The sequence below is a fragment of the Hymenobacter sp. DG25B genome (genome assembly GCF_000801315.1).
In the GTDB taxonomy this organism is placed as follows: domain Bacteria; phylum Bacteroidota; class Bacteroidia; order Cytophagales; family Hymenobacteraceae; genus Hymenobacter.
This window is the reverse complement of record NZ_CP010054.1, coordinates 1,838,219-1,895,889: the sequence shown is the minus strand read 5'-3', so window position 1 is coordinate 1,895,889 and position 57,671 is coordinate 1,838,219. Positions and strand designations below refer to the sequence as shown.

The following is a 57,671-nucleotide window of genomic DNA, read 5'->3' as shown; positions in this document are numbered from 1 at the left end:
GCTTTATCTGCTGAGCGAAGGGTGGTACACCGGCCCCCGCACTGAATTACACTGGTTTAATGACCTGCCGGAGTGGAAGCAGATGGACAAAGCCGGCCACTTCTGGGGTGCCTTTCACGAAAGCCGCGGCGCTGTGGATATGCTGCAGTGGTCGGGAGTGCCGCAAAAAAAGGCCATCTGGTACGGCAGCATGGTGGGTTTTCTGCTGCAAAGCCCCATTGAGCTGCTGGACGGCCGCGACCCGCAGTATGGCGCTTCCGCTACCGATCTGGCCGCCAATTTTCTGGGCTCGGCGGGGGTACTGGCCCAGCAGCTGGCCTGGCAGGACGTGCGCTTCATGCCCAAGTATTCCTTCCATACCACCCGCTACGCCGGCCTGCGCCCCAACGTATTGGGCCAAAGCCTGGCCGAAAAGCACCTGAAAGACTACAACGGCCAAACCTACTGGCTGTGCGCCGATATCAGAGCCTGGCTGCCCGCCACCAGCCGCTGGCCGCGCTGGCTGCAGCCCGCCCTGGGCTACGGTGCCCAGCAAATGGTGTACAACGATGCGGACGCCAACGCCGCCCTGGGCCTGCACCCCTACCGCCAGTACTACCTTTCCCTGGATGTTGATTTGCGCCGTATTCCCACGCGCAGCAAGCTCCTGCGCCGGGTGTTCTACGTGGCCAGTATTTTTCATCTGCCCGCCCCGGCTTTGGAGTATAACAAGCGGCGCGGCATGGTGCTGCACGGGCTGTACTGGTAGCCCCAGCCTAATTACGGAGTCGTTTCATACGTTTGGCTCAGCCGCGGGCGTTTTTTGCGCGTTACCTTTGTTGCACCTATTCCAACTGACTTTTTTCTTTTTTGATATGAACGTAGGAGACAGAGTCCGCCTACTGACCGGCCGCGAAGAGGGCATTATTACCCGCATCCTCGACAACGACCTGGTAGAAGTAGCTATTGATAACGATTTTACCATTCCCGTACTGCGCCGCGAGGTGGTAGTAGTAGCCGCCGAAGAAGGCAAAGCCTTCGACCGCACCGCTCCTGTTCTCAAACCCGGCCAGATGGGAAAAGGCACCAAGCCAGCGGCCGCCCGACCGGTCAGCGCGTCCGCTGCGGCCCCGGCCAGCCAGGGCGCCGCACAGCCCGATCAGCCCAAAGCCCCGGCCCCGCTGCCCGCCGCGCAGAAAGGCCTGTACCTGGCCCTCACCCACCAGGCACCGGAGCTGCTTTCGGTACAGTTGCTCAACAATACCGAGGCCGATGTGCTGTTCACCTGCGGCGAGGAGCGCCCCGACCGCCCTTACCGCGGTCTGGTAGCCGATAAGCTGGGGCCCAAGCAGGCCAGCAAGCCGCTGGCCCACTTGCACCTGAAGGATTTTGAACAGTGGCCCGCCTATGTGCTGCAGGTACTGCCGCACCAGGTAAACGGCGCTTCGGCGTTTGAGCTGCTCACCAAGCGCGTGGCCTTCAAAGCGGCTACATTCTACAAGAGCCGGCAGCAGGCCCCGCTGCTTCAGCGCGAAGCCTACCTGTTTCAGCTGGATGAGAAACCCGCCGCGGCTCTGGCCCTGCCACCCGAAAAACTGGCCGAAGCCTTAAAGCAGCAGCTTTCTGGCGATGCCCCCGCTAAACCGGCCGCCATTGCGCCGGCGCCGGAACCGGCTAAAGCCCTGGTAGCGCCGCCGCACGAGCTGGATCTGCACATTGAGGCCCTGCGCCCCGAGGGAGCCGAAGGCCTCTCCAACACCGCCATGCTCAAGCTGCAGCTGGATGTGTTTGAAGATGCCCTGAGCCGGGCCCTGGCCACCAACATGCACGAAATTGTCTTCATTCACGGCGCCGGCAACGGCACCCTGCGCAAGGAAATCCACAAGCTACTGAGCCGCAACCGCGACATTAAGTTTTTTGAGGATGCCCGCAAAGAGAAGTTCGGCTACGGCGCAACCCTGGTTCGCCTGAAGTAACGCAAGTAACCAAACACACCTGTCATCCTGAGCAAAGCGAAGGACCTTATCACGTTAGAACGATACTCGTACCCACGACTCGTTTTAGCGTATTAAGGTCCTTCGCTTTGTTCAGGATGACAGTTTTTATTTATATCGATTTCCCTCTTAATGTCCATCCCAACCACCGCACAGCCACTTACCGTTCCCTTACCAGACGGCCGCCGGCTGGGCCTTACGCGTTATGGCAACCCTGCGCATCCGGCTGTTATTTTCCACCATGGCTACGCCTCCTCGGGGCTGTCGGTGCCGGCGTGTGCGGAGCTGCTGGCGGAATTGGGTTTGCAGGTGCTGGCCCCGGACCGGCCGGGGGCGGGCCAGTCGGATGTGGATGAGAACCTGACGCTGGCTTCGTTCGCGGCCGATGTGGTGTATGCGGTGGAGGCGTTGCGGGTGCCGGGGCGGCTGGGGGTTACGGGCTGGTCGGCGGGTGGGCTGCACGCGCTGGCGCTGGCCGCGCTGTATCCCGCGCGGGTAGGCCCGCTGCATCTGCTGAGCACCATCCTGCCCTTCGGCGACCCGGCGGCTTACCAGGACTTCACGGTGGGCTGGAAGGCTGTGCGCTACGCCAATGAATACCTGCCCACGCTGGGCAAGCTGGCCTTCGCCGAAATCAGCGAGAAGTGGCACACCGACCCTGAAGCTACCATTGACGAATTTCTAAAGCTCATCTTCGGCCCGCCGGAACAGGTAGTGGGGTTTCAACCAACCAACCGCGCCCTGCTGCGCGACGCCGCCGTGCAGGGTTTCAAACACGAGGGTCAGGGCGTTTATTTCGATAGTCGGGCCATCTGCCAGCCTCTCTCCTTTTCCCTATCGGCCATTACCGCTCCCACTACCATCTGGCACGGCACCGCCGACACCATCTGGCCCCCGGAAAGCCTGCATTACCTCACGGAGCGCATCCCGCATACCCACATAAATATGCTACCCGGCGAAGGCCACATGCTGTATCTGAAGCATTGGGAAGAGATTTTGCGGCAGATATGTGCGCAAATGCAGTAGGCTTCTGCAGCATCCATTTTATAACCTCCCGCATCATTACATCTGTCATCCTGAGCCCAGCGAAGGACCTTCTCACAACTAAACGACTTGCGTAACAACGACTCGTTCCAACGTGAGGAGGTCCTTCGCTGGGCTCAGGATGACAGAGTGGTTTTGGCAGAAAGTATAATCCATATCAGGCCTAAAGGTGCAGGGTGTTACTTTGCAGAAATCTTCTGCCTTTTATGACTCTGAAGCTTCTTGCCGCGCTGCTGTTGGCTAGCGCCCCCGTTCTTGCCCAGCAAGCCCTACCTATTCCGCGCAATCTGCAGGCCACTTACCAGAAAGGCACCCGTTCCGAAGACGGCAAGCCCGGCCCCAAATACTGGCAAAACACCGCCGACTACACCCTCAACATCAACTTCGACCCCGCTACCCGCCTGGTGCAGGGCACGGTGGATATTGCCTACGTCAACAACAGCCCCGATTCGCTGCGGCAGATCTGGTTTAAGCTTTACCCCAACTACTACCAGAAAGGTGCCCCGCGGGTATCGTCGGTGAAGCCCGAAGACCTGCACGATGGGGTGAAGATTGCGCAACTCAGTGTGAACGGCGAGGCCGAGGATGTGGCCAAGCTGAAAATTGATGCCACCAATATGCCCGTGAGCATCAAGCCGCTGGCGCCGGGGCAAACGGCGCGCGTGGCCATCAGCTACTCCTACACGCTCAACAAAGGCTCGCATATGCGCACCGGCGAGATTGAGGAAGGCGCGCATTTCGTGGCCTACTTCTTTCCGCGCATCACCGTGTACGACGATATTGATGGCTGGAACCGCCTGCCCTACATCGGCTCGCAGGAGTTCTACAACGACTTCAGCAACTTCAAAGCCGCCATTACGGTGCCCAAAAACTTTGTGGTGTGGGCCACCGGCGACCTGAAAAACACCGACCAGGTCCTCCAGAAAAAGTACGCCAAGCGCCTGCGCGATGCGGAAAAGAAGGACCGCATCACCAGCATCATCACCGAAGAAGACGCAAAGCGCCGTGACATCACGGCCCAGAATGCCACCAACACCTGGCAGTTTGAGGCGAAGAATGTAACCGACTTCGTGTTTGCCACCGCCGACCACTACGTGTGGCAATCTACCAGCCTGATAGTGGACCCCGCTACCAAGCGCCGCACCCGCGTAGATGCCGTGTACAACACCAAGCACAAGGACTACGAGGAGGTGATTCACTTTGCCCGCAAAACGGTGCAGGCCATGAGCTACGACTTCCCGAAGTGGCCTTTCCCCTACTCCCACGAAACCATTTTCGATGGCCTCGACCAGATGGAGTATCCCATGATGGTGAATGACAACCCCACCGAATCCCGCGCCGACGCCATTACCCTCACCGACCACGAGATATTCCACACGATGTTCCCGTTCTACATGGGCATCAACGAAACCAAGTACGGCTGGATGGATGAAGGCTGGGCCACCATTGGCGAGTGGATCATCTCCAAAATGATTGACCCCACCCTGGACGACGACTACGGTATTGCGCCCTACGCCCGCGCCGCCGATACGGAGCAGGACATGCCCATCGTGACGCTGACGACCCAGCAAAATGGCACGCCATTCTTCCTCAACTCCTACCCCAAGCCCGGCCTGGGCTACCTGTATGTGAAGGATTTACTGGGCGATGAGTTGTTCACGAAGGCGCTGCACACCTACATCCGCAACTGGAACGGCAAGCACCCCATGCCCTACGATTTCTTCAACTCCATGAACGCCGGGGCCGGCCGCAACCTCAACTGGTTCTGGCAGCGCTGGTTCTTCGAGGGCGGCTACCCCGACCTGGCCATTGCCAGCGTAACCAAGCAGGGCAACCAGTCCCAGATTGTAGTGGAAGCCAAGGGCACCAAGCCCGTGCCGGTAGACCTAACTGTAACCTTCGCCGATAACTCTACCCAGCAGATTCACCGCACCATTGCCGTGTGGGAAACCGGCGCCAAATCCGTCACCATTCCAGTGCCTTCTGATAAGGTAGTGACGAAGGTGAAGCTGGGCGCTACGCTGGTACCGGATAGCAACCCGAAGGATAATTTGTGGGAGGGTAAGTAGTAGGTTTAGCTACAAATAAATTACTACTCTAAAAGATGACTTCAGAAGACATTAAAACTTGGGGGTTAGCAGTGGGAGGATTCGCCACATGTCTAACTGCTATCTATAGTATTTTAACAATTACCCGTGAATACAAGCTTAAACTTCAAGCAGAAATTAGATTGAAGCATACAGCTGAAGTGGAGTTGGATATCAAACTATTAACAACATTCAATGAAATTCTATCATTAGCACATGCTCGTGCGGCTTACCATGTTTCAGAGAAGGCTATAGAATATCTGTTAATGCGCAATCCAAATATTAATGACTCCAACCAAGTTCAACAAGCACTTGACAGCGCAGTAATTACATTACCAGTCGGAAGCGCTATTCAGGATGCCGCAATAACAGCTATGGCAGAGTTGGCTAGAAAACATTCAGTCTTGAAACAACCCGCCATTAAAGCATTACAACGATTAAGTGGCCTTCCTGGCGTTAAAGGGTCAATTGCTCAACAAGAATTAGCGAATCTCACTAATCAGGACTTAGGTTTCATTATTCGTACCTTTACCCGCAGTGATGGGTCGCCCCACCGCGGCGCCTTACGCAAGAATGGCGACGAGGAAAGTCCGGGCAACGCAGAGCACCCTGCTTCCTAACGGGAAGGACTGGTAAGCGTAAAGTAAGCCAGGACAGCCAGTGCCACAGAAAACTACCGCCAGGCGGTGAAGTTGTGAAAGGTGAAGTTGTGAATTTCACAATCTCACAAATTCTCAATTTCACCTTTGGTAAGGGTGAAAAGGTGCGGTAAGAGCGCACCAGCGGCCGGGCAACCGCGTCGGCTGGGTAAACCTCAGGGGTTGAAAGACCAAATAAGCTGGTACGTGGGCCTTCGGGCCTGCACCGGGCGGCTCGTCCGGCGCCAGCGGGTAGGTTGATGGAGCCTTTTCGCGAGAACTGGCCTAGATAAATGGTGGGGCCGCGGCAACGCGGACAAAACCCGGCTTATAGACTCATCACCCACAGCAAACGGCCGTCGCACAATCCTGCGGCGGCCGTTCTGCGTTGTAGCCCAGTGTTTCTTCGCGTAGCTTTCGCTCATGAATTATTTATTCCCTTCCGGGTCGGTTGGCCTTCCCCGTAAAAGTTATCTAGTCTACTTACTGGCTGGCTTGTTTCTGACCCTGAGTCTGCCCAAAGCCAGCGCCCAAAAAGCCCCTCCCGCTACCGCCGATATTTACATTGACCCCGCCGGGGTCATTCGCTGGCAGGGCAGCCGGCAGGAAGTAGCCCTGTTTGGGGTGAACTATACTACGCCCTTCGCCTACTCCTACCGCGCGCACAAAAAGCTGGGCGTGAATCTGGAGCAGGCCATCGACGAGGATGTATATCACCTTTCCCGATTGGGCATTGATGCGTTTCGGGTGCACGTCTGGGATGTGGAAATAACCGACACGGCCGGCAACCTGCTGGACAACGAGCACCTGCGCCTCTTCGATTATCTGATTCAGAAGCTCAAGCAGCGCAACATTAAAATCCTGCTCACGCCCATTGCCTACTGGGGCAACGGCTACCCCGAGCCCGACACGGCCATGACGGGCTTTTCCAGCATTTACCCCAAGAACAAAGCCTACCGGATTCCGCGCGCCATTAAGGCCCAGGAAAACTACCTCACCCAGTTCCTCAACCACCGCAACCCCTACACCAAGCAGCTCAACCGCGAGGACCCCGACATCATTGCCTACGAGGTGTGCAACGAGCCGCACTACAGCCAGCCTGAGGCGGAAGTGAGCAGCTTTGTGCAGCGCATGGTGGCGGCTATGCGGGCCACCGGCTACCGCAAGCCCATTTTCTACAACATTGCCGAAAGCCCGACGGTATCCAACGCCATTCTCAGCAGCCCGGTGGATGGCTTCACGTTTCAGTGGTACCCCTCGGGGCTGGTAAACGGGCACACGCTGCGCGGCAACCCCTTGCCTTATGTGCAGCAGTACCCTACGCCGTACCGCCAGGACCCGCGTTTCACTAGTAAGCCCCGGTTGGTGTATGAGTTTGAATCCGGTGACATTCTGCAGCCGCTGATGTACCCCATGATGGCGCGCAGCTTCCGGGGCGCCGGCTTCCAGTGGGCCACCCAGTTTGCCTACGACCCCTTGGCCATTGCCTACGCCAACACCGAGTACCAGACGCACTACCTGAACCTGGCCTACACGCCGGCCAAAGCCATTAGTCTGCTGATTGCGGGCCGGGTTTTCCGGCAGGTAAAGCGCGACCAGCAGTTTCCCGCCTTCCCCAAAGATTCCGTGTTCAACAACTTCCGGGTGAGCTACCGCGCCGGCCTGAGCGAGCTGAATGCCGACGAGGAATTTCTGTACACCGGCACCACCACTACCAGGCCGCGCAAACCAGCAGCGCTGCGCCGGGTGGCCGGCACGGGCTCCTCGGTAGTAGTTAATTATGAAGGCACCGGCGCTTACTTTCTGGACCGCCTGGCCAACGGCATGTGGCGGCTGGAAGTAATGCCAGATGCCATTGCCGTGCGCGACCCATTTGCCAAAACCTCCCTGCGCCAGACCGTCACACACATCTTCTGGAACACCCAGCCCATGCGCCTTACACTGCCTGGTTTAGGGGCTGATTTCACGGTGCGCGGCCTGGACAAAGGCAACACATTCCAGGCTCGGGCCAGCAACGGCACTGTGCGACTACAGCCGGGCGTGTACCTGGTAGCGGCCCGGGGCAAAAACACCGGTTCCTTCACCGCGCAAACCAGGCTGGGCGCTATCCAGCTGGGCGAGTTTGTAGCCCCGGCCCCCACTACCAGACAAGTGCAGGTAGTGCACACGGCCCCGGCTCAGCTGTCGGCCGGCCGGGCGGCTACGCTGCAGGCTACTATTGCGGGGGTGGAGGCCGCTGATTCCATGCTGCTGGTGGCGCAGCACTTCTATGGCCCTACCCGCACGCTGCCCATGCGCCGCCTCACCCTGACCACCGCCGAAGTCACCGTACCCGCCGAATTGCTGTACCCTGGTTTGCTGCGCTACTGGGTGGTAGTGAAGCACCAGGGCCAGAATACCAGTTTCCCCGGTCCCCTCACCGGTTCGCCCAAAGACTGGGACTTTGTGCCCCGGGAATACTGGGAAGCGCCCATAGTAGCAGCTGATGCCGCCCTGCCGCTGTTCCAGGCTGCCCAGGACCAGCCCCGGATAGAAGCCGGCGGTATAACCGGTGGCGGCTGGGCTGATTATATAACTATCCCAACCGGTGCCGTAGCCCTGCGCCTGCTGCAAAGCCCACCCACTACCGGCACCGCGGCCCCCACCACCCCTGATAATGCCCCTATTGCCTTCCTCCGCACCTACTTCCGCGACCGGCTGGCTCCCCGCGCCAGCGACCTGACCAACATGAAGGAGTTAGTTGTCCGGGGCCGCAAAGGTGCCGGCGCGGGCCGCGTTCAGCTGGTACTCATTACCCGGGATGCCGCGGCTTACGTGGCTAACGTGGAGCTGGGCGCTGACATGCAGGAAGCACGCGTGCCGCTCAGCTCCTTCCAGTTGGGCAGCCAGGTGCTACTCCCGCGCCCCTACCCCGGCTTTCTACCCTTCACCTTCCAGGCGCCCGGCCCGGCCACACTGCCGCTGGCCGAAGCAGAAGTGTTACAGGTGCTGCTTCACTCCGGCACTTCCACCGGCTCCGATGCCCGCCCTTTCTTGGATATTGAATTGATAGTGCTGCGCTGATAGTTGGCCGCAACTCTTTCTCTGAACAGCTTAGAACCCGGCTGCAAGCATATTACAATGAAACCATTCAGGAAGTCGAAAGAACGTCATGTCGAGCGTAGCCGAGACATCTCGCTAGTGTGGTAAATAGTTTGGCAACGTCAGCATGCGAGATGCTTCGACTTCGCTCGACATGACGGTCTAAGGTGTTTTAGTCATATTCCAAAATAGCTTAACTCAACATTTATCCGGCTTTCCGGCAAAGATGCACCCGTTTGCGGCTGGCTTTTCGTTACTTTGATTTCCTTCATTCGCTCTTTCTCCGCACATGCCCCGCATTCTCATAATTGACGACGAAAAAGCCATCCGGAACACCCTTAAGGAGATTCTGGAGTACGAAAATTACCAGGTAGATCAGGCCGAGGACGGCCCCACCGGCCTGGATATGCTCATCAAAGACAAGTACGATGTAGTGCTCTGCGACATCAAAATGCCCAAAATGGATGGCATTGAGGTATTGGAGCGCGCCCGCATAGTCGCCCCCGATGCCGCTTTCATCATGGTATCGGCCCACGGCAACGTAGAAATGGCCGTGGATGCCACCAAGAAAGGCGCCTACGACTTCCTGCAAAAGCCACCAGACCTCAACCGCCTGCTGGTAACCGTGCGCAACGCCCTGGACCGCACCAAGCTGGTAGCCGAAACCAAAACGCTGAAGAAGAAAGTAGCCAAGAGCTCCGAAATGGTGGGCTCTTCCAAGGCCCTGGAAGCTGTGCGCAAGGCTATTGAGAAGGTGGCTCCTACCGATGCCCGCGTGCTTATTACCGGCCCCAACGGAGCAGGCAAGGAAATGGTGGCCCGGCAGCTGCACGAGCTCAGCAACCGGAACAACGGCCCCCTGGTGGAAGTGAACTGCGCCGCCATTCCTTCCGAGTTAATTGAGTCGGAGCTGTTCGGGCACGAGAAAGGCTCGTTTACTTCGGCGGTAAAGCAGCGCATCGGCAAGTTTGAGCAGGCCGATGGCGGCACGCTGTTCCTGGACGAAATCGGCGACATGAGTCTTTCGGCCCAGGCCAAAGTGTTGCGCGCCCTGCAGGAAAACAAGATTACCCGCGTGGGCGGCGAGAAGGAAATTTCCGTGAACGTGCGCGTGCTGGCCGCTACCAACAAAGACCTGCAGCACGAAATTGCCGAGCGCAACTTCCGCGAAGACCTTTACCACCGCCTCTCCGTTATCCTGATCAAAGTACCGTCCCTCAACGAGCGGCGCGAGGACATTCCGGAGCTGGTGCAGAAATTCCTGCAGGACATTGCCAACGACTACGGCAATAAGCCCAAGAAGGTAGATGATGCCGCCCTGAAATACCTGCAGGGACTGGACTGGCGCGGCAATATCCGGGAGCTGCGCAACGTGGTGGAGCGCCTCGTAATTATGAGCGACGACACCATTACGGAAGACGATGCCAAAGCTTACGCTGGTAAATAAACCTACTAAGCTTATCCTTTAATTATCAAAGCCCTTGCCATTCACTGGCAGGGGCTTTTTTCATTTTAAGGGAAGCGCTACGGAACCATTGGGATTAGGTTACTGTCTGAGGAAAATAAATCAGCGAATTGCACCTTTTCAAGCCCCTAAGGGCAGAAATCAGTCGATTCAGCCCCCCATTAGTGTTTTTCTATCATTCCAATTCCCTTTCATGTCAAAATCCTTGCTGAATTTCCGGGTAGGAACCGTAGTAAGCGCCGCCACGCTGAGTATAGCAATGCTGGCCGGCTGCGCCAAAGACACCATAGCGCCCGCCGAGCCGGGCATTAGCGGTGCAGTTAGCGCCGCGGCCGATGCCAAAGCCGTTGGTCAGGTAATTCCCGGCCGCTACATTGTGGTGCTGAAAGAAGGCAGCGTAACGCTGGGCAGTGAAGCCTACGAGGAAAAAATCAAGAAAGTGAAAGGAGTGGCCCAGGGTCTGCTGAAACAGCGCGGCCTGCGCCCGGAGAAAGTTGAGCGCGCCTACGGCCATGCCCTGAAAGGCTTTTCCGCTGAGCTAACGGCCGACGAGGCCGCCCAGTTGGCGCAGGATGCCAGCGTGGCGTACGTGGAAGCCGACCAGGTTATTACCATTGAACAAACCACCGGCACTACCACCACTACCTCCACGCAAACCGTCCCCTACGGCATCAAGCGCGTGGGCTACGGCAGCGGCGTGGGCAAAGTCGCCTGGATTATCGACACCGGCATCGACCTGACTCACCCCGACCTGACAGTAGACAAAACCCGCAGCCGCACTTTCATCACCTCCGGCACGGATGCAACCACCGCAAATGATGGCAACGGCCACGGCACGCACGTAGCCGGTACTATTGCTGCCAAAAACAACCTGGTAGGCGTAGTAGGCGTGGCTGCCGGAGCTACCTTAGTAGCCGTGAAAGTGCTGGCTGCCGATGGCAGCGGCACCTCTTCCGGCGTCATTGCCGGTATTGATTATGTTGCCGCTAATGCAAAGGCTGGTAACGTGGCCAACATGAGCCTGGGTGGCGGCACCTCCCAGGCCCTGGACGATGCGGTGACCCGCGCTGCCAACAAAGGCATTCTATTCGCCGTAGCTGCCGGCAATGATGCCAAGAGCGCCACGCTGCACTCCCCGGCCCGCGTGAATAACGCCAATGTGTTCACCATCTCGGCCATGAACAACCTCGATACCTGGGCTTCTTTCTCCTGCTTCGGCAACCCACCGGTAGACTATTGCATGCCCGGCGTAAGTATCACCTCTACTTATAAAGGCGGCCAGTACGCTACCATGAGCGGTACCTCTATGGCTACCCCGCACATGGCCGGGGTGCTGCTGATGCGTGGCAAGAGCTTTACCCGCAGCGGCTACGTGAAGTCGGACCCCGACGGCAAGCCCGACCCGATTGCCCACTTGTAGTTAAAAGGTGCGCGGGAAGAATTTCTGCGGCGCTCAGAAGAAGGAAAAAGCCTGACCGGATTTGGTCAGGCTTTTTTTTGGAACCAGGTCACGCCAATCAACGCCGAAAAATGCCCAGCGTGGGTAGGTCATGTACCCACAGGTCATATACCTTGCGGCCGAGTGTGTCGCTGGCCTGCAGGCCGTAGCGGGCGTAGTTGGTAAACACGTAGGTACCGGCCGTATAGGGCGGGCTCACAAATTGCAGTCGTTGGCGTTGGGCCAGCGGCAAAATCAGGGTGTTATTATAAAGCAGGTCGCTGCGCGGGGAGCCTATCCGGATACGGGCCGAGGAATCAGCGGCCAGCAGCCATTCCAGCCCCGCCCGATACGAAAGCCCCCAATAGTCACGGTCGAACTGCCGGGCCACTACGGCGGGCGGAATCAGGCTAAAATAGACCTGCTGTTGCGGATGGTCCCGCACCATGCGGTAGGCTGTTTGCAGCATGCCGGCCAGCAAGCTACCTGCTACCACATATTGCGCCCAGCGTCTTTCCGCGCGCTGCCGGGCCCAGTTTATTACGGCACGCACCCCACCTACGCCCAACAGAAGCAGCGCCGGGTAAACAAAGTATAAGTGTCGCCAGCCGTTGTAGAGCGCGGAGTGAAGCGCTATAACCATCAGCAGCGGCCCCAGCAGCCAGGCCACCACCACGGCATCAAACTGCCCTGCCCAGCTGCCCAATTGCCGAGGCGTGCGCAGCAGGTTTTTAAGCCAGATAACCCACGCACCCAGTGCGGCTGCTAGATAAGGCCAGGGAGTGGTAATGGCTATCAAGACAGGGGCATAGTGCCAGGGCGTGGCACTGCCGGGGCGCAGCACGCCCAGGTAAAAATTGCGCCCTTCCCAGGGGTAGCTACTCAGCCGTTGGAAGGCATACAGGAAGTTGCCGGCTGGGTTTTCCCACAGAAACGGCCAGCCCGCTACCACCAATACGGCCGTAGTGGCCAGGTATAGGCCTGTATATAGGAGCATCTGCCGGCGCTTTGGCCCATGTTCTGCCGGAAAAACCAACTGCCAACTCAGCCACCCCAGCGTGAAAGCTACCAACATCACACCCAGAATACGGACATCGATGGCCACGGCGCAGGCCACACTGTGGAGTAGCACCCGCCCGGTGGTGGGCCGCTGCGTGAGTCGGGCCATGGTGTACATGGCCACCGCAAATAAGGCCATAAACACGCCATCCTGTGCGTTGTAGAAGGCCTCTGCAAACAGCCTCGGGGAGAGTACCAGGGCACTGGCTGCCACCAGCCCCCACCGCCAGCTGCGGAAGCGCAGCGCAGCCAGCCGGTAGAGCGCCCACACCCCCGCCACAAAAACCAGAAAGATCAGCAAGTGGCGAATACGATAGTACACGGCAGAATCGCCGTGGGCCAGTAGCGGGCTGAGCAAACTCACCGGTATTTCAAACAGCACGCCGTGGCCATTATCAAAGTAGCCAGGCAGGGGCGGAATGCGGGCATATTGGGGCTGACGACGGGCTAGCTCGGGTGCCACCATGTCGGCTATGTACTTCACGTTTACCATGCCGTGCATATGGTGCGCCGGCTCATCGGTAGAAACGCCGTAGTCGTTATGCACCAGCAGGCCCAGCAGCACCAGCATCCCAAAAAAGCCACCTACTACCCAGGGCCGCCAGGTGTCAGTCCGAAATTCTGCGGGCATAAAATGAGGCGGTGGCGAAGCGAGAGGAAAGCAGGCGTGGCGTTATGCCAGCTGGTTGCAGCCCCGAATATCTGAATTATCCATTCTCCCCAGCACTTCAAAAGAACCATCGGGGTGCATACGGGCCAGGTCTTTGGTTTCGATGAAGGCGCAGCTGTCCACGTTGGCCAGGTCTATTACGTTGATGGCGCCATCGGGGCGGGTTTCACTCAGGGCGAAAGGGTCGGATGGGTCGCGGAGGAGGATGCGCAGCTGGGTAGGCGCGTGGAAGCGGCCGTCGCCGAGGCTGTACGCCTGGGAGAGCAGCTCCGTCATGCCGTACTCGGAATGAATACCGGCCGGGCCAAAGGCCTGCTGCAGCTCCGCGTGCAGCTCTTCCCGAATCATTTCGCGCCGGCGCCCTTTCATACCGCCCGTTTCCAGCACCGTGAGGTTTTGCAGAGCCGGCGCGGCACCATATTCCGCTACCAGATCCAGCAGCGCATACGATACTCCAATGAGCATAATGCGGCGACCGGGCACTTGCCTGGCTTTACTTATTGCTTGCAGAAGCGCGGCGTGGTTGCGCAGGAAAAAAGCCGGTTGCTCCTGCCCGGAAGCGGCCGCAAAATGCTCTACCATGGCTACCAACGAGGAGTGCCCCTGCTCCAGATAGGAAGGCAGCAAAGCCAGGAAAATCCAGTCCGTGAGCGGGCCGTAGTATTGCTCAAAAATGCGCGCGGCATTGCGCCGGTACAGCTGCGGCTCGCGTACAAAATGCCGGCTGCGCTGCTGCAGCGTAGTGCCGCTGCTCAGATATAATTCCTGGGGCTCCCACTCCAGCGGCAGCGTACGCACCTCGTGCGTTTTGAAGAACTCAATGGGCAGAAACGGAATGTCCGTCAGGCGCTCTATCCGGTCTGCTTTCCGGCCCAACTGCGTCAGGTATTCCCTGTAGGGTAGGCACTGCGCGGCCTGGTGCCGAAAAAGCGCCAGCGCAGCCGCTTCAAAAGAAGCTGGGGTTAAACTGTCCAACGCCTGGAGATGCTGCTGGCGGAAACTCATTAGCGTACAACTGGGTTTTGGGAAAGCAACAAAGTACGGGGTGCTTCGTTGAGAATCCGTACCTTTTCCCGCCTATTAAGAGGTATTTCTATTCGTATGGCCACCACTGCTACCTTTCGTTTTTTTAAATATGCAGCGCTGATTTTCGGTAGCGGTCTGCTACTGAATGCCTGCATCACGCCGCCTGATTATCCGGATACGCCCAGCATCGAGTTTAAGGCTATCAAGCTGGAGCGCAAATCCCCGGTAACGGGCGTTTATGATTCCGTGACGGTAACGGTTTCTTTCAAAGACGGGGACGGCGACCTGGGCCTGGGCCCCACTGACACCCTCCCGCCCCATAATCAGTACAACCCAAACTCGACGGACCCCAACCGAACGCCAAACCGCTTTTACAACAACTATTTCTTTCAGCCCCTACTGAAGGGAGAAGACGGGGAATTCCGGCCGGTTGATTTTGCGTTTCCCTACGACAGCCGCTTTCCGCGCCTGACCACTACCGACCGGTCTGAGCCCATTAAAGGCGACCTGAACTTTGGGCAGACCTTCTTCGTGGGGTCCTTTCCATCGGGTTCCGAAGTCCGGTTTAGAGTCACCATTGTAGACCGGGCCCTGCACGAGAGCAACACCGTAACTACTTCCTCCATCATCATTCCCTAAGGAGCCATCCATTTCGTCAAAATCAAACGCCCACCCTTCCGATTCTCGAAAGGGTGGGCGTTTGATTTGGTGGCTTAGTAGATGGCCGGAAACTGCTTGGGGTCAGCTTCGTGCATCAGCTCATACACCACATCGAAAACATCTTCTGCGTTGGGCTTGCTGAAGTAGTCGCCATCGGAGCCGTAGGGCGGGCGGTGGGGCTGGGCGGCCAGGCAGCGCGGAGCAGAGTCGAGGTACTGATAGGCATCCTGCTCGTCCAAAACCTGCTGCAGCATGTAGGCCGTAGCGCCGCCAGGCACATCTTCATCGGCGAAGAGCACACGGTTGGTTTTCCGGATGCTGTCGGTAATCACGTGCTCCAGATCGAAGGGCAGCAGGGTCTGCACATCAATAACTTCAATGGAGATACCCACCTCGGCCAGCTGCTTGGCAGCATCCATCACGATGCGGCACATAGAGCCGTAGGTAACCACCGTTACATCCGTACCCGGGCGCAGGGTTTCGGGCATGCCCAGGGGCACGGTGAACTCGCCTACGTTCTGCGGAATACGCTCTTTCAGGCGGTAGCCGTTCAGACACTCAATCACAATGGCCGGCTCATCGGAGCGCAGCAGCGTGTTGTAGAAACCAGCCGCCTGCGTCATGTCGCGCGGTACGCACAGGTGCATGCCGCGGATGGAGCCCAGAATCATTTGAATGGGTGAGCCGGAGTGCCAGATGCCCTCCAGCCGGTGGCCGCGGGTGCGCACAATGAGGGGGGCTTTCTGGCCGCCTTTGGTGCGGTACTGCAGGCAGGCCACATCATCAGAGAGAATCTGAATGGCGTACAGCAGGTAGTCCAGATACTGGATTTCGGTGATGGGACGAAGGCCGCGCAACGCGGCGCCGATGCCCTGCCCCACAATGGTGCACTCCCGAATGCCGGTATCCGTTACGCGCAGCTCGCCAAACTTGTCCTGCAAGCCCGCAAACGCCTGGTTTACGTCACCAATTTTACCCACGTCCTCCCCAATGGCGAAGATGGTAGGGTCGCGGCGGAAGTTGGCATCAAAGCAGGCCTGCAGCACCTCGCGGCCGTCAACAATCGGAGCATCGGCAGCAAACTCAGCGGGGACAACCTCGATGTTGCCCACGGCCTGCTCGCTCTGGCTGTACAGGTAGGAGTTGTACCGGTCGGCGTTTTCGGCCAGGGCCTGCTCCAGCCAGTTCTGCAGGTCGCGGCGGGCGCCGCTGCGCTGGCTGCGCACCTGGCGCAAAGCGCGGCGCACGGTGCGCACCAGATCAGCGCGGATGGGCGTGGTGTTGTGCTCCAGGTGCTCTACCAGTTCGTGCAGGCTGTTTTCGGTGCCGGTTTCAGCTACCAGCTTATTCAGCAGGGCCACGGTTTCGTCGCGCTCCTGCTTGATGGGCGTGAAGAAAGCGTCCCAGGCCGCTACACGGGCCTGCTTTACTACGTCCCGGCTCTCATTTTCAATCTGCGTGAGCTCCTCTTCCGTGGCGTGGCCTTCAGAGAGCATCCACTCGCGCATTTTGAGCATGCAGTCGTGGGCTTCTTCCCAGCTGAGGCGGTCTTTGCTCTTGTAGCGCTCGTGCGAGCCACTGGTGCTGTGGCCCTGGGGCTGGGTTACTTCGGTTACGTGAATGAGCACGGGCACGTGCTGGGTGCGGCACAGCTCGGCGGCGCGCTGGTAGGTATCTACCAGGGCCGGATAGTCCCAGCCCTTCACCACAAAAATTTCGAAGCCCTGCTGGCCTTCGCCCTCACGCTGCAGGCCCATCAGAATTTCGCTGATGTTCTGCTTGGTGGTCTGGTACTCGGCGGGCACTGAAATGCCGTAGTGGTCGTCCCACACGCTCATCAGCATGGGAATCTGGAGCACGCCGGCGGCATTCAGGGCCTCGAAGAACATGCCCTCGGAGGTGCTGGCGTTGCCGATGGTGCCGAAGGCTACCTCATTGCCGTTGATGGAAAAATCGGTGCGGTCGTGCAGCTCGGGGTTCTGGCGGTAGAGCTTGCTGGCGTAAGCCAGGCCCACCAGGCGCGGCATCTGGCCGGCAGTGGGCGAAATATCGGCGGAAGAATTCTTGGTGTTGGTCTGGGGCTTGAAGTTACCGTCCTCGTCCAGCAGGCGGGTAGCAAAGTGGCCGTTCATGGCGCGGCCGCCGGTGGCTGGCTCAGCTTCTACGTCGGGGTGGGCATAGAGCTGGGCGAAGTACTGCTGCAGCGTGAGCTCGCCAATGGAGAGCATGAAGGTCTGGTCGCGGTAGTAGCCGCTGCGGAAGTCGCCGTTCTGGAAGGCGCGGGCCATGGCCAGTTGGGGCAGCTCTTTGCCATCACCGAAGATGCCAAATTTGGCTTTGCCCATGAATACTTCCTTGCGGCCCGCCAGCGAGGCGTGGCGGCTTTCCCAGCCCAAACGATAGTCGCGGAGCAGGTCTTCTTTGCTGAGCGTAGCGGCAGCGGTGATTTCGGCGGATGCAGGGGTGGGCATACGGGTCGGGTGGGCGGGGAAAGAATGAGTGCGGCAAAAACGCGCCGCGGCGGCCGCGGTTACTCCGGTCGGCGGGTCAAAAGTACGGATTTGGGCGCGACCATCAACCGTGGGTCTTTTTCAGCCCTGTACGGGCGCACAGTGTTTTTGGCTATCTTTGAAGGGAAGCGCTGCGGGGCGGCCCCTTTCATTGGGGGGCGCGCCGGGTGTGCCGGCCAGCTACTCTATCTGTTTACCTTTTCTAAAGCCAGCCTCTGGGGTGGGTATTGCCATGAAACATCTTTGCACGCTCTTGTTTGCCCTGTTGCTGACGTTGGGCGCCCGCGCCCAGGGTGTTATCACCTTTGATAAAGACCTGCACGACTTCAGTAAAATTGCCGAAGGCACTCAGGCCGTCCACGAGTTTCGGTTTAAAAACACGGGCAATCAACCCATTGTGATTAATGATGTGCGGGCCAGCTGCGGCTGCACCACCCCGGACTGGACCAAAACGCCCGTGCTGCCCGGCAAAAGCGGCATGGTGAAGGCCGTGTACAACAGCACCGGCCATCTGGGCGTGTTCAACAAAACCGTTACCATCACCAGCAATGCGGCCACGCCCAGCAAAACCCTCACTATTCAGGGCACCGTGCTGGCCAAGGATGAAATGAAAAAGGCCCTGACGCCGGCCCAGCTGGCCCAGTCGCCGCACCTGGTGCTGGACCGCACCGTGCATGATTTTGGCAAGATGGAAGCCGGTCAGCAGCCTATAGCGCGCTTCACGGTACGCAACACCGGCAAATCGGACCTGGTGCTGGGAGCGGTGGTCAGCAGCTGCAACTGCGTGGGTTTGAAAAGCACGCCCGCTCCTATTAAGCCCGGCCAAAGTGCCGTGCTGGAGCTGATTTACAGCCAGCGCAAGCTGGGTGCCATGCTGGACGAAGTCACCCTGAACTCCAACGACCTGAACGGCGATACCAAGCTGAAGCTGAAGGCCAACGTGGTGAAAGACCTGAACGCCGGTAGCATGGTAAAGGAAAGTGACGCTGTGGTACCGTTTAAGTAACAAAGGGTAAGTAACCTGAACGGAAAAATTCTGCTGACTGTCATTCTGGAATCTTTCAGAATGACAGTTTCTTTTTACCCTGTCTCCTCATTGATTTCCAACTTATCTTTGCCCCCGCTTTTAAGGCAATTTTCTCCACCCACCCTCACCTTAGCTTTCTGCCATGATTATCGGCGTACCGAAAGAAATTAAGAATAACGAAAACCGTGTGGGCCTAACGCCCGCTGGCGTAGCTGAATTCCGCAAGCATGGCCACGATATATATGTGCAGTCTACTGCCGGTTTGGGCAGCGGTTTCCAGGATGCCGAGTATGAGCAGGCCGGGGCTACCATCCTGCCTACCATTGCCGATGTATATGCCAAGGCTGAAATGATTGTGAAGGTGAAGGAGCCGATTGCCTCGGAGTATCCCCTCATCAAGGAAAACCAGCTGCTGTTCACCTACTTCCACTTTGCCTCCGGCGAGGAGCTGACCCACGCCATGATTGAGCGCAAAGCCGTGTGCCTGGCCTACGAAACCGTAGAGCTGCCCTCACGCGCCCTGCCCCTGCTCATCCCCATGAGCGAAGTGGCCGGCCGCATGGCCCCGCAGGAAGGCGCTAAATACCTGGAGAAGCCCCTGAAAGGCCGTGGCATTCTGCTGGGCGGCGTACCCGGCGTGAAGCCCGCCAACGTGCTGGTACTGGGTGCCGGTATTGTAGGCACGCAGGCTGCTAAAATTGCCGCCGGTCTGGGCGCGCAGGTTACCGTAATGGACATCAACCTGAACCGCCTGCGCGAGCTGGACGACTTCATGCCCAAAAACGTGGTAACGCAGTACTCCAACGAGTACAACATCCGCGAAGCCATCAAAACCTCTGACCTCATCATTGGCGCCGTGCTGATTCCGGGTGCCAAGGCCCCCACCTCATCACGCGCGACATGCTGAAAACCATGAAGCCCGGCACCGTGCTGGTAGACGTGGCCGTGGACCAGGGTGGCTGCATCGAAACCTGCAAGCCCACCACCCACGAGGATCCTACCTTCATCATCGACGATATTGTGCATTACTGCGTGGCCAACATGCCCGGCGCGGTGCCCTACACCTCTACCCTGGCCCTGACCAACGCTACGCTGCCTTACGCCGTGAAGCTGGCCAACCTGGGCTGGCAGGAAGCCTGCCGCCGCGACGAGGCCCTGCGCCTCGGCCTGAACGTGGTGAATGGCAAAGTAGTATACAAAGGCGTAGCAGAAGCCTGGGGCCTGCCCCTGGAGTCGGTAGAGTCTGTAATGGAAGTGGCGGTTGCGTAACTCCAATTAGTAATTGAGAATTAGTAATTAAGAATTGAGCGTTTTGGTGGCAATGAAGCTGCCAGAACGCTCAATTTTTAATTTTTGCAGATCAAAGCCACTCCGTAGCGGCCCGGCAAATGGTAGTCTATCCAATTCTTAATTACTAAGTCTCAATTACTAATTGAAAATGAAAGGCATTATTTACACCGGCGGCGAGCTGACCGACCTGGTCACGTTTGCCCGGCTGCCCTCCTACCTGCAGGCCTTTTTGCGCGAGCAGAATGGCGTGGTGGCGTACTTTGGCGGCCTGCACATTCGGGGCTGCGTTTCGGAGCCTGCGTGGCACTCCCTCTCTGAGGCCTGGCAGGGCCTGCATGCCTTCTGGCGCGTGTATGACACGGTTCAGGAGGCCGACATTCCGTTTGCCCAGGACTGCGTGGGCAACCAGTTTCTGCTGCGCGGCGACGCGGTGCTGTTCCTGGATACTGAAACCGGCGAGCTGGCCGACCTGGAAGTAGACTTCAAGCACTTCCTGTTCGGGGCCGAAAAATTTCCACTCGATGCCCTGGGTATGGAGCCCCTGCGCAGCTTCCAGCAGCGCGGCGGCGTATTGCAGCCCGGGCAGCTCCTGAGCCTGTATCCGCCGGTGTGCGTGGCTACGGAAAAACAAACGCCCACCATCCAGCCCAAACCCGCGGCCGAGCGGCTGCAGTGGCTGGCCGATTTCTACCGGCAGATAAAGGATTTGCCCAGCGGGCAGCGCATCCGCTTCCGCCCGGCTGAGTAGCTTATTCTGCCCGATGCCCTCCCTCCCGCTGCGTTTACTGCTCCGTCGGTTTGCCCTCCTGCTGGGGGTGTATGTGCTGCTGCGCGCGGGGTTTTATGCTTTCAATTACGAGACCTTTCAGGAAGCTTCGGCGGGTCAGATAGCGCTGGCCTTCTGGCACGGGTTCCGGTTCGATATTTCGGCGCTGCTGCTCCTGAATCTGCCGTTTGTAACACTGTCTATGGTCCCAGCCTTGGGGCGCCGGTGGCAACGGCTGTTGTGGGGCCTGTACCTGCTGCTGAATGCCCTAGGCATTGCTCTCAACATTGTGGATTGGGAGTACTTCAAATTTATTGGCCGCCGCACCAGCAATGAGCTGACCACCATTGGGGCTGATGTGCAGCGGCAGGCCGGGCAGCTGGTGGGTAACTACTGGTTTCTAATACTTCCGTTTTTACTGCTGCTGGTGGCGCTGTGGTACTTCTACCCCATGCCGGAAATAAAGCAGCCCGAGGGTGATGGAATAGCTACCTCAACATTCCGCTCGCAAGCAAGTCGGCGGTGGCTGCAGCTGTTGGAGGCGTTACTGGTGATAGGCTTTACCGTACTGGGCATCCGGGGAGGGCTGCAGCTGAAACCCCTGCGCACGGGCGCGGCCTTTGCCCAGCAACCCGCCACGCTGGGCCACCTAGCCCTCAACAGCACCTTCACCTTCCTGAAAAGTCTGGGCTACGAGAACCTGGAACACCGCCGCTATTTCGATTCTGAGGCTGATTTGCAGCAGGCTTTGGCAGCATCCCCGGCCCTAAAGTCGCCAGCCCCGGCACCGCGCCGCGACAATGTGGTAGTACTCTTGCTGGAGAGCTTCGCCTCGGAATACACCGGCGTAGAAAACGGCGGCCACGGCGGCTACACGCCTTTCTTTGATTCCCTGGCTACGCACGGGGGGGGCTTTTTCGGGAGCATTATGCCAATGGCCGGCGTTCTATTGAAGCGCTGCCGGCCGTGCTGGCGGGACTACCGGCCTTGCTGGAAAGCCCGTTCATCACCTCCAACTTTCAAACCAATGAGCTGCACGGGCTGGGCGAAATCCTCAGCAGGCAGGGCTATACCACGTCCGTATTTCACGGGGCCGAAAACGGCTCTATGGGCTTTAATACGTTTGCCGGGGTGGCTGGAATACAGCGCTACTACGGCCTGAGCGAATACCCGGGAGCCCGCCAAAGCCCGGATTACGATGGGCACTGGGGTATTTTTGATGAGCCCTACCTGCAGTATTTCAGCCAGCAGCTAAGCCGGCAACAGCAGCCGTTTTTTGCTACGCTGTTCACGCTGTCCTCGCACGAGCCCTTCACGGTACCGCCGCAGTACAGCGGCCGATTCCCTAAGGGCACGCTGCCCATTCATGCCGCCATTGGCTACACCGATTTTGCCTTGCGCCGGTTTTTTGCCACGGCCAGCCGGCAGCCCTGGTACCGGAATACGCTGTTCATCCTGCTGGCCGACCACACGTCCCAAACCGACCGCCGCGGCTACCAGAACACGCTGGGCAGCTACAAAACGCCTCTGTTGGTTTTCCATCCCGGCCAGCCCTTGCCGGCGGCCAATGTGCACCGCATCACGCAGCAGGCCGATGTGCCCGCCACCGTGCTCGATTATTTACGCGTACCTGCCCCGGGCAAGCTGCTTCCCTTCGGCTACTCCGTTTTTGACACCACAAACACTGGCCGGGCGATTTTCCTGAGCGGCGGCTCGTGGTTTCTGGTGCACTCTGATTTTGTAACGGAGCTCACAGCCGACGACCAGGTGCGGCTTTATCCGTATCAAACCCACCGGCTGCCTGCTGTGCCACTGGCGAAGCCTGATCCGCAAAAGCGCCGGCAATATGGTAATGAGCTAAAGGCCTGCGTGCAGCTCTACGTAAACGGCCTGATAGATAACCGGCTATACCTGCGCACTAAAGCGCAACCCACCGTCCAGCAGCCGCCAGAGCATTAACTGCTCCCAGATTACCTGTTCTCCGCCTCTTCGGCCATTTGAGAATGGATAGCCCGGATTTCCTCACTATCAATGGGCTTGTGAATCAGGCCGGTTACCAAGGCGTATTGCTTGGCTTTTTCCATATCCGACAAAGCCAGGGAGGATGTAAGAATATAAATGCGGCAGCGGCCCAGCAGCTCGTTTTGGTAAGGAGCCAGGGCGTCAAGAAAGTCCCAGCCGCTCATTACGGGCATGTTCAGGTCCAGAAACACCACATCGGGCGCGGCCACTCTCTTTTCGCCCACCAAGGTTTCTAAGGCTTCCGTTGCGGATTGAAAAGTGGAAATACAATTTGAAAAACCCTGTGCCCGCAACAACTGCTCAGTGAGGTAAATACCGAGGTCATCGTCATCAATCAGGTAGGTTTTCATCTGCATGGCGGCTAAAATAAAGAATAAATTGGGTACCCTGGTTTACCTGACTACGAACTGTAACCCGGCCGCCCATGGATTCCACATGGGATTTCACCAGGAATAAGCCGATTCCGCGGCCTTTTTTATGGGTGTGGAAACGCCGGTAAAGCTGAAAAATATCCTCGCCCGCCTTCTCCTGATCAAAACCCGAGCCATTATCAGAAATGGTGATGGTGGTGCCAGCGCCGGGCGCGCTTTCCGCTTTAATTTCAATACGCAGGGGCCGTTCATCGGAGCGGTACTTAATGGCGTTGGAAATCAGGTTATGAAAGATGCTGTGGAAATAGGCGCGGTTTCCAGGCACCATGAGCTCTTCCGGTATGTGGCAGATCAGTTCGCCACCGCACTCCTGCAAGGGCTCTTCCAGCCCAAACAATGCCTGCCGGCAAACTGCCGCCAGGGCTACGGGCTCGGGCCGGTAGCCGCCCTGCTTGTCCCGCACGGCCAGAATGCGGTTTACGTCGGTTAGAATCTCATCCAGCTGCTGCACGCTGGCCTGCAGGTTCTTCATCGACTCCTCAAACACCTCCGACTCCTTCTCCACACGCGTCAGCAAATCAACATAACCCATGGCATTGGCCAACGGCGCCCGCAGGTTATGCGAGACAATATACGCGAACTGCTGTAAGTCAGCATTTTGCTTGAACAGCTTATCCGCCATCAGGTGCTGCCGCTCCTCGGCCTCCCGGCGCTCCGTTACGTCCTGCATGGAGCCTATCATGCGCAGGGGCCGGCCATCCGCATCCCGCACAATATAGCCTCTATCGAAGACCACTGCCCAGGTACCATTTGCTTTTCGGAAGCGGTATTGCCCCTGCCAGAGCGTGTGGGTGGTTTCATTTACCTCCCGCATCAGCCCGCCCAGCACCGCCTCCACATCATCGGGGTGTACGCTAACGGACCACAGGTTGAAGTGGGTAGGATTTTGCTCCAGCCGGTAGCCAAACAAGGTTTCCAGTCCCTCGCCCCAATAGATGGAGTCGGTCGCTATATCCCAGTCATAAATAGCATCGGAGGTGGCCCTCAATACATATTGAAACCGCTCGTTGCTGAGAAGCAGGGCGGCTTCCACCTTCTTTTGCTCGGTCAGGTCGTGCACAATTCCTACCAGCTGGGCGCAGGTGCCGCTTTCATCCAGCACGGGCGTCACACTGACTTCTCCCGTTACCTGGCCCGTGGGGTAGTCAGAGGTTTCCAGCCAGCTTACACGCTGCCGCGTAGTTACGGCCTGCTGGTATTTCTCTAAAACCAGGCTGAGTGATGGTTCCGGAATAATATCCTGCACGTAGCTGCCCACCACCTTTTCCGGGGTCAGGCCGGTGGTTTTTTGGAAGGCTTTATTAGCGAAGGTGAACCGGTAGCGCCCCTGGGGTTCCACATCCAGCACAAAGGTTATATCGGCCATGGTGTCGAAAATAACCGAGAGCTGATGCTCCCGCTCCCGCAGGTGCTGGCTGGCCAGCCGCTGGGCGCTGAGGGGCTTGGCAAAGCCATATACGCCGGCAATTTGGTGGTTGGTCAGCAGGGGAAACAAATGAAGGCTTACCTCTGCCTGGTGGTGGTTTAAGCCCAGCCGGGTCTCAAAGCAGACCACCTCCCCGGCCGCCGCTTTGCGCACCTGCTGCTGGCCCTGTTCTACCTCTTCGGGCAGCAGCAAATGGTACAGGCTGGTACCCGCCAGTTGCCCGGCCGGCTGCCCCAGCAACCCGGCAAAGCGGGCATTGGCCCACTGAAAATCACCGGCCATGTCCAAAGCGAAAACCGCTTCCGCGCTGCGCTCGAAATCGAAGAAATTACCCGCCGATAAAATATCCTGTTGCATCACGGCATGTTCGGTTAACAACCCTTTATTTCTCCTGCAAAGCACTTTCTGTTAGTCCGTTTGGGTGCGCTATCCTACTGTAGCGCCTGCCACCAGCCACTGCACCTGCCCAGCACCTCACTTGTTGCTCAATAAAGCAAAACGCTGACAAATATCCGCAGCGGATTTACGCCGGCTACTGCCCCGGGTACGGCGGCACTTCATTGAGCCGCTCGTTGGTGCGCTTCTCAAAATTGACGCGCCAGCAGAAGTGCTGCAGGCCGTTAGTGAGCAGCAGCAACGGGGCCCCAATGGTTTGGTTATACACGGCGGCCTGCTGGGCTACGGCAGCCGTAATGGGCACGGAGGGCGCTTTGCACTCTACCAATAATAACGGTTGCCCGGCGGGGCCCAGGGCGCATAAATCCGTGCGTTTCTGGCGCTGGTTGTAGCGGTGGCCGCGCTCCAAGCTCAGCAGGCCTTTGGGGTAGCCCAAGTGGTTGATCAGGTAATGCACCACGTGCTGGCGCACCCATTCCTCGGGGGTGAGTACCACGTTTTTACGGCGCAAAACGTCCCAGATCAGCGAATTTACGCCAGATTGTGTAACTTTGTACTCGAAAGGCGGCAGGTTCAGCTCTTGCATCACCTCCAAAGGTACGGCCCCACTGTTTCGCTTTTTATCTGGCTGCCGTCGTTCGTAAAGGTCGACGGCTTTTTTGCAACCTATTCCCACCATATTCTTCGCCTATGAAATCAAAATCTGACATTGTAGAAAACTGGCTGCCCCGCTATACCGGTGTGCCGTTGAAGGAATTTGGTCAGTATATCCTGCTTACCAACTTTATCAATTACGTGAGTATGTTCGCCGAGCATTTCGGTGTGGAGGTGCGCGGCCTGGATAAGCCCATGCAAACGGCTACGGCCGATGGCATCACCATCATCAACTTCGGCATGGGCTCGCCCATGGCGGCTACGGTGATGGACCTTCTTTCGGCCGTGAAGCCCAAAGCGGCCCTGTTCCTGGGCAAGTGCGGCGGCCTGAAAAACAAAACCAAGCTCGGCGACCTGATCCTGCCTATCGCGGCCATTCGCGGCGAGGGTACTTCCGATGACTACCTGCCCGCCGAAATTCCGGCGCTGCCCTCCTTCCGCCTCCAGCGCGCCGTATCGTCCATGATCAAGAAGCACGAGAAAGACTACTGGACCGGCACGGTATATACCACCAACCGCCGCGTGTGGGAGCACGACGAGAACTTCAAGGAGTACCTGCGCCAGATCCGGGCCATGGCCGTGGATATGGAAACCGCTACCATTTTCACGGTAGGTTTCGTGAACGAAATTCCCCACGGCGCCCTGCTGCTGGTGAGCGACAACCCCATGACCCCGGAAGGCGTGAAAACGGCCGAGAGCGACAAAAAAGTAACTACCGACTACGTAACCGCGCACCTGCAAATTGGTATCGACTCGTTGCTGGAGCTGAAAAACTCCGGTGAGTCGGTAAAGCACATGCGCTTCGAGTAAGCAATATTTATTTTTTGGTATGTTATTTCTGGAGGCCACGGGAAAAATCCCCGTGGCCTTCCGTATTTTTACCACCGTAGCAGCCCATTTCAGTGCGTATGCCTTCGTCGGCCCCCTCCTACCTTTCCATAGAGTACCGCCCCGACCTGCAGTTTATAATAGGCCGCTGGATGCGCTCGGTGATGCCATTTGAGCTACACCGGGGCTATGGCAAACTACTGGATGAAGCCGAGCAGCACCAGTGCCGCTACTGGCTGGTAGATATCCGCCGTCGCACTTTTGTGGATGGCAATGATGTGGCCTGGATGATGGAGAAGTTTTACCCCCAGGTACAACCCCGCCTGGGCCGTACCACCTACCTGGCCTACCTCATGGCCCCGCACCAGCTGGCCGGCGTTCTGACCAATTCCAGCATTCCGGACCTTTCCGTTTTAGATGGCCGCCCTTACCAGCTGCAGCGCTTTACTGATGAAGCCGCGGCGCTTGAGTGGCTGCAGCAGTGTGCCCTGCGGGATGCCGTAACCAGCTAATGCCAGCTGAAGCGGCGGAGTTATGTACTTTCGCTGCATGACCCCATTGCTCCGCTACCTCCCCGTTCTGGCCCTACTGAGCAGCGCCGCCTGCCAGCCCTCTGCCTCCTCCCGCCAGCCCGCCGACCTGGTGGTGTATAACGCCACCGTATACACTGTTGATTCGGCCTTCAGCAAAGCCCAGGCTTTTGCCGTGAAAGATGGCCAGTTTCTGGCCGTAGGCTCCGCCGATGCTATTCGGGACAAATACCAGGGCGCACAGGAAGTAGATGCCAGAGGGCAGTTTGTGTACCCTGGCTTTTACGATGCCCACTGCCACTTCTACCGCTACGCCCTGGGCCTGCGCGATGCCAACCTGGTAGGTACTACCTCCTGGGCCGAGGTAGTGAGCAAGCTGCAGCAACACCGCCAAGCGCAGCCCCAGGCCGCCTGGCTTACCGGCCGCGGCTGGGACCAGAACGACTGGGCCAACAAGCAGTTTCCCACCAAAGACACGCTGGATGCGCTGTTCCCCAACACCCCGGTGTATATCATTCGGGTAGATGGGCACGCGGCACTGGTGAATCAGAAGGCGCTGGACCTGGCGGGCATTACCACCCGTACGCCCATCAGTGGCGGGGTTATTACCAAAGATGCCAACGGTAAGCTTACTGGTTTGCTGGTAGATAATGCCGTGGATCTGGTTTCCGTTAAGATTCCGGAGCCTACCCCGGCCGAAGCCGACAAGGCCCTGCTGCAGGCCCAGCAGCAATGCGTAGCCGTGGGCCTCACCAGCCTCGCCGATGCCGGCCTCGAAAAAGCCAACATCGACCGGATGGCGGCCCTGCATCAGCAAGGCAAGCTGAAAATGCGTCTGTACGCCATGCTGGCTCCCACAAAAGAAAACTTCGATTTCTACCTCAAAAACGGCCCCGTTTTCCAGGACCGCCTTACGGTATGCAGCTTTAAGATCTATGCCGATGGTGCCCTGGGCTCCCGCGGTGCCTGCCTGCTTCACCCCTACGCCGACCGGCCCAAAGAAACCGGCTTCCTGCTGTCTTCCGTGGCCGACTACCGCGCCCTGGCCAAGAAAATAGCGGCCAGCAAATTTCAGATGAACACCCACGCCATTGGTGATTCCAGCAACCGCCTGCTCCTGGATATTTACGGCGAGGCCCTAAAAGGCCAGAAAGACCGGCGCTGGCGCATAGAGCACGCCCAGGTAGTGAGCAAAGCCGATGTGCCCAAGTTTGGGGAATATGGCATTGTGCCCTCGGTGCAGCCCACGCACGCTACTTCTGATATGTACTGGGCCGGCGAGCGGCTGGGAGCTGAGCGCCTGAAAACCGCCTACGCCTTCAACGACCTGCGCAAGCAATACGGGCAGGTGGCCCTGGGCTCGGACTTCCCGGTGGAAGACATCAATCCGCTCTTTGGCTTTCATTCGGCCGTGGCCCGCCAGGATGCCAAGAACTACCCGGCCGGCGGTTTCCAGATGGAAAATGCCCTCAGCCGCCCCGATGCCCTGCGGGGCATGACCACCTGGGCCGCCCACGCCGCCTTCGAGGACAAGCAAAAAGGCAGCATCCGCCCCGGCCTGGCCGCCGACTTTGTGGTGCTGGATACGGATCTACTGGAAGCCCCCAAGGAGAAGCTGCGCGGCGCCAAAGTGCTCCGCACGTTTATTGCCGGCGAGCAGGTATTTGAGAAGAAATAGAAAAGCCTATCTAAAGTAAAGTACAAAAAAACGTGTCATCCTGAGCAAAGCGAAGGACTTTATCACGCAAGAACAAGTCGTTGTTACGATTATCGTTCAGCGTGATAAAGTCCTTCGCTTTGCTCAGGATGACACGTTTACTTTTTGAATTCAGATGGCTGGTTTGCGGTCAGGCGCTTACCGCTGCGGCGCTTCGTCGGCGGAGCCGCCGTAGATGGCGGGCACCGGGATATCCAGCAGGCGCAGGTACACGCTGAGCTGGCCGCGGTGATGAATCAGGTGGTTGAGCACCAGAATGCGCGCCACCATAGTGCGGGGCATGGCCATAATTACCTTCTCGTTATTGCGCATCGTCCACACGTCGTGGAAAGTAGCATCATCTACCCGGGACAAGGCGGCCTGAATGCTTTCGGCGTTTACGTCGAAGTGGCGCAGCAGCTCGTCGGTGGTGGTAGGTGCATCCGGGCGTTTGAGGGCTGCCATGTTAGTTTCGGCGCCCTGTAATGATATTTCCAGGAAGCCCACTAGGTTGGCCATATGCGAGGCCAGCGTGCCTAGCTTCATAGATTTGGGGTGAGGCTGCCAGTCGAATTTCTCGGTGGGCACGCGCTCCAGCAGGCGGCGCGTAATGGCAAGCTCCTGCTTTAGCTCCTGGCCCAGGGCCGCTTGCAGAGTAGAGTTGGAGGTAGTGGACATAGTTGAAATGGGTGGAATGGATAGGTGCTGCAGCAACACCAGACCGGGCCTGCCGGTTTTTACCGGTCGTAGCTCAGGCCGGTAGCCAGCTGTGGATCAGCCTCGTTTACTTCGCGCAGCTTCCTGCCCCGCAGCCGGAGCAGGAAAAACAGGCCCAGGATAAAGAACACGATGAGGGCCAGAATACTGTAGCGCATAGAGCCGGTAATTTGGGCAATGACGCCAAATACGGCGGTGCCAATCACAATGCTGAGCTTCTCCGTCACATCAAAAAAGCTGAAGAAAGAGGCCGTGTTGGGCGTGTTTTCCGGAATAATCTTGGAATAAGTGGAGCGCGACAAACTCTGAATGCCTCCCATAGTAAGCCCGATAACGGAAGCCAAAGCGTAGAACGACCAGCCCGCCTGCACAAAGTAGCCCGCAATGCAGATCAAAGCCCAAATCACCACCGACCAGCTCAGCGCCCGGGTATTTCCAATGGCCTCTGACAAGCGCGCAAACAGGTAAGCGCCCAGAATAGCTACTACCTGCAGCAGCAGGATGGTGATAATCAGGGAGGAGTCGTCCAGGTGCAGCTCGTCGGTGCCGAAGAGCGTGGCCACGTACATCACCGTTTGCACCCCCATATTGTAGGTGAAATAGGCCAGCAGAAACTTCTTCAGGTTGGGCAGATGCTGGAGCTGATTCCACACTTTGGCCAGCTCCCGGAAGCCATTCAGCACCCAACCACTGTCGCCATTGGTGGCACCAGCGGCGCGGCCGGGGTCTTTGGGCAGCGTGAAGAAGGGAATCTGGGCAAAACCGGCCCACCATAACCCCGTGAGCAAAAACGACAGCCGCGCGGCCTGGCCCTGGGAAACGCCAAACGTATCATGGAACTGGTTGATGACCAGGCAAATCACCAGCAGAATAACCGAGCCCACATACCCCATGGAAAAGCCCCGGGCGGAAAGCCGGTCATACTGGTCTTCGGAGGCAATATCCGGCAGGTAGGAGTTGTAGAACACAATAGAGCCCGAGAAGCCCACCGTGGCCGCAATAAAGATGAACGTGGAGGCTGTGAGCGTACTATCCGTAAAGAAGTACAGCCCGGCGCAGGAAGCAGCGCCCAGGTAGCAGAAAAACTGCAGAAACAGCTTCTTGCGGCCGGAATAATCGGCCAGCGAAGTTAGAAAAGGACTCAGCAGGGCAATAAGCAGGAACGCCGCGGAAATAGCATAAGTCAGCAGCGAGGAGCCCGGTATCTGCAGCCCCAGAAAATCGACGGGACTCTTGCCACTGTCGCTGTGCGTGATGGACTTAACCACGCCGCTCCAATAGATGGGAAAGATGGACGAGGTGATAACCAGCGGGTATACTGAGTTGGCCCAGTCATACATCGTCCAGCCGTTGGTAATGCGCTTGTTGTTTTTGGGAACTGCTACCGGAGCAGCTGCCGAAGCGGCAGAAATAGTAGTCATGAAGGCAGAATGAGAGGATGACGTTGGGCAAGATAGCGGGATTTTACTCATGCGCTTTCTCCCGGTTGTGGGTTGGTCAGCGCACCTGAGTAGCAGGAGGCTCTTGCAGCAGGCGTTCATACTGCGCGGGGGTATCTATATCCAGCGCCGCCGCCGGAAATGCCACGGCGGCTACCCAGGCGGGATGTTGCTGCAGCAGCTGGCGGGCGCCGGCACCATCGGGCAGGGCGCGCAATAGTGGCAGCATGTCCGGCGCAAACAGTACCGGCACCCCGCTGATGCCCTCGTATTCGGTGGCAGTGATGGGCAATGAATTCTGCTGGTGCTCCTGGTGCAAGCGGCGTAGCAGCTCCGGGGTTATCAGAGGCTGGTCGCAGAGCATGATGAGTACGCTGGTTACGGGGCCGGCTGCTTCGGCCACCACAAGTCCCGCTTTGATGGATGAGCCCATCCCCCGCTCCCACTCCTGATTGCGCGTTACAGTGACCGGCAAATCGGCCAGTTCCGGCAGCAGCAGCTCGTGCAAAGCACCCGTCACTACCACCACCGGGCCCAGGTTGGCAGCCACGGCTGTTTCTGCTGCCCGCCGCAACAAAGACTTTCCTTCAAAATGTAAAAGCTGCTTGGGTTGTCCTAAGCGGGAAGAAGAGCCGGCAGCCAGAAGCAGTAGGGTGGGCATAGGTATTTATTCATTGTCATCCTGAGCTTTGCGAAGGATGACAGAAAGCAAAAGCTGTGGAAATGGATTATAAACTGCAGGTAACCTCTACCCTGCCTTCTCTCAAATATGGAGCATCTGCCTGTAAGGGCGGGTGAATGGGGTGCGGCGAATCCCGCAGGAAACCCGCGGGCCGGCCAGCCAGCACCGCCTGAATTTCGGCCACCACGGACAGAGCTATTTCTTCCGGCGTTTCGGCACCCAGGTTTAGCCCCACCGGACTGTATACGCGGCCGGCCAGCCGCTGCGCCGCTTCCGGAAAGTCCTGCTGCAAATCCGTCAGGAGCCGCTCATATTTTTTGCGCGGGCCCAGCAAGCCAATGTAGCGCGGGGGGCCGGGGAGCAGATGCCGCAGCACCGCCAGATCATAGTAATAATTGTGCGTCATCAGCAGGACAAAGCCATCAGTAGCAGGCTGATGTGGCACTTGCTCCAGGGGCAGCACCCGCACGGTTTCGGCCTCCGGAAAGCGCCTGGCCTGCGCCTGGGCCGGCCGGCCATCTACTACCGAAACCCGCCAGCCTAAACCAGCCGCCAGCCGCACCAGCGGCTGCACGTCATTGCCCGCCCCGTAAACCGTAAGCCCAACCGGCGGCCGCAGTATTTCCAGACTAACCCCCATATTACCAGCCCCCACAGCATAGCGGCGCGTGGCCGGCTGCCCGGCCAATAAAACCGCCCGGGCATCGGCTAATATAGCTTCGTACCCTTCGGTTTCTACGGCAATGGTACCTTCCAGCCGGCCGCTGGCAGTCAGCAAAAGCCGATGCCCAACTTGCGCTGCCTCTTGGCTTTCCACGCTGTAGATGGTGGCCAGCACGCCCATTTCTTCCGGCCCGGTGGCCCAGCGGCGCAGGAGTTCCATCGGGTTATCGGGGTTCTGAAAATCGAGGGGTTCCAGCAGAATCTGCACCACGCCCTGGCACCCCAGCGCCGAGCCAAACTGCAGGTCGTCATCGGGGTCGGTGGAGTCATAGGTGATGAGCGTGGGGCGGCCCTGCTGAATGGTGCGGCGGGCGCGCTGGCGGGCATCCCCTTCCAGACAGCCCCCGCTGATAGCACCCGTCAGCTGCCCGTCATCCGTTACCAGCATGCGGGCGCCCGGTCGCCGGTAGGCCGAGCCGGCCACCGCTACCACGGAGGCCAGCGCACAGGCCTGCCCCGCAGCCCGGTAGGCATCGTAGGCATGTAGCAGGCGTTGTAGCTCCGTCATGTTATTTTAAGCTCTTGGCTGATGGCTAATGAAGCTGTAGAAAGTAGAACATCATGCGGAGCAAAGCGAAGCATCTCGCGTGCTGATGTTGCAATGGTAATCTGATGACGCGAGCAAGATGCTTTGCTCTGCATGACGTTCTGGGGACTCTCTAAACAGCTAAAAGCTAAACTGCTGCTTGCCCCAGCAGCTTATCCGGCGTAATGGGCAGGCTGCGGATGCGTTTCCCGGTGGCATGATACACGGCATTGGCCACGGCCGCGGCCACGCCCACCATGCCCAGCTCGCCGATGCCCTTCACCCCCATGGCATTGATGTAGGGGTCCTTTTCGTCCACAAACTCAATGGTCATGTCCGGAATATCGGCCTGCACAGGTACGTGGTAGCCGGCCAGGTCAGAATTCACGTAGCGGGCAAAGTTCTGGTCGCGCTCGGTGGCTTCCATCAGCGCGGAGCCGATGCCGAAAATAGCGCCGCCAATCATCTGGCTGCGGGCGGTTTTGGCGTTGAGGATGCGGCCGGCGCCGTGCACGCCCACCCAGCGCGTTACGCGTACGGTGCCCAGCTCGGGGTCTACCTTCACCTCGCAGAAATGCGCGCCAAAAGAGTGCATGGAGTACTCTTTGGGCTGCCCGCCGGAGTCCGTGGTTTTATCGTCGCCCTCAAAGCCGGCGCCGTAGCGGCCCATGCCTGTGCTTTCGATATCAGAGAGCCGGGCGCGCTCCAGGATGGCGGCAAAAGGCTCCGCTTTGCTGCGGTCCTTCTTCAGCATCAGCTTACCCCCTTCCACTACAATATCTTCCGGCTTGGCCCGGTACAAGGGTGATTTTTTGTCGCCGATAGCCAGCTCCTTCACCTTGCGCCACACATCCTGCGCGGCCACAAAAATAGACGAGGACACCGTGCCTGCGGCTACGGAGCCACCGGAGTTAGGCGCCGTGGGCAGCGTGGTATCGCCCAGCTCAAACCGGATGCGCTCCGGCGGCAGGCCCAGCACATCGGCGGCGGTTTGCGTCATTACGGTGTAAGTGCCGGTGCCCAGATCCGTGGCGCCGCTTTGCACTACGGCGCGCCCATCAGCAAACAGCCGGATGCGGGCCGTGCCCTGGGAGCTGTGCACCGGGTAGCTGGCGGTGGCCATGCCCATGCCCACCAGGTAGCGACCCTCGCGGGTCTGGCCGGGCTTGGGGTTGCGCTTGCTCCACCCAAACAGCTCGGCGCCGCGGGCGTAGCACTCCTTCAGGCTCTTGCTCGACCACGCTTTCCCATCGTTGGGGTCTTTATCGGCGTAATTCCGCAGCCGGATTTCAATGGGGTCGAGGCCGAGCTGGTAAGCAATATCATCCAGCGAAGACTCAATGGCGAACGAGCCCGGGGCCTCCCCGGGGGCGCGCATAAAGGTGGAGGGCATCACATTGGCGCGGGCCAACTGGTAGGTGGCCTCAAAATTGGGGCTGGCGTACAGCATGCCAATAATCTTGCTGTTCGACTCGGCGTAATTGTCCCAGGGCGACGTAGTGGAGGTTTTTTCGTGGATCAGGGCCGTGATTTTGCCTTCCTTGGTGGCGCCCACCTGCAAGGTCTGGGTCTGGTCTTCGCGGTGGCCCAGGGAGGTAAACATCTGGGGCCGGGTGAGCACCAGTTTTACCGGGCGGCCCACTCCACGGGCTACCTGCGCGGCCAATACCGTGTGCGGCCAGCAGGAGCCTTTGCAGCCAAAGCCGCCACCCAGGTATTGGGTAATGACGCGCACCTGGTCGCGGGGCAGGCCAAACGTGGCGGCCAGAGAAGTCTGAGTACGGGTAATGCCCTGGGTGGCGTCATATACCGTGAGGCGGTTGCCTTCCCATACCGCGGTGGTAGCACCGGGCTCCATGGGGTTGTGGTGGTTGATGGCGTGCGTGTAGGTGGCCTTGTGCTGCACCGCCGACTGGGCAAATACCGCCTTGGGGTTGCCGCGCACTTTCCGCGCCGGCACCTTACCATCCTGAATAGCCAGGGGGTCAAAAAGCTTGGCTTTGGGGTCCAGGAAGCTGGCAATGGGCTCGTTGGCCTGGTAGCTTACTTTCACCAGCGTGGCGGCATGCTGGGCTCGCTCCAGGGAATCGGCTACTACCACGGCAATGGGCTGGTTGGCGTACTGCACCTCGTTGTTAGAGAGGGGCATGTACTTCATGGGCGGGGTCCAGCCTTTGGGCCGGTCGGGGCTGTCGGGCAGCACGGCCAGCTTGGGAATGTTCTGGTGGGTGAATACGGCCAGCACGCCCGGCGCCCGCCCGGCCTCGTTGGTATCCAGCGTTACCCTGGCATTGGCTACGGCGCTGGTGACCAGCACGGCATACGTAAGCCCCGGCAGCGGAAACTCGGCTGAGTACCGGGCCGCGCCCGTCACCTTCGCCCGACCATCTACCCGGTCCATGGGCTTGCCCACTACCCCACCGGCGGGCTGTTCAAAAAACTTTGGTTCACTGCTCATGTAATCAATCCTTTAGCATCTGAAGCGCGGCACGAAGCAAACGAGCCCACCCTACTGATTATCAATTTCTTAAATACCTTAACCAGCCACTTCCTGCAGGGCCCGCACCAGCGTGTTCTGCGCCAGCTCTACCTTGAAAGCGTTGTGCTTCTGGGGGTTGGCTCCCTGCACCGCCAGCGCGGCCGCCGCCCGAAAATTCTCTTCCGTGGGTGCTTTGCCTACCAGCAGCTGCTCGGCGGCCTGAGCACGCCAGGGCTTGGTGCCCACGCTGCCCAGAGCTACCCTAGCCGAGCGGATAATGCCGCCCTGCACATCGAGCCCCACCGCCGCCGACACCAGCGCAAAGGCATAGCTGGCCCGGTCGCGCACTTTCAGGTATTTGGATTTGCGGGCGTGCGCGGCGGCCGGCACGGTAACAGCCGTAATCAGCTCGCCGGGCTCCAGCGTGGTTTCGCGCTGGGGCGTGTTGCCGGGCGTGAGGTAAAAGTCCAGCAGGGGCACGCGGCGGGCTTTGCCTTTGGCGCTTTCCAGGTGCAGCACGGCATCCAGGGCAATGAGGGCCACGGCCAGGTCGCCGGGGTAGGTGGCGATGCACTGCTCGCTGGTGCCCAGAATAGCGTGGTTGCGGTTTTCACCGTTGATGGCCGGGCAGCCCGAGCCGGGCTGGCGCTTGTTGCAGGGAAAAGCCGTATCCCGAAAGTAGCCGCAACGAGTGCGCTGCAGCAGGTTGCCCCCGATGCTGGCCATGTTGCGCAGCTGGGGCGAGGCCGCCAGCAGCAACGCCTCCGAAACGGCCGGATACTGCTGCATCACCATGGGGTTTTCGCCCACGTCGCTCATGCGCTCCATGGCCCCGATGCGCAGGCCATCGGCGGTTTCCGAAATACCTTTGAATGGAAGGGAATTGATATCAACAAGCTGGCTGGGCTGCAGCACGTTCAGCTTCATGAGGTCCAGCAGCGTGGTGCCGCCGGCCAGGTAAGCCGCCTGCTTGTCGTCGCGGAAGGCGCCGGTGACCTGTTTGGCCGAGGCCGCAGTTTGAAAGGCGAAGTTGTTCATGACTTGCTGCCTCCTTTCCCGGCTACTTCCTTAATAGCGGCCACAATGTTGGGGTAGGCGCCGCAGCGGCAGAGGTTGCCGCTCATCCATTCCCGGATTTCGGCGTCGGTTTTGGTGTGGCCTTCCTGCACGCAGGCTACGGCCGAGCAAATCTGGCCGGGGGTGCAGTAGCCGCACTGGAAGCCGTCGTGCTTGAGGAAAGCGGCCTGCATGGGGTGCAGCTCCTCCCCTTTCGCCAGGCCTTCGATGGTGGTAATGTCCTTGCCCTGGGTGGTAATGGCCAGGGTGAGGCAGCTGTTTACGCGGCGGCCATCTACCAGCACCGTGCAGGCGCCGCACTGGCCCTGGTCGCAGCCTTTTTTGGAGCCTGTGAGGCCCATATTTTCCCGCAGGGCATCCAGCAGCGTAACCCGTGGCTCCAGCCGCAGGGTGCGCAGGGTGCCGTTCACCTTCAGCTTCATTTCCGTGGCGCCTTCCACCTTGCTGGTGTAGGCGGCCAGCCGCTCCGCCTGGCTTACGAAGGGCGGCGCTACGGCCAGGCCCAGAATGCCGGAAGCCTGCTTGATAAAGGTTCGGCGGGAGCCGTCATTGGGGCGCTGCTCCGGCGGCGGGTCATTGCCCGTGGGGTCGAAAGAATCAGGATGCATAAAACAAGCGGCTGGTTTCGGATAGAGAAGATACGGCATTCGCCAAAAAAGGGGACGCCACGCAGTAATTCCGGGAGTTCCAGAAAATAAAGCTTCAGAATGGAAAAAGGTTATCACATCAGATTATACCATGATTTTTTAGGATCACATAATGATGTGATTCCCTGGAATTACCTGAAAATGATTCCGATGTTTGCCTCGCTATTCTATGAAAATGCTATTGAAGCCCAGCCCGTTGGCGGGCCACGCCCTGCCCGGGGCCTGTTAGTACTGCTTTTCTGAACACCTGCTTCCGGCGCTATGCCGAAGCGCTGCTTTTCCCTCCATATTTTCTACTACAAGCTATGAAACAACCTTACCAAGCCGGCCGGCTTCAGCCTACCAATGGCCGACCGGGCCCCCAGAAATTTTTATTGAAAGCAAAAGCGTGGCTTTTTCTGCTGGCCTCTCTGTTGAGCCTGGGAGCCTATGCCGCCCCTACCAACGACTTATGCGCCAATGCTACCACCCTGACGGCCGCGGCTACCTGCACTCCGCTTTCCGGTACCCTTTTCCAGGCCAGCGGCTCGGGCCCGGCGGCCAGCGTGGGCCAGGCCGATGATGATGTGTGGTACAAGTTTGTGGCTACTTCCCGGCAGCACACCATCACCCTAAACCCAACCGGCGGCACTGACTTGGTGCAGCAGCTATTTTCCGGCTCCTGCGGCAGTCTGGTAGCCATCAAATCATCAGACCCCGAGACGATGGTGGTGCCCGGCCTCACCATTGGGGCTACCTATTATCTGCGGGTGTACTCCTACTACAACAGCCCGACTACGGCAGCCAGCGGCGCCTTCACCATTTGCCTGAATAACCCCGGGGCCGCGCCGGCCAATGATGAATGCGCCAGTGCCGTTGTGGTTACGCCTAGCAAAACCTGCACCGGCCTGGCCGGCACGGTAGCCGGAGCCACCCCCTCCGACCCGGATGCTACCACCGGCGAAGCCAACGATGACGTGTGGTACTCGTTTGTGGCCACCTCCACGCAGCATATCATTACGGTAAACCCCACCGGCAGCACCGATATGGTGCACCAGCTTTTCCGGGGCAGCTGCGGCGCGCTTACGCCGCTGTTCTCTTCGGATAATAAGGCCATGACGGCCACCAACCTCACGCCGGGAGCCACCTATTACGTGCGGGTGTATTCCTACTTTAATGCGCAGTATGGGGGCAACGATGCCCGGTTTACTATCTGCATCGATAAGCCCGACGCGCCGCCCGTGAATGATAACTGCGCCAGTGCTATCAGCCTGACGCCGGGCCTCACCTGCCAGCCCATAAGCGGCACGCTCTTCAGCGCTACGCAGACTACCCTGCCCAATGATGGGGCCTGCGGCAAGCCGGATGATGACGTGTGGTACTCTTTTGTAGCCGCGGCATCTACGCAGGGTATTTCCGTGGACCCCAACAGTGCCCTGGATATAGCCCTGGAGCTGCGCTCCGGCGCCTGCCCCGGCACCAAGCTGCGCTGCAAAGACCAGGCAGGCGCCGGCCTCACTGATTCCATTAGCGCCAAAAACCTGACCCCCGGCGCCACCTACTACGTGCGGGTGTATTCCTACGCTGCTACCCCGACGACAGAAACTACAGGCACTTTTACTATCTGCCTGACCACGCCTAAAGTATGTGACGCACCAACGGCCCTAACGGCCACCAACCTGACCGCCACCACTGCTACGCTGGGTTTTACCGCCAGCGCCGGCGGGGCTTCCTTTAAGCTGGAATATGGCGCAAAAGGCTTTACGCCCGGCGCCGGTACTGTTAAAACCATCAGCAGCTCGCCTACTACCATTTCCGGACTAACTGCCGGCACGCAGTATGATTTCTACGTGACCCAAACCTGCTCCAATGGCCTGACCAGTGTGCGGGTGGGCCCCAAGAGCTTCAGTACCACCGCGGCGGTGTGCGCGGTGCCTACCAACCTGAATACAACCGGTATTACCACCTCTGGCGCTACCCTTAACTGGTCGGCGGGGGCGGGCACCGTGGCCTCCTACCGCGTGGAGTATGGCAAGCAGGGCTTTACGCCGGGCACCGGCACGGTGCTCACCGTAATCGGCGCCAGCAGCAAGCCGCTTACCGGCCTGACGCCCAATACTGCCTACCAGTTCTACGTGCGCCAGAACTGCGGACCCGGAATAGATAGCCCGGTAGCCGGCCCCGTGGCCTTTAAAACACTGGCGCTGGGCGACCTTATTGTGGACAAGCAGATGAACGTGCAGGGCACCTACAACAACGTAACCGTTACCCGCACCGGCACGGCTATCCTGACGGGCCCTCTCACAGCCGCTCAGAATATGACGGTGCAGGCAGGTGGAGTTATACGGACGGGTGCTTTCCTGGCCAGTGCCACCACGTTTAACCTGGCGGAAGGCGCTACTCTGGAAATTGGGGCAGCAGAGGGCATTTCTGCCAACGGCACCACGGGCAGTGTACGGGGCACCACGCTCACCTTCAGCCCCAACGCCAACTACGTGTACAACGGTAGCGCCGCCCAGGTTACCGGCCTGGGCCTGCCCCAGCAGGTACGCAGCCTGCAGGTGAGCGGCACGACGCCGCTCACGCTTACCCGCGAGCTGAACGTGCTGCAGCTGCTGAGCCTGAAACAGAACCTGGTGACCAACGGCAAAACTCTCACGCTGCGCTCCTCGGCCGCCGGCTCGGCGGTGGTGCATAACAATGGCGGCACTGTAGTGGGCAATGCTGTGGTGCAGCATTTTCTGCCGGCCCATCCCAACGGTACGGCTACCGAACATTTCCTGTCTTCGCCGGTGCAAAGCGCCACGGTGGCCGACCTGACTACGCCCGGCTTTACGCCCGTAGTAAACCCGGCTTACAACACGGCTGCCGACCCCAGCAAAGTAACGCCCTACCCCACCGTTTTCCGCTACGACCAGGCCCGCGTAACCAGCATGGGCACCGGCGCTGCTGATTTTCAGAAAGGCTGGCTTTCGCCCGCGGCCACTACCGAAGTACTCACGCCGGGCAAAGGCTACGTGGCTACCATTGGGCCTAATGCCAGCAACATGGATTTTGTAGGCACCCTGACCAACGGCTCCCTCACGGTAAACAACCTGGCCCGGGGCAAGCAGCCGCAGGCAGGCTGGCACCTGCTCGGCAACCCCTACCCTTCGCCCATCGACTGGACCAAGCTGTACCCGGCTACCACCGGCCTGGATGCCGCCGTGTATGTACTGAAGCCAACCGGAGCCTATAGCGCCTCGGTAAACGGGGTGGGTGGCAGCCCGATAATTGAAAGCGGCGAAGGGTTTCTGGCCCACGTAAGCGCGGCAGGCACGCCGGGCAGTATTTCGTTTACCAATGCGGCCCGCGTTACTACTTTTGCAGCGCGCACTTCTACGCCGCCCGTCACGGAAACCCGGCCTTTACTGCAGCTGGGCCTCAGCCGCAACGGCATCGGCGATACACTGTTTGTCTACTTCCAGCAGGGCGCTACCGCTGGTTTCGACCGCACTTTTGATGCCTACAAAGTACCCGCGGCTGATGTGCCGCAGCTGGCCGCAGTAGCCGGGGCCGCGCAGCTGGCCATTGATGGGCGCCCGGCCCTGGGGGCCACGGATGTGGAAATACCGCTGGCTGTTAACGCGCCGGAGGCCGGCAGCTATTTATTCCGGGCCAAGCACCTGCTGAATATGCCCGCTACTACTTTTGTCTACCTGCGGGATGCGCAAACGGGCAAAAATATAGACCTCAAGCTGCTGCCTACCTACAGTTTCTCCGTAGCAGCCGCCGGCCTCAACCAGACGCGCTTCTCCCTGGTGTTCACCCGCAATGCCATTACGGCCACGCTACCGGAACAGCTGCGCAGCCAGGTTGCCGTATATCCCAACCCGGCGCATGACCAGCTGAGCCTGCAACTGGGCCGTGAGCTGGCGCGCCAGGGCGTGCAGGTGCAGTTATTTAATCCGCTGGGCCAGCAGGTAATGCAACAGCATTTCCCAAGGGGTACCGCCGGCGAAAAGCAGCTGCCGCTGCGGGGCCTGGCCCCGGGTGTGTACCTGTTGCGCCTTATGGTGGCAGAAGGCAGCATGACCCAGCGCATCATAGTGGAATAACTTTCCGTAGCTATTGCTAAAACACCCCGGCTGCCAGCTCCGGCAGCCGGGGTGTTTTTTTGTGCCGGCCGCCTGCACAACGCCCTACGCCCGGAACCCGTTATGGCAGCATCCTTTTCGGCTTTCTTTCCCTCTTGCTATGTGGTGGCTTTATGCATTGCTCTCGGCCCTGTTTGCGGCCCTCACGGCGGTACTCGCCAAGATTGGTATTAAGGGGGTTGATTCCAACCTGGCCACGGCCATTCGCACGGTGGTGATTCTAGTGCTGGCCTGGGGCATTGTGTATTTCCGGGGCGGGCTGGAGCAGTTCGGCAGCCTTACCCGCACCAACTGGACGTTTCTTATCCTGTCCGGGGTGGCCACGGGCTTGTCGTGGGTATTCTATTTCCGGGCCCTGCAGCTGGGAGAAGTATCCAAAGTAGCGCCGGTCGATAAGCTGAGCGTGGCGTTAGCCATTGTGCTGTCCGTAGTTTTTCTGGGCGAAAAGCTCACCTGGCAGGGCGGCCTGGGTGCCGGGCTGATTATTCTGGGCACGCTGGTTTTGATCTGGCAGTAATCTACTTTCTACGACAGCGCAGGCTGCGCATCCCCTTTTGCATATACCAGCCGGAGCAGGCTGGGCAGCACTATCAGCAGCAAGGGCAAAGCCAGCATCAGCCCCCCAATTACGGCAATGGCCAGCGGCTGATGCAGCTGGGCGCCAGCCCCGATGCCCAACGCCAAAGGCAGCAGCGCGGCAATGGCGGCCAGCGCTGTCATCAGCTTGGGGCGCAGGCGGGCCGCAATGGCATACCCGATGGCGGCTTCCACCGGGGAGTCGCGCCTGGCATCGTTAAACTGCTGCAGGGTGAAAATGGTGTTTTCGCCGATGATGCCTACCACCATAATCAGGCCGGTGTAGGAGCCCACGTTCAGGGGCGTGTGGGTGAGAAACAGGGCCAGACTGCCCCCGGCCGGGCCCAGCACCGCCACCAGCAGTATCAGCCCGGCGGCTTTCAGGTCTTTAAACAGAAACAGGCCTACCGCAAACACCAGCAAGCAAGCCGTAGCCAGAATGGTCAGCAGCTCCTGAAACGACTGCTGCTGCTCGGCGTAGCTGCCCCCAAACTGGATGAAGTAGCCGGGCGGCAGGTTCAGCTGCCGGTCCAGCTTCTGGCGAATTTCCTGCATGGCCGAGCCCAGGTCTCGGCCGTTGAGGCGGGCCGTAACGGCCGTCATAGCCTGCAGGTTCTCGCGCTCCAACTCGGCCTCGCCGGCCGAAACCCGCACTTCGGCCAGCTCTTCCAGCCGCTGGCGCTGGCCATTGGGCAGGAAAACGGGTTGCGCCCGCACCTGCTGCAGCGAGGCCTGGGCCGCCCGCGGGTAGCGCAACCGGATAGTCAGCAGCTGCTCGCCTTCCAGCACATTGCCGGCCTCTACGCCCGCCAGCTGGGTTTGCAGCTGGCTCTGAAAATCCGTAGCCGTGAGGCCAAACTGGGCGAGGCGGCGCGGGTCGGGGCGCACGTCCACGGCCGGGCCCATGCGCACTATGCCGTCGAAGACATCGGCTGTGCCTTCCGTTTTTTCCACGATGCCGGCCACCTGCTCTGCCAGGCCGTAGCGGATATCGGCCGTGGGGCCAAACACTTTGATTTCGATGGGCTGCACGGTGCTCATCAAATCTCCCAGCATGTCACCTATCACCTGGCCAAAATCGATGGTGAGGGCGGGCTGCGTGCTTTCGATGCGCTGGCGGATGTCGTCAATTACTTCATCGGTGGTGCGCCTACGGCTGGTTTTCAGCCGGATGAGGTAGTCGCCACGGTTGGGCTCGGTGATGAAAAAACCCATTTGGGTACCGGTACGGCGCGAGTAGCTGGCTACTTCCGGCACCTGCAGAATCAGCTTTTCGGCTTGCCGCAGCATCTGGTCGGTTTCTTCCAATGAGGTGCCGGGCGGCGAGTTGTAGTCGAGCACGATGGCGCCCTCATCCATTTCGGGCAGGAAGCCGGTGGCCAGGCGCGGAATCACCAGCACCAGCACGCTCACCAGAACCGCCACTCCAATCAAACTCCAGAGCGGATGCCGGATAACCGAGCGCACCCACGGAATTTCATGGTGCCGGACCTCCACCAAACCGGACTCTTCAATTTCCTCTATCTCCTCCTGATTTTTAACTAATAACGCATCAGCCACCACTGCCTTCTTCTTTCCAAAACCCAGCTGCGAAAGCAGCAGATACAGCACCGGCAAGCCCAGCCACGCCACCACAAACGAGCAGAGCAGGGCCACCACCATGGTAGTAGCCAGCACTTTAAAGTAGGCGCCCGCCACCCCGCTAAGCAGCGCAAACGGCAGAAAAATAACAATGGTACTGAGCGAGGAGCCGATGAGCGACGGCAGCAGGTGCTGCACCGAGCGACTCACAATTTCATTAACGGAGGCCTGCGGGTGCTCCTCGCCTACCCGGTGCAGCTGCTCCACCATCACTACGGCATCGTCAATCATCAAACCAATGGCGGCGGCCAGCGCCCCCAGCGTCATGATGTTGAAGGAATAGCCCAAGCCAAAATACAGCACCGCCACCGTGAGAGCCAGGGCAATGGGAATGGCCAGCAGAATGGTGATCGTGGCCCGCCAGGAGCGCAGAAACAAGGCCGTTACCAGCAGCGCCAACGCCAGACCAATCCACAGCGAATCCTGCACGGAGCGCACCACTTCCGACACAAAATCGGCCTGATCATAGTACGGGCGGAGCTGGATGCCGCGGGGCAGGCCAGCCTGCAGCGCCTTCACCTTAGCCTTCACGCCTTCGGATACCTGCACCACGTTGGCATCGGGCTGCCGCGACACGGAAATGAGCACGGCCGCGTGGCCGTTGGCGTTGATGCGGGTGTATTCCGGCTGCTCGCCCACCTGCACCGAGGCCACATCCGCTAGGCGCACAATACGGCGGTTATCATTGCGCAGCACTACGTTTTCAATGTCTGCTTTCGATACCAGAGAGGCATCGGTTACGGTGAGGTACAGGCGGCGGTAGTCGGTGAGGTAGCCGTTGCTCTGCACGAAGTTGGTCTGGCCAAGGCTGGTGCTCACATCGGCGGGCGAAAGGCCCAGCGCCGCCAGCTGATCGGGCTGCAGCTCAACCTGGTATTCCTTGGTACGCCCGCCCTGCACGTGCACCGCCGACACGCCATCTACCTGCGAGAGAAACGGCTTGATAGTGTAGAGCGCCAGCCGCCGCAGCTCCAGCGCGCTGCGGCCCGGGGCTTCCAGGGTGTAGCCCATTACCGGCAGAATGGCCGGGTTCATGCGCTCCACGGTAATCTGGGTGGCCGGCGGCAAATCGGCCCTAATCTGGTTCAGGCGCGACTCAATAGTTTGCTGGCTGCGCACCACGTCCACGTTCCAGTCTAGGTAGGCAGATATTTCGCAGGAGCCCCGGCTGGTGGTGCTGCGCAGCAGCTTCAGGTCGGGCACCTGTTTCATGGCATCTTCCAGCGGCTTGGTCACGGTTACCATCATGCGGTCCACGGGCTCCAGGCCGTTTTCGGCAATAACCTTCACCTTCGGGAACGTCACCTCCGGAAACAGGGCCAGAGAAATGCGCTGATACGCCAGCGCCCCTACCGCCAGCGTGAGAGCCAGCAGCACCGCAATGGGCGCTTTGTATGCCTGAATAAAGGAAGGGCGCATAAATGGTAGCTGTTGGCTGGTAGCTTCTGGCTGTTAGATTTATTATGGGCTGATGGCTACTAGGGCCGCACCAGTTTCACGGTGGCGGTGTCTTCCAGCCCGTAGTTGCCGGTGGCCACTATGCGGTCCTGCGGGGAGAAGCGGGGGCTTTTGATTTCCAGGTGGCCGGCGTGTTCCTGCCCGGGTTGCACCGGCACCTGCACGGCGGTAGAATCATTGAGCAGGCGCATCACCCAGAATTTGGTCTGCGTTTCGTCGGTGAGCACAGTCTCCCGGGGCAGGGTCTGGGCCTGGTAGGGGGCGGTTTTGTCTATTTCGATGGTGACGGCCAGGTTTTCGGGGAGTTGGGGCACGGGGCCTACTACCTCCACGGTGTAGCGCTGGGTTTGCGAGGCTATGTCGGTGGTGGGCAGCAGCTCAGCCACGCGGCCCGGCAGCACGCGGCCATCGGGCAGGGTGATGCGGCAAGATTGGCCGGTATGCACGTAGCGCAGCTGAGTGGCGGGCACATCCAGCACAAAGCCAAAGCGGCTCTGGTCGAACACTACGCCCAGCTGCTCGCCATCCTGCACATAGTCGCCGGCCAGCTTATCCACGCTGGAAAGCACCCCGGCGCGGCCGGCCGCAATGCGCACCACGCCGCTGAAGCGCAGGCGCGGGTCGCCGGTGAGCTTGTCCAGATGCAGCGTGCGGGCTTCTTTGGTTTGCAGGGTGAAAACCGTTTGCCCTGCCCGCACCCGCTGGCCCGGCACGGGTACGGGCGCCAGCAGGTAGCCCGTGGTGGTGGCCCGCAGCACATCCTTGGCCGGATACGCCGATACCGCGCTCAGATGCAGGACATCGGAAACTGTATCCGTCTGCACGTGCACCACTGTTACGGCGGGGCGGGCGCGCACCGCCGCTTCTTCATCAGGCTCTTCCGTGGCCTGCTCCTGACATTGGGTCAAGCAGATCAGACCCAGCAACGGCACCAGCCACCGGGCCGGGCCGCCGCCAGAATTTCGAAACCCAAAGCCTTTTAGAAAACGCATATACCGAGGAGGAAAAAACCGAATGTAATATGGAAGAAACCGAGCCTATTCTCCCAGATAATCAATAGCATACAGGGTGCGCAAACGCTCGGTTTCGGCCTGCGTGAGGTTAAACTGGAAGGCGCGGTAGCTATTGACCAGCTGCAGGTAATCGAGAATGGAAATATCACCGGTAGCCAGCTGTTGCCGGCCGGCTTTCACCAGGGCCTCGGCCACCGTGAGCTGCTGGCGTAGGGTGGCGCTCAGCTGGTTGCTGGCCTGCACCAGCCCTTCCAGCTGGTTGTACTGCTGGCTGCGCTGAGTGGTGAGAAAACGGCGGTAGCCCTGGCGAATTTCCTCGGCCACTTTCAGGCGGTCGTAGGCAATCTGGCGCTGGTGTCCATCAAAAACCGGCACCGAAAGCATGAGGCCCGCGCTGACGCCAAAGCTGTGCGCCAACCGCACGGGCATGGGCGATGACGACTGCAGACCTGCATCGGCCACCCAGCTCAGCTGCGGGCGGTAGCCCAGGTCAATAGCCCGCCGTTCCAGCTGCAGGCGCAAACTGTCCAGGGTATACTGGCGCTGGGCCACGGCGCTGAGGCCGGCCAGGGCCCGATGTGTAGGCGGCGTGGGCGCTTCCAGGAGCGCAAAGGCAGTATCCGAAACGCCGCTGAGGTAGCGCAGCACACCCAGCTCCCGGCGATACACCAGCTGGTCCTGCTGCACGGCCACTTCCTGGCTGCGCATCGAGAGATAGTACGTGAGATACTGGGTTTGCTTGAAGATGCCCCCATTTACCAGCTGGCGCAGTACCTCGTCCTGCTGCCGGAGCTGGCGCAGCAGCGCCCGGCTAAACGACCATTGCTGCTGGGCAGCATAAGCCGTCAGGAACTGGTCGGTAATGGAGCGTCGCAGGTCCAGCGCCGATAAGCGGCCGGTATTACGCAGCACCTGCCCCTGGTTTTCCAGAATCCGGAAGTCGTTTTGCAGCACGGGGCGGTTGAACAGCGGCTGCGTGGCCGTGACTACGGCGGCGTAGTTGCCTCCGTTGGAAACAGCTTCATCGTAGCCATAACCGCGCACTGTAGGAGCGGCTACCACGGCCGCCGTGCCGGCTAACTGGGGGCGTTGCTGGGCCCGGCGGCGCAGGCTGTCGAGGCGGGTTTGGCGTACCTGGCCGGCGTAGTCGGCCAGCAGCGGGCTGTTGGCGCGGGCTACGCGCAGGAAAGCGGCCAGGTCCCGCGGAGAGTCTGGGGTTTGGGCCAGGGCGAAATCCTGTATACTCAACAAAAGGATGAGCAGTGCTGCGGCTGTAGGCAGCGCAGGCCGGCAAAACATACGCAGGAGCAACCAGCGGGTAAGCACAGACACAGGCGGAAAGAAGCCGGGCGTTTCGGCTGAGAAGCGAAACGACACCCGGAGTAGAGGACCGGAATTGGGCTTTGTACGGGGCTGTCTGCAAATTGGCTTAATTCTATCGGACACCGGAATTCAGCTAGGCTCCAGAATTATTTTTTTGCTCCTCTAAATCCGGCCTGCAGGGCTAGGGCGTAGGTGCTGTTATAATTCAAAACCTACTTCCTTTCTTCTTCCCAAATGAAAAAGACCCTATTCTCGCTGGCTTTCGCAGCCTTGTTTGGCGCGGCTACCACTAACGTTTCGGCCCAGGCCATGATGAGCCCAAAATCGGCAGCCGGCAACACGGTATCCGTAGGTGGCCAGGCTATGTACCCGAATAAGAATATTGTGGCCAACGCGGTAAACTCCGCCGACCACACCACGCTGGTAGCCGCCGTGACAGCCGCTGGCCTGGTAGAGACCTTGCAGGGCAAAGGTCCGTTCACCGTTTTTGCGCCCACCAACGCTGCCTTCAACGCCCTGCCCGCCGGCACCGTGGAAACTCTGGTGAAGCCCGAGAACAAAGCTACCCTCACCAAAATCCTGACCTACCACGTGGTAGCCGGTAACCTGACGGCCGATAAGATTATGGCCGCCATTAAAGCCGGCAAAGGCACCGCTACCCTCAAAACCGTCAGCGGCGGCACGCTGAAGGCCATGATGAATGGCCCGAAAAACGTGGTGCTGGTAGATGAGAAAGGCGGTACGTCCACCATCTCTACCTACGATGTGCTGCAAAGCAACGGCGTGATTCACGTGATTGATAAAGTGCTGATGCCCTAAGTACTGCGCAGACGCTCCACCGTCGTTTGTGTAGCTGAAACGCCTGCTCCTTTTGGAGCAGGCGTTTTTGTGGACTTACCTCAGCCGGATTAACAGGCGGCCAACAGCGCGAAGTGGCCTTCAATGCGTTTAGAGGCACATTTTAGTCAGGCGGATGAAAAACGGCAGCAGTTCTGCGGTAGCCACTGCGGCACCGGTGGCGATGTTGTAATGCCCGGAAGGAGTACTTCTCTCAGCTGATGTGCCTTCAGCAAGCTGCCAACCGGTGCTTCAAGGAATAGTTCTACTATTCAGTATAGTTGGTTCCTTTTAAAGTGCAGTATGCCGGTATAATAACTCAACAATCTTCATAACTCAACAGTCTTCCTTTTACTACCTACATTTGTCAAGTCTGGTTTGGGCCAAGTTTTGACGAATCAATGCGCTTTACTATAGTTAGCTCATGCATACATGCATGCATGGGGAGGCAGTGAGGGCAACCTTTACCCGGTCTATTCAGGAAGACTTGCGCGTGATACGGCATATAGGCTGGCAACGCTTTCTGCACAATTTAAAGGTACAGACCCGTAAGAGCGTGCTGGGATACACCTGGCTGTTGCTGCCTTCTTTACTGGCGGCTTTGGTTTGGGTTGGGCTCGGCCGTGCCCAAGTATTAAAAGTGGATAATTCCGGCGTACCGTATCCCGTAGTTGTGCTGGCCGGCTTATTTCTATGGCAGGGTTTTGTAGAAGCGCTGAATTTCCCCTTGCAGCATATTCAGGCGGCCAAGACCACGTTAGCAAAGGTGCGGGTTCCCCACGACGCTTTTGTAGCGGCTGGGATGGGATTGGTCATATTTAACAGCGCCCTGCGCCTGCTGATTCTGCTTGCTGCTATGCTCTGGTTTCAGGTCCCGCTTACCGGGCTGCTGTTCCTGGTACCGCTTGGAGTAGCTTCCCGGTTTGTGCTGGGCCTTGCGCTTGGGTGGTTGGTAGCTGTGTTGGGTTTACTCTTCTCAGACGTAGCCAATGCCTTGGGAATGGTCATTAATTTGTGGTTTCTGGTAACTCCGGTTGTATACACCTTACCTGCCGCCGCCAACAAATGGCTGATTCTTAATCCGGTTACTCCCCTGCTCACGACAACTCGCCAGTGGCTGCTGGCGGGCCCCTTTGTTCCTACGCCGGGCTTTTGGCAGATTACGGTTATAGCCTACCTGCTGCGCATTATTGCCGAACACAAAGAGGCCAACTGTGACCTTTGGTACCGGGATGCGCATTTCGTGTATAATTTTTTCACCCGCGCCTACTTCAGTGGCATTCACAAGCTGGAGCCCTTGCGCCAGCCTATTATTGAGCGTATTCTGGCCTCAGCCCGTCCTGACGGGCATTTAGGCGATACACTCACCGATACGGCCTGGGTCGTAAGCAGCCTGCTCAATCTGCGCAGCTACCCACCTGAACTTACTGCAGCCACGCGCTACCTGCTTGCCGCCCAGCAAGCTACTGGCGAATGGCCCCGCTGGCTCCTGTATTATGGCGGGGCAAACGGCTACTTGGCTGGGGTTCAGAGGAAATGACAACCAGTTTCTGCCTGGAAGCGCTGGCTCGGGTTCAGGCCTGGCACCTCGAAAACGCCGGGGAGAATTGGCCGTGAAACTACTCGCTTCTCACTCTACCACTACTTCTCCGCTCTATTTTTCCTTCCAATGAATAAATTATCTGGGCCTGTAGCCTATCCTCGTTACGTGGAGCTGGACGTCCTCCGCTTTCTGGCTATTATGTCTGTGGTATTGGTGCACATGACGTATACCATGCCCACCATTACCCATCAGGGACCAACTTATCCAACCATAAGCTTGGTATCCGTCTATGGCTACCTCGCAGTGCCGCTGTTCTTTATGATTAGCGGATTTACCATTGTTAAGTCGGCCCGGCATAAAACTGTTTCGGAGTTTCTGGCTGCGCGCATAGTCCGGCTATATCCTGTGTACTGGCTGAGCTGTATCCTCACCTTTATTGGCCTGCGGGTGAGCCACCTCATGGGAGATGTCTCGGTGAAACAGTTTCTGTTTAATATGACCATGCTGCAAGAATTTTTTGGGCAGGCATCCATCAATGGCGTTTACTGGACGCTGACTTATGAGCTGACGTTTTATTTTCTGGTTACTCTTCTTATTTCCTATCGACTATGGGATTATCTGCTGCCGGTAGTTGTGGGTTGGCTGGGTTATACCTTAGTAGCAGGACCTGAGCCCGGGGCCAGCACTTTATTTACGGGGCTGTTTATTCCGCGCTACAGCCCTTATTTTATTGCAGGCCTGCTTTTTTACTTATTACAGACCCGCACGGTAGCATCCTGGAAAGTCTATGCGGCCTTGGCGGCAACCGTTGTTTTAACCTTGCGCACCGACCGTGCTGCCCGTCATGCAGCGGAGCAGTTTTACCATGCTCCCCATCTTTTTAATCCCATAATATCACTCGTCCTTATTCTTTCGCTCTTTGTACTGTTTCACTTAATCATTTTTCGTCGGTTTACTCTGCCACCATCTCCTCTATGGGCCTGGTTAGGCAAACTCACCTACCCTCTCTATCTAACCCACATGCTGGGCGCCATCCCTCTGCAACTGCTCAATGGGCGGGTAGATAAACACGTGCTGCTGGGAGCAACTATTGCATTAGTGCTGGCGGTAGCCTGGCTGGTCCATATTCTGGTGGAAGTACCCGGTACAGCGCTGCTAACCCGGAAACTCATGCCGCTCCTAACGGCTTCGGGTAAGTTGCCTGTTTCCTCACCTGCTGATTTTGGCTCCGCACCTGCAACGAACCGACTGCATCCCCCGGTTTTAATGAACAAAAGTGAGTAAGCTAATATCCTTTTCTGGGGCTGCCCCAACTGCTGCGGTTGATTTGCTGCCCCGCCACAAGATCAATTCTCTGCGGGGGGTTGCTATTCTGCTCGTCTTCGGGTATCACTCCCTATTGGTAATATTTGGGGAATACGAGTTTCGGCGCCTGGGGCCTTCCCACTTCTTCGTTGATTTAGACTCCTATTTGCCGGGCCAGATAGTCCTGAATCTCTTACCAACTGGTATGGGTGCAGGCGTAACAATATTTCTGGTCTTGTCCGGGTTTCTCATTCACTGGAATCATCTAAAAAACGGCGAGGTCTTTCAATTTAGCTCTTTTATAAACCGTCGATTCTGGCGTATTTATCCGCCTTACCTCGCCGCTCTGCTATTTTTCAGCCTGAGTCGGGGTACTGAGGGCGGGCTCAGTCTGCTCACCCATCTGACGCTGACTCATAATCTGCTTGAGCGCACTTTTTTTTCCATTAACCCAGCACTGTGGTCGTTGGGGTTGGAAGTTCAACTCTACCTGCTCTACCCGGTTTTGCTCTGGCTGCGGCGACACCTGGGAATGAGCCAAACCACACTGGCAATTGGTTTGCTCGGCCTGGCTACCATGGGTACGGGCCTGTTGCTTCATGCACGGAGCCCGGTGGTATATCTCTCCCCGCCTGCCATGTGGATACTTTGGGCAATTGGGGCGTTCTTTGGTGAGCAATATTTTCAGCAGAAGCGCCTGTTTTCCGGGCATGGGCTGCATCTATTAGCAGCCTTTTTCCTGCTCACTCTTCTAAAGATAACCGTCCTGTATCTGTTTTTGGGGCGCTTGCTTTTCGCCCTCTTTTTCGTGTGCCTGCTTGACTGGTTCTTGCAAAGAAATAATGCCTCTATTGGGGCGGGAATGACACTTTTTGGGCGTGTGCTTTCCTCTATCGGGCTATGCAGCTACAGCATTTACTTGTTTCACCAGCCATATCTACATTCTCTGATCGGTTTTTTCAGCTTCTATAACAGTTCTAAACCCGCTCTAGGGCTGGGAGTGTTGCTATCCTTTGGGCTTGTTTTTGTTGTTGCACAAATTACTTATCGCCTGCTAGAACTACCTTCGCTTCGGCTAGGGAAGGTTTTCTATCAGCGTTTCTGGCCAAGCAGATCTTTCACTCTCGGTACATTCCCTGTTACAAAACAAAGTTAAAACGCCTGCTTCGTCCAAGGCAGGCGTTTTAACTTTGTCTAGATCTTCGGGGAGTTCAATGCATTTTCCCGAAATCATCTTTCAGCACAAACTCAGCAGGTTTTGTGCTAGAGAGTGTGGCTCTCTCGGCAGGCAGCTACTTCGCCACTTGCGCATGCAGATAATTTGATGAGACCACCTATTCTAACTAACTAAAATTCAGCACTTGATCCAACTTTCAGGCTGGGCTGAATGAAGTAAAAAAACGGCCAATCCAGACGGATACTGGCGGGCGTAGCAGAAAGTGGCGGTGCCGCCGTTTAACATGGCTTGCATAACCAGTCCAATATCCTCAGCTGCAGGCATTTACTTCTTATATACCCCATAAATAATAACCCCCCGTGTTCATAAAGAAAACGGGGGTTATTGCAGAGAGGATGGGATTCGAACCCACGATGAGCTTTAGACCCATACACACTTTCCAGGCGTGCTCCTTCAACCACTCGGACACCTCTCTGAATGCGGAAAGCGGTGGCAAAGTAACGCCCCTTTTTCCGGATACGCAAGCCCCCTGGCCGATTCCTGCCGAGTATTCCCTAGCCGAGTGATATTTCGCCGCGTAAGTCGCGGGTAAGGCCGGCGGCGGTTTCGGCGGGCGTGAGGGGGTGGCCCAGCACGTACATCATCTTGGTAATGGCGGCTTCGGTGGTAATATCGTCGCCCCCAATCACGCCCATGTCCCGCAGGTGGGCGCTGGTTTCGTAGCGCCCCTGCTGCACGCGGCCTTCGTCACATTGGCTTACGTTGAGAATGTGCAGGCCCCGGTCGATGGCATCGCGCAGGGCCTGGGTAAACCAGGGGGCAGTTGGGGCATTGCCGGAGCCATAGGTTTCCAGCACGCAGCCGCGCAGTTCGGGCACTTCCAGGGCCGCGCGCACTACCCGCTCATTAATCCCGGGAAACATCTTCAGAATACTTACCCGGTCATCAAACTGGCGGTGGAACAGCGTGGGGCCGGGCGGTATGGCCGTCCGGATAGCCGACTCGTTGTATTCCAGATCAATACCGGCGCGGGCCAGTGGCGGGTAGTTTTCGCTTTTGAAGGCGTTGAAGTGGCCGCTTTCTACTTTCTTGGCGCGGTTGCCGCGCAGCAGTACGTTGTGGAAGAAGATGCAGACTTCCGGCACTCGGGCCCTGCCGGTATGCGGGTCGCGGGCGGCCGCAAATTCCAAGGCGGTGAGCAGGTTTTTGCGGGCATCGGTGCGCACTTTACCTACGGGCAGCTGGGCCCCCGTGAAGATGACAGGCTTGGTTAGGTTCTCGAGCAGAAAACTCATGGCCGAGGCCGAATACGCCATGGTATCAGTGCCGTGCAGAATCACAAATCCATCGTAGGCCTCGTAGCTTTGCTCAATAAGCCCTACCAGTGTCAGCCAATCGGAGGGAGCAATATTGGAGGAGTCGATGGGGTGAGCCAGGCTGTGCACCGTGAGGCGCACGTTAAACTGGTGCAGCTCGGGCATCAGCCGCAGCATACTGCTGAACTCCATAGGCACCATCTCGCCGCGGCGGTTGTAAGCCATGCCAATGGTGCCGCCCGTGTAAATCAGCAGCAAAGAAGCCTCGGGCGCGGCCGGGGCGGCAATGTTAATATCCAGTAATTGGTTCAAAGGAACAGAGAAACAGGGCCAGGTAAAGCCCGGCCGCGCGTGGGTGGTGGAAGTGGGAAAGCAGGAGGAAGCTTACGCTGGGTGGGTGGGCCCGGCGAATTGGCAAGCTACTGCATGTTGCGCACTAAAACTACGGATAGCAGCTAGTTCCCCACCTCAGCTGAGGAGGGGTTAGGGGTGGTTGACCGAAGCGTTTGCACGACAGCTAGTTCTAGTTTTCTAGCTCTAGTCATTCAACCACCCCTAACCCCTCCTTTCTGAGGAGGGGAACTAGCATTTAATTCTAGCTTGTTGCTCTGGTGATTTAGCCTTTGCTTTTTGCTATAAGCTAAATAATGCTTGTGCGTTGCGGGTGGTGGCTTCGGCTACTTCTTCCACGTCCCGGCCCAGCAAATCGGCTACGCGGCGGGCCACCAGGGGCAGGTAGGCGGGCTCGTTGCGCTTGCCGCGGTGCGGCACAGGCGCCAGGTAGGGGCAGTCGGTTTCCAGCAGCAGGTGCTCCAGCTCCAGGCCCGGCAGCACCTGATCCAGGCCGCCGTTTTTGAATGTGGCCACGCCCCCAATGCCCAGCTTAAAGCCCATTTTGATAACGCGCTCCGCCTCGGCGCGGGAGCCGGAAAAGCAGTGGAACACGCCTTGCAGCGTACCGTCCTGGGCGGCTTCTACCAGCTCAGCGGTTTCCTGAAAAGCGTCGCGGGTGTGCAGTACCAGTGGGAGCTGGTGCCGCTTGGCCAGCTGGATCTGCACCCGCAGGGCTTCCTGCTGCCAGCCCAAGGTGGTTTTGTCCCAGTACAAATCAATGCCGCACTCCCCTATCGCCGCAAACGGCCGCTTGCCCAGCCATTCTTCCACCAGATACAATTCCCGCTCAAAATCCTTGTTCACGGAGCACGGATGCAGGCCCATCATGGCAAAGCACAGCTGCGGAAAGCGGGCTTCCGTTTCCAGCATCATATCAATGGTGGTATGGTCGATGTTGGGCATGACGATGGTGCTCACACTGGCCTCCAGGGCGCGGTGCAGCATGTCGTCCCGGTCGGTTTTAAACTGCTCAGAATATACGTGGGCGTGCGAGTCGGTGAGGTGCATGGGGTCAGTTGCCGGTTGCGGGTTGTCAGTTGCCAGTAGTAGGCGGCGGAAGCTTTTGCAAAGGTAGGCGACGGGCAGGCGAATACAGGCTGCAGAGCGAGGAAGGGGCAGCACAAACCAGAACTTCATGCCGGCGAAAGCGAAACCTCTTACGTTCTGACTTTGCCACCTTATCTGTCATCCTGAACTCTGCGAAGGACCTTATCACGTTAGGACCAGTCGTTGTTACGATGGTCGTTCAGCAGTGTGAAGGTCCTTCGCAGAGCTCAGGATGACAAGTGAAGCAGTAGAGATGCTTCGACTGCGCTCAGCATGACGTTATGGTTTTAATCTTGCCACAAATCCCCTACTTATACCGCCGGCCTTTCCACTCAAACCGAATAGGTAGTAGCCGAAACAGTACCAAGCCAACGGTAAGACCTACCGTGTAGAACTCGAATAGCGGAAGTAGGCGCAAAGGCGCGCGCCGGCCTACGCGGTGAAAGCAAAGCGCAGCTAATATACCTTGCAACAGCATTTTAGCGCCCAAAACCAACAATGCTGCCTCAGGCCCCACTACCACAGCCAGCAGCAACAGCACCGGATAGAAACCGGCATACACCAGCAAGCCGCTTTGCAGCCACCAGGGCAGCCCCTCTACCCGCGTAGCCAGCGGCGGCGCTGGTGCAGCAGCCGGCCAACGGAGGAAATGGGTAAGGAAACGGCCAGCACTTCGGGGCGGAATACATTTCGGAAGCGGAAGCCCTGCCGCAATACGGCCCGGAACAGCTCATAGTCTTCGGTCACGGAAAACGGCAGCCGCTCGTAGCCGCCGGTGGCCTCGTAGGCGGTTCGGGTTATCAGCATGTTGTTGCCCATGGCCGTGACCGGGCGGCCAAAATCAGACACCACCTGCACCAGCCCCAGGGAGAGCAGCCAATCCAGCCCTTGCAGCTGATCGAACAGGCGCGGGCCTTCTACTACGGTGAGGCCCGTAACGGTGCCGACTCCGGGCTGCGCGTGCGCCAATAGTCCCGTGAGCCAGGTGGCAGGCACGGCAATATCAGCGTCGGTAATAAAGAAATACTCCGTGGTGGCCAGCCGGGCCAAATGGGCCAGCACGTTGGCTTTGCCCAGGGCCGTGCCCATGGTGTCCGTGATAGGTACGCAGCGAAAGGTGCCGGCATAGCCCTGCATGGCCCGCTCGGCCAGGGCGCGGGTGCGGTCCGAGGAGGCATCGTCCCCCACCAGTACTTCTATCAGCTCCGGGGGGTAGTGGAGCTGGCGGATATGGTGCAGGCAGCGGCCAATGGCGGCTTCTTCGTTGCGGGCGGCAATGAGGATGCTCACGCGCGGCAGCGCGGCGGGCAGCGGCGCCAAAGCCGGGCTGCGCCGCAGCGCAAACAACAGCGTGGACACGCTCAGGATCAGAAACCAACATGCCAGATACAGCGTGAGTGCCGTGACCATCAACCCGGAATTATAAGGCAGCAAACTGATAGCCCAGCGCCGCAAAGTGAGCCAGGTAGCGCGGCAGCACATAGCGCAGGTTGCGGCTGGCTTTCAGGCTGTCGTGAAACACCACAATAGAGCCGGGCCTGGTCAGGCTGATGGCGGTGTGCAGGCAATCTTCAGAATCGTAGGTGGCGTCGTAGTCACAAGTGAGCACGTCCCACATTACCAGCTGGTGGGTGGCGTGCAGGTGGCGGGCCAGCGGAATAGTGATGCGGCCGTAGGGTGGGCGCAGCAAAGGCCGGGCCTCGGGAGCGGGCAGCACGGCATCCAGGGCCTGCTGGCACCGGGTGATGTCAGCTAAATAATCGGCGCGGGAGGTGGTCCAGCCGCTGAGGTGGTGGTAAGTATGGTTGGCCAGGCGGTGGCCGGCAGCCAGGGTTTGGCGGGCTATTTCGGGGTGGCGCACCAGGTTTTCGCCCACGCAGAAGAAGGTGGCCTGGGCGTTGAAAAGCGCCAGCTGCTCCAGCACAAAAGGCGTTTCTTCGGGAATGGGGCCGTCGTCGAACGTCAGATATAGCACCTTCTCCCCGCCTACCGGCATATCCCAGAGCGCTTCCGGCAACAGGCGGCGCATGGGGGCCGGCATTCGGTGTAAACGCATGGTTTTTGAGTTCGGAATGAAGAGCAAACGGAGTTTAGCAGTACGAAGGTACGGCAGACCAGATTATAAGAACGTCATGTTGAGCAGGCGAAGGACCTTTTAGGAATCTATAAGCCCGTCATGCAGTGCGGGAGCGAAGCATCTCGCTAGTGTAGTATATTTTGGTTTAGAAGCGGTAGAGATGCTTCGACAAGCTCAGCATGACAGTTACTGTAGCAACGACCGCACGCGAGATGCTTCGCTCCCGCTCTGCATGAAGGTCTTGTTTATGATATTCCGGATCTTACTTCCCTGCCACTTCCAGCAATACCTGCCACAGCTGGGCGGCGCTTTGATCCCAGGAAAAGCGGCGCGTGTTTTCGTGCCCCAGGCACACCAGCTCCTGGCGGCGGGGAGCAGAACTGTGCACTAACGCAAGCCCCTCGGCAATAGATTCTACCGAAAATGGGTCTACCAGCTGGGCGGCGCCGCCGGCTACCTCAGGCAGGGAGCTGCAGTTGGAGGTGATGACGGGGCAGCCGCAGGCCTGCGCCTCAATAATGGGAATACCAAAGCCTTCGAAGTAGGGCACGTAAGTGGTGGCCAGCGCGGCGGCGTATAGCTGCACCAGTTCCTCCTCGGTTACGCGGCCGGTGAGGTGCACGTCGCGGCGGTGCTGCAGCGTGCGGTACACCTCGAAAATGGGTCCCGCCTGCCAGGCCGTGCGGCCTACAATGAGCAGCTTGGCCGGGGAGCCGGTGCGCAGCTTAAACAAATCAAAAGCGCGCAGCAGATTTACCAGATTTTTGCGCGGCTGCAGCGCACCCACAAACAGAAAATAGGGCTTGCCCGCGCTGAACCGGTCCCGCGTATCCTGCTGCACCT

41 protein-coding genes, 1 tRNA gene, 1 other RNA gene and 1 pseudogene (2 of these 44 running past the window's edge) are annotated in these 57,671 nt (G+C 58.6%); 22 read left to right on the top strand and 22 right to left on the bottom strand.

What is annotated here, in order from left to right; all coding sequences use genetic code 11:
• The 8 genes from PK28_RS08060 to PK28_RS08030 all read left to right on the top strand — a co-directional run.
• Window positions 1–748, top strand: the 3' portion of a protein-coding gene (locus PK28_RS08060) for a DUF2279 domain-containing protein (protein WP_082017019.1). The gene continues 161 nt to the left of window position 1, outside the view; only the last 748 of its 909 coding nucleotides appear in the window; the start codon falls outside the window, past its left edge; its stop codon occupies window positions 746–748.
• A 106-nt stretch (window positions 749–854) separates the two neighbouring features.
• On the top strand, window positions 855–1,955 hold the full coding sequence (locus PK28_RS08055) for a Smr/MutS family protein (RefSeq protein WP_044516589.1): 1,101 nt from the start codon (window positions 855–857) through the stop codon (window positions 1,953–1,955).
• Between the two features lie 150 nt (window positions 1,956–2,105).
• Window positions 2,106–2,999, top strand: a complete 894-nt coding sequence (locus PK28_RS18955; protein WP_071885132.1) for an alpha/beta fold hydrolase — start codon at window positions 2,106–2,108, stop codon at window positions 2,997–2,999.
• A 224-nt stretch (window positions 3,000–3,223) separates the two neighbouring features.
• Window positions 3,224–5,086 carry a M1 family metallopeptidase gene (locus PK28_RS08045; RefSeq protein WP_044513191.1) on the top strand — a complete coding sequence of 621 codons (1,863 nt, stop codon included), beginning with the start codon at window positions 3,224–3,226 and terminating at the stop codon, window positions 5,084–5,086.
• 555 nt (window positions 5,087–5,641) lie between these two features.
• Window positions 5,642–6,089, top strand: an RNA gene (gene rnpB, locus PK28_RS19710) — RNase P RNA component class A.
• A 148-nt stretch (window positions 6,090–6,237) separates the two neighbouring features.
• Complete coding sequence (locus tag PK28_RS08040) at window positions 6,238–8,805, top strand: cellulase family glycosylhydrolase (RefSeq protein ID WP_048825748.1); 2,568 nt, start codon at window positions 6,238–6,240, stop codon at window positions 8,803–8,805.
• 307 nt (window positions 8,806–9,112) lie between these two features.
• Window positions 9,113–10,270: a sigma-54-dependent transcriptional regulator gene (locus PK28_RS08035; protein ID WP_044513187.1), complete on the top strand. Its 1,158-nt coding sequence runs from the start codon at window positions 9,113–9,115 to the stop codon at window positions 10,268–10,270.
• Between the two features lie 211 nt (window positions 10,271–10,481).
• Window positions 10,482–11,708: a S8 family serine peptidase gene (locus PK28_RS08030; RefSeq protein WP_044513184.1), complete on the top strand. Its 1,227-nt coding sequence runs from the start codon at window positions 10,482–10,484 to the stop codon at window positions 11,706–11,708.
• 97 nt (window positions 11,709–11,805) lie between these two features.
• On the opposite strand, the gene PK28_RS08025 is transcribed toward PK28_RS08030, so the two are convergent.
• Entirely contained in the window at window positions 11,806–13,416 is a 1,611-nt protein-coding gene (locus PK28_RS08025; protein ID WP_044513181.1) for a glycosyltransferase family protein, read from the bottom strand.
• 42 nt (window positions 13,417–13,458) lie between these two features.
• The gene (locus PK28_RS08020) at window positions 13,459–14,460 is read right to left on the bottom strand and encodes an acyl-CoA synthetase family protein (RefSeq protein ID WP_052430542.1); all 1,002 of its coding nucleotides are present in this window, start codon (window positions 14,458–14,460) and stop codon (window positions 13,459–13,461) included.
• A 96-nt stretch (window positions 14,461–14,556) separates the two neighbouring features.
• Here PK28_RS08020 and PK28_RS08015 point away from each other — a divergent pair, with 96 nt between their 5' ends.
• Window positions 14,557–15,120, top strand: coding sequence for a hypothetical protein (locus PK28_RS08015; protein ID WP_044513178.1), 564 nt, complete (start codon window positions 14,557–14,559; stop codon window positions 15,118–15,120).
• A gap of 74 nt (window positions 15,121–15,194) precedes the next feature.
• Here PK28_RS08015 and PK28_RS08010 read toward each other — a convergent pair whose 3' ends face one another.
• Window positions 15,195–17,612 carry an alpha-ketoacid dehydrogenase subunit alpha/beta gene (locus PK28_RS08010; protein WP_044513176.1) on the bottom strand — a complete coding sequence of 806 codons (2,418 nt, stop codon included), beginning with the start codon at window positions 17,610–17,612 and terminating at the stop codon, window positions 15,195–15,197.
• 271 nt (window positions 17,613–17,883) lie between these two features.
• Here PK28_RS08010 and PK28_RS19705 point away from each other — a divergent pair, with 271 nt between their 5' ends.
• The 4 genes and pseudogenes from PK28_RS19705 to PK28_RS07985 all read left to right on the top strand — a co-directional run bounded on the left by PK28_RS19705 (window position 17,884) and on the right by PK28_RS07985 (window position 22,693).
• The gene (locus PK28_RS19705) at window positions 17,884–18,657 is read left to right on the top strand and encodes a DUF1573 domain-containing protein (RefSeq protein ID WP_044516583.1); all 774 of its coding nucleotides are present in this window, start codon (window positions 17,884–17,886) and stop codon (window positions 18,655–18,657) included.
• Window positions 18,658–18,820: 163 nt separating this feature from the next.
• Window positions 18,821–19,947: pseudogene (ald, locus tag PK28_RS08000) on the top strand (alanine dehydrogenase).
• A 169-nt stretch (window positions 19,948–20,116) separates the two neighbouring features.
• Window positions 20,117–20,716, top strand: a complete 600-nt coding sequence (locus tag PK28_RS07995) for an SMI1/KNR4 family protein (protein ID WP_044513174.1) — start codon at window positions 20,117–20,119, stop codon at window positions 20,714–20,716.
• A gap of 984 nt (window positions 20,717–21,700) precedes the next feature.
• Window positions 21,701–22,693, top strand: a complete 993-nt coding sequence (locus PK28_RS07985) for an LTA synthase family protein (RefSeq protein ID WP_071885131.1) — start codon at window positions 21,701–21,703, stop codon at window positions 22,691–22,693.
• Between the two features lie 11 nt (window positions 22,694–22,704).
• Here PK28_RS07985 and PK28_RS07980 read toward each other — a convergent pair whose 3' ends face one another.
• The 3 genes from PK28_RS07980 to PK28_RS07970 form a co-directional block, all read right to left on the bottom strand.
• The gene (locus PK28_RS07980; protein WP_197070495.1) at window positions 22,705–23,106 is read right to left on the bottom strand and encodes a response regulator; all 402 of its coding nucleotides are present in this window, start codon (window positions 23,104–23,106) and stop codon (window positions 22,705–22,707) included.
• Window positions 23,087–24,970: a PAS domain-containing sensor histidine kinase gene (locus PK28_RS07975; protein ID WP_044513162.1), complete on the bottom strand. Its 1,884-nt coding sequence runs from the start codon at window positions 24,968–24,970 to the stop codon at window positions 23,087–23,089. Before PK28_RS07975 ends, PK28_RS07980 begins: the two co-directional genes overlap by 20 nt.
• A 175-nt stretch (window positions 24,971–25,145) precedes the next feature.
• Entirely contained in the window at window positions 25,146–25,520 is a 375-nt protein-coding gene (locus PK28_RS07970) for a type I restriction enzyme HsdR N-terminal domain-containing protein (RefSeq protein WP_316931976.1), read from the bottom strand.
• A gap of 179 nt (window positions 25,521–25,699) precedes the next feature.
• Here PK28_RS07970 and PK28_RS07965 point away from each other — a divergent pair, with 179 nt between their 5' ends.
• From PK28_RS07965 to PK28_RS07955, 3 genes are all read left to right on the top strand, one after another.
• Complete coding sequence (locus PK28_RS07965) at window positions 25,700–26,473, top strand: AMP nucleosidase (protein ID WP_044513159.1); 774 nt, start codon at window positions 25,700–25,702, stop codon at window positions 26,471–26,473.
• A 98-nt stretch (window positions 26,474–26,571) separates the two neighbouring features.
• Window positions 26,572–27,003 (top strand): hypothetical protein, encoded by a 432-nt coding sequence (locus PK28_RS07960; protein ID WP_044513156.1) that lies wholly within the window; start codon window positions 26,572–26,574, stop codon window positions 27,001–27,003.
• A 37-nt stretch (window positions 27,004–27,040) separates the two neighbouring features.
• Complete coding sequence (locus PK28_RS07955; RefSeq protein ID WP_044516578.1) at window positions 27,041–28,699, top strand: amidohydrolase; 1,659 nt, start codon at window positions 27,041–27,043, stop codon at window positions 28,697–28,699.
• 177 nt (window positions 28,700–28,876) lie between these two features.
• Here PK28_RS07955 and PK28_RS07950 read toward each other — a convergent pair whose 3' ends face one another.
• The 7 genes from PK28_RS07950 to PK28_RS07920 form a co-directional block, all read right to left on the bottom strand.
• Window positions 28,877–29,395, bottom strand: coding sequence for a DinB family protein (locus tag PK28_RS07950; protein WP_044513154.1), 519 nt, complete (start codon window positions 29,393–29,395; stop codon window positions 28,877–28,879).
• Between the two features lie 59 nt (window positions 29,396–29,454).
• Complete coding sequence (locus PK28_RS07945) at window positions 29,455–30,855, bottom strand: MFS transporter (RefSeq protein WP_044513152.1); 1,401 nt, start codon at window positions 30,853–30,855, stop codon at window positions 29,455–29,457.
• 76 nt (window positions 30,856–30,931) lie between these two features.
• Window positions 30,932–31,534, bottom strand: a complete 603-nt coding sequence (locus tag PK28_RS07940; RefSeq protein ID WP_044513149.1) for a nucleotidyltransferase family protein — start codon at window positions 31,532–31,534, stop codon at window positions 30,932–30,934.
• Between the two features lie 67 nt (window positions 31,535–31,601).
• Window positions 31,602–32,786, bottom strand: a complete 1,185-nt coding sequence (locus tag PK28_RS07935) for an XdhC family protein (RefSeq protein ID WP_044513146.1) — start codon at window positions 32,784–32,786, stop codon at window positions 31,602–31,604.
• Window positions 32,787–32,952: 166 nt separating this feature from the next.
• Window positions 32,953–35,262: a xanthine dehydrogenase family protein molybdopterin-binding subunit gene (locus tag PK28_RS07930; protein WP_044513143.1), complete on the bottom strand. Its 2,310-nt coding sequence runs from the start codon at window positions 35,260–35,262 to the stop codon at window positions 32,953–32,955.
• Between the two features lie 78 nt (window positions 35,263–35,340).
• Window positions 35,341–36,321 carry an FAD binding domain-containing protein gene (locus PK28_RS07925; protein WP_044513140.1) on the bottom strand — a complete coding sequence of 327 codons (981 nt, stop codon included), beginning with the start codon at window positions 36,319–36,321 and terminating at the stop codon, window positions 35,341–35,343.
• On the bottom strand, window positions 36,318–36,968 hold the full coding sequence (locus tag PK28_RS07920; RefSeq protein WP_044513137.1) for a (2Fe-2S)-binding protein: 651 nt from the start codon (window positions 36,966–36,968) through the stop codon (window positions 36,318–36,320). The genes PK28_RS07925 and PK28_RS07920 overlap by 4 nt, the downstream gene beginning before the upstream one ends.
• Window positions 36,969–37,312: 344 nt before the next feature.
• On the opposite strand from PK28_RS07920, the gene PK28_RS07915 reads away from it, so the two are divergent.
• Together PK28_RS07915 and PK28_RS07910 are read left to right on the top strand one after the other, a co-directional pair.
• Window positions 37,313–41,083 carry a DUF8693 domain-containing protein gene (locus tag PK28_RS07915; protein WP_044513134.1) on the top strand — a complete coding sequence of 1,257 codons (3,771 nt, stop codon included), beginning with the start codon at window positions 37,313–37,315 and terminating at the stop codon, window positions 41,081–41,083.
• 139 nt (window positions 41,084–41,222) lie between these two features.
• Window positions 41,223–41,639 (top strand): EamA family transporter, encoded by a 417-nt coding sequence (locus PK28_RS07910; RefSeq protein ID WP_044513131.1) that lies wholly within the window; start codon window positions 41,223–41,225, stop codon window positions 41,637–41,639.
• Between the two features lie 8 nt (window positions 41,640–41,647).
• Here PK28_RS07910 and PK28_RS07905 read toward each other — a convergent pair whose 3' ends face one another.
• The 3 genes from PK28_RS07905 to PK28_RS07895 are packed head-to-tail and all read right to left on the bottom strand — an operon-like array spanning window position 41,648 to window position 47,058.
• On the bottom strand, window positions 41,648–44,758 hold the full coding sequence (locus tag PK28_RS07905) for an efflux RND transporter permease subunit (protein ID WP_044513129.1): 3,111 nt from the start codon (window positions 44,756–44,758) through the stop codon (window positions 41,648–41,650).
• Between the two features lie 59 nt (window positions 44,759–44,817).
• A complete protein-coding gene (locus PK28_RS07900) occupies window positions 44,818–45,789 on the bottom strand; it encodes an efflux RND transporter periplasmic adaptor subunit (RefSeq protein WP_048825744.1) in 972 nt (323 codons plus the stop codon).
• A gap of 45 nt (window positions 45,790–45,834) precedes the next feature.
• Window positions 45,835–47,058: a TolC family protein gene (locus PK28_RS07895; protein WP_197070494.1), complete on the bottom strand. Its 1,224-nt coding sequence runs from the start codon at window positions 47,056–47,058 to the stop codon at window positions 45,835–45,837.
• Between the two features lie 309 nt (window positions 47,059–47,367).
• On the opposite strand from PK28_RS07895, the gene PK28_RS07890 reads away from it, so the two are divergent.
• The 4 genes from PK28_RS07890 to PK28_RS07875 all read left to right on the top strand — a co-directional run bounded on the left by PK28_RS07890 (window position 47,368) and on the right by PK28_RS07875 (window position 51,974).
• Entirely contained in the window at window positions 47,368–47,952 is a 585-nt protein-coding gene (locus PK28_RS07890; protein ID WP_044513127.1) for a fasciclin domain-containing protein, read from the top strand.
• Between the two features lie 658 nt (window positions 47,953–48,610).
• The gene (locus PK28_RS07885; protein WP_156126303.1) at window positions 48,611–49,510 is read left to right on the top strand and encodes a hypothetical protein; all 900 of its coding nucleotides are present in this window, start codon (window positions 48,611–48,613) and stop codon (window positions 49,508–49,510) included.
• 129 nt (window positions 49,511–49,639) lie between these two features.
• Window positions 49,640–50,797: an acyltransferase family protein gene (locus tag PK28_RS07880; RefSeq protein ID WP_044513125.1), complete on the top strand. Its 1,158-nt coding sequence runs from the start codon at window positions 49,640–49,642 to the stop codon at window positions 50,795–50,797.
• Between the two features lie 43 nt (window positions 50,798–50,840).
• On the top strand, window positions 50,841–51,974 hold the full coding sequence (locus PK28_RS07875) for an acyltransferase family protein (protein WP_044513124.1): 1,134 nt from the start codon (window positions 50,841–50,843) through the stop codon (window positions 51,972–51,974).
• Window positions 51,975–52,382: 408 nt separating this feature from the next.
• On the opposite strand, the gene PK28_RS07870 is transcribed toward PK28_RS07875, so the two are convergent.
• The 6 genes from PK28_RS07870 to PK28_RS07845 form a co-directional block, all read right to left on the bottom strand.
• Window positions 52,383–52,470: transfer RNA gene (locus PK28_RS07870), tRNA-Ser, on the bottom strand.
• A gap of 79 nt (window positions 52,471–52,549) precedes the next feature.
• Window positions 52,550–53,623 (bottom strand): asparaginase, encoded by a 1,074-nt coding sequence (locus PK28_RS07865; protein WP_044513122.1) that lies wholly within the window; start codon window positions 53,621–53,623, stop codon window positions 52,550–52,552.
• 321 nt (window positions 53,624–53,944) lie between these two features.
• Window positions 53,945–54,712: a TatD family hydrolase gene (locus PK28_RS07860; protein WP_044513119.1), complete on the bottom strand. Its 768-nt coding sequence runs from the start codon at window positions 54,710–54,712 to the stop codon at window positions 53,945–53,947.
• Window positions 54,713–55,348: 636 nt separating this feature from the next.
• Window positions 55,349–56,161, bottom strand: coding sequence for a glycosyltransferase (locus PK28_RS07855; protein ID WP_048825740.1), 813 nt, complete (start codon window positions 56,159–56,161; stop codon window positions 55,349–55,351).
• A 10-nt stretch (window positions 56,162–56,171) separates the two neighbouring features.
• Window positions 56,172–56,807 (bottom strand): polysaccharide deacetylase family protein, encoded by a 636-nt coding sequence (locus tag PK28_RS07850; protein WP_044516575.1) that lies wholly within the window; start codon window positions 56,805–56,807, stop codon window positions 56,172–56,174.
• Between the two features lie 283 nt (window positions 56,808–57,090).
• Window positions 57,091–57,671, bottom strand: partial view of a glycosyltransferase family 4 protein gene (locus tag PK28_RS07845; protein ID WP_044513117.1) — the 3' portion only. The gene runs 550 nt beyond the window's last position; the window shows 581 of its 1,131 coding nt (coding positions 551–1,131); the start codon falls outside the window, past its right edge; its stop codon occupies window positions 57,091–57,093.

Excerpts from the sequence above, each read along its gene's own strand:
- PK28_RS07905 (WP_044513129.1), bottom strand. The coding sequence starts at position 44,758 with ATGCGCCCTTCCTTTATTCAGGCATACAAAGCGCCCATTGCGGTGCTG.
- PK28_RS07975 (WP_044513162.1), bottom strand. The coding sequence starts at position 24,970 with ATGCAACAGGATATTTTATCGGCGGGTAATTTCTTCGATTTCGAGCGC.
- PK28_RS07850 (WP_044516575.1), bottom strand. The coding sequence starts at position 56,807 with ATGCGTTTACACCGAATGCCGGCCCCCATGCGCCGCCTGTTGCCGGAA.
- PK28_RS08010 (WP_044513176.1), bottom strand. The coding sequence starts at position 17,612 with ATGCCCACCCCTGCATCCGCCGAAATCACCGCTGCCGCTACGCTCAGC.
- PK28_RS07980 (WP_197070495.1), bottom strand. The coding sequence starts at position 23,106 with ATGAAAACCTACCTGATTGATGACGATGACCTCGGTATTTACCTCACT.
- PK28_RS18955 (WP_071885132.1), top strand. The coding sequence starts at position 2,106 with ATGTCCATCCCAACCACCGCACAGCCACTTACCGTTCCCTTACCAGAC.
- PK28_RS07960 (WP_044513156.1), top strand. The coding sequence starts at position 26,572 with ATGCCTTCGTCGGCCCCCTCCTACCTTTCCATAGAGTACCGCCCCGAC.
- PK28_RS07940 (WP_044513149.1), bottom strand. The coding sequence starts at position 31,534 with ATGCCCACCCTACTGCTTCTGGCTGCCGGCTCTTCTTCCCGCTTAGGA.
- PK28_RS08015 (WP_044513178.1), top strand. The coding sequence starts at position 14,557 with ATGGCCACCACTGCTACCTTTCGTTTTTTTAAATATGCAGCGCTGATT.
- PK28_RS07930 (WP_044513143.1), bottom strand. The coding sequence starts at position 35,262 with ATGAGCAGTGAACCAAAGTTTTTTGAACAGCCCGCCGGTGGGGTAGTG.
- PK28_RS07860 (WP_044513119.1), bottom strand. The coding sequence starts at position 54,712 with ATGCACCTCACCGACTCGCACGCCCACGTATATTCTGAGCAGTTTAAA.
- PK28_RS08025 (WP_044513181.1), bottom strand. The coding sequence starts at position 13,416 with ATGCCCGCAGAATTTCGGACTGACACCTGGCGGCCCTGGGTAGTAGGT.
- PK28_RS07945 (WP_044513152.1), bottom strand. The coding sequence starts at position 30,855 with ATGACTACTATTTCTGCCGCTTCGGCAGCTGCTCCGGTAGCAGTTCCC.
- PK28_RS08030 (WP_044513184.1), top strand. The coding sequence starts at position 10,482 with ATGTCAAAATCCTTGCTGAATTTCCGGGTAGGAACCGTAGTAAGCGCC.
- PK28_RS07950 (WP_044513154.1), bottom strand. The coding sequence starts at position 29,395 with ATGTCCACTACCTCCAACTCTACTCTGCAAGCGGCCCTGGGCCAGGAG.
- PK28_RS19705 (WP_044516583.1), top strand. The coding sequence starts at position 17,884 with ATGAAACATCTTTGCACGCTCTTGTTTGCCCTGTTGCTGACGTTGGGC.
- PK28_RS07880 (WP_044513125.1), top strand. The coding sequence starts at position 49,640 with ATGAATAAATTATCTGGGCCTGTAGCCTATCCTCGTTACGTGGAGCTG.
- PK28_RS08035 (WP_044513187.1), top strand. The coding sequence starts at position 9,113 with ATGCCCCGCATTCTCATAATTGACGACGAAAAAGCCATCCGGAACACC.
- PK28_RS07920 (WP_044513137.1), bottom strand. The coding sequence starts at position 36,968 with ATGCATCCTGATTCTTTCGACCCCACGGGCAATGACCCGCCGCCGGAG.
- PK28_RS07910 (WP_044513131.1), top strand. The coding sequence starts at position 41,223 with ATGTGGTGGCTTTATGCATTGCTCTCGGCCCTGTTTGCGGCCCTCACG.
- PK28_RS07935 (WP_044513146.1), bottom strand. The coding sequence starts at position 32,786 with ATGACGGAGCTACAACGCCTGCTACATGCCTACGATGCCTACCGGGCT.
- PK28_RS07965 (WP_044513159.1), top strand. The coding sequence starts at position 25,700 with ATGAAATCAAAATCTGACATTGTAGAAAACTGGCTGCCCCGCTATACC.
- PK28_RS07995 (WP_044513174.1), top strand. The coding sequence starts at position 20,117 with ATGAAAGGCATTATTTACACCGGCGGCGAGCTGACCGACCTGGTCACG.
- PK28_RS08020 (WP_052430542.1), bottom strand. The coding sequence starts at position 14,460 with ATGAGTTTCCGCCAGCAGCATCTCCAGGCGTTGGACAGTTTAACCCCA.
- PK28_RS08055 (WP_044516589.1), top strand. The coding sequence starts at position 855 with ATGAACGTAGGAGACAGAGTCCGCCTACTGACCGGCCGCGAAGAGGGC.
- PK28_RS07955 (WP_044516578.1), top strand. The coding sequence starts at position 27,041 with ATGACCCCATTGCTCCGCTACCTCCCCGTTCTGGCCCTACTGAGCAGC.
- PK28_RS07925 (WP_044513140.1), bottom strand. The coding sequence starts at position 36,321 with ATGAACAACTTCGCCTTTCAAACTGCGGCCTCGGCCAAACAGGTCACC.
- PK28_RS07900 (WP_048825744.1), bottom strand. The coding sequence starts at position 45,789 with ATGCGTTTTCTAAAAGGCTTTGGGTTTCGAAATTCTGGCGGCGGCCCG.
- PK28_RS07890 (WP_044513127.1), top strand. The coding sequence starts at position 47,368 with ATGAAAAAGACCCTATTCTCGCTGGCTTTCGCAGCCTTGTTTGGCGCG.
- PK28_RS08045 (WP_044513191.1), top strand. The coding sequence starts at position 3,224 with ATGACTCTGAAGCTTCTTGCCGCGCTGCTGTTGGCTAGCGCCCCCGTT.
- PK28_RS07915 (WP_044513134.1), top strand. The coding sequence starts at position 37,313 with ATGAAACAACCTTACCAAGCCGGCCGGCTTCAGCCTACCAATGGCCGA.
- PK28_RS07855 (WP_048825740.1), bottom strand. The coding sequence starts at position 56,161 with ATGGTCACGGCACTCACGCTGTATCTGGCATGTTGGTTTCTGATCCTG.